At 63.6% G+C, this 56,593-nt stretch carries 50 protein-coding genes, 4 tRNA genes and 1 pseudogene (1 of these 55 cut by a window edge); 28 read left to right on the forward strand and 27 right to left on the reverse strand.

Annotation, left to right across the window (positions count from 1 at the left end):
* Nucleotides 1–206: 206 nt before the first annotated feature.
* Both ACYVG8_RS09845 and ACYVG8_RS09850 read left to right on the forward strand, forming a co-directional pair.
* Nucleotides 207–1,199 carry an RHS repeat-associated core domain-containing protein gene (locus tag ACYVG8_RS09845; RefSeq protein ID WP_107888705.1) on the forward strand — a complete coding sequence of 331 codons (993 nt, stop codon included), beginning with the start codon at nt 207–209 and terminating at the stop codon, nt 1,197–1,199.
* A 113-nt stretch (nt 1,200–1,312) separates the two neighbouring features.
* Entirely contained in the window at nt 1,313–1,597 is a 285-nt protein-coding gene (locus tag ACYVG8_RS09850) for a ComEA family DNA-binding protein (RefSeq protein WP_460745667.1), read from the forward strand.
* A gap of 43 nt (nt 1,598–1,640) precedes the next feature.
* Here ACYVG8_RS09850 and argA read toward each other — a convergent pair whose 3' ends face one another.
* The 5 genes from argA to gpmI form a co-directional block, all read right to left on the reverse strand.
* Nucleotides 1,641–2,954: an amino-acid N-acetyltransferase gene (gene argA / locus ACYVG8_RS09855; RefSeq protein ID WP_107888704.1), complete on the reverse strand. Its 1,314-nt coding sequence runs from the start codon at nt 2,952–2,954 to the stop codon at nt 1,641–1,643.
* A gap of 104 nt (nt 2,955–3,058) precedes the next feature.
* Nucleotides 3,059–3,442, reverse strand: a complete 384-nt coding sequence (locus tag ACYVG8_RS09860; RefSeq protein ID WP_051528993.1) for a hypothetical protein — start codon at nt 3,440–3,442, stop codon at nt 3,059–3,061.
* A 50-nt stretch (nt 3,443–3,492) separates the two neighbouring features.
* Nucleotides 3,493–4,905 carry a S41 family peptidase gene (locus ACYVG8_RS09865; RefSeq protein ID WP_107888703.1) on the reverse strand — a complete coding sequence of 471 codons (1,413 nt, stop codon included), beginning with the start codon at nt 4,903–4,905 and terminating at the stop codon, nt 3,493–3,495.
* A gap of 34 nt (nt 4,906–4,939) precedes the next feature.
* Nucleotides 4,940–6,265, reverse strand: coding sequence for a murein hydrolase activator EnvC family protein (locus tag ACYVG8_RS09870; protein ID WP_028499993.1), 1,326 nt, complete (start codon nt 6,263–6,265; stop codon nt 4,940–4,942).
* Nucleotides 6,262–7,788, reverse strand: coding sequence for a 2,3-bisphosphoglycerate-independent phosphoglycerate mutase (gpmI, locus tag ACYVG8_RS09875; RefSeq protein ID WP_028499994.1), 1,527 nt, complete (start codon nt 7,786–7,788; stop codon nt 6,262–6,264). Before gpmI ends, ACYVG8_RS09870 begins: the two co-directional genes overlap by 4 nt.
* A 172-nt stretch (nt 7,789–7,960) precedes the next feature.
* On the opposite strand from gpmI, the gene ACYVG8_RS09880 reads away from it, so the two are divergent.
* Nucleotides 7,961–8,215 (forward strand): ArsR/SmtB family transcription factor, encoded by a 255-nt coding sequence (locus ACYVG8_RS09880; RefSeq protein ID WP_199489878.1) that lies wholly within the window; start codon nt 7,961–7,963, stop codon nt 8,213–8,215.
* 110 nt (nt 8,216–8,325) lie between these two features.
* On the opposite strand, the gene secD is transcribed toward ACYVG8_RS09880, so the two are convergent.
* The 3 genes from secD to tgt all read right to left on the reverse strand — a co-directional run bounded on the left by secD (nt 8,326) and on the right by tgt (nt 11,701).
* Complete coding sequence (secD, locus tag ACYVG8_RS09885) at nt 8,326–10,146, reverse strand: protein translocase subunit SecD (RefSeq protein ID WP_281661531.1); 1,821 nt, start codon at nt 10,144–10,146, stop codon at nt 8,326–8,328.
* Nucleotides 10,147–10,217: 71 nt separating this feature from the next.
* Nucleotides 10,218–10,496: a preprotein translocase subunit YajC gene (gene yajC / locus ACYVG8_RS09890; protein ID WP_107888702.1), complete on the reverse strand. Its 279-nt coding sequence runs from the start codon at nt 10,494–10,496 to the stop codon at nt 10,218–10,220.
* Between the two features lie 92 nt (nt 10,497–10,588).
* Nucleotides 10,589–11,701 carry a tRNA guanosine(34) transglycosylase Tgt gene (gene tgt, locus ACYVG8_RS09895; RefSeq protein ID WP_028499998.1) on the reverse strand — a complete coding sequence of 371 codons (1,113 nt, stop codon included), beginning with the start codon at nt 11,699–11,701 and terminating at the stop codon, nt 10,589–10,591.
* Nucleotides 11,702–11,823: 122 nt separating this feature from the next.
* On the opposite strand from tgt, the gene ACYVG8_RS09900 reads away from it, so the two are divergent.
* The 11 genes from ACYVG8_RS09900 (at nt 11,824) to ACYVG8_RS09950 (ending at nt 20,079) form a co-directional block, all read left to right on the forward strand.
* A tRNA-Val gene (locus tag ACYVG8_RS09900) sits at nt 11,824–11,900 on the forward strand.
* Nucleotides 11,901–12,094: 194 nt separating this feature from the next.
* A complete protein-coding gene (thrS, locus tag ACYVG8_RS09905; protein ID WP_460745671.1) occupies nt 12,095–13,996 on the forward strand; it encodes a threonine--tRNA ligase in 1,902 nt (633 codons plus the stop codon).
* A gap of 33 nt (nt 13,997–14,029) precedes the next feature.
* Nucleotides 14,030–14,557 (forward strand): translation initiation factor IF-3, encoded by a 528-nt coding sequence (gene infC / locus ACYVG8_RS09910; RefSeq protein WP_028500000.1) that lies wholly within the window; start codon nt 14,030–14,032, stop codon nt 14,555–14,557.
* 152 nt (nt 14,558–14,709) lie between these two features.
* Nucleotides 14,710–14,907, forward strand: a complete 198-nt coding sequence (gene rpmI, locus ACYVG8_RS09915; protein WP_028500001.1) for a 50S ribosomal protein L35 — start codon at nt 14,710–14,712, stop codon at nt 14,905–14,907.
* 11 nt (nt 14,908–14,918) lie between these two features.
* Nucleotides 14,919–15,278, forward strand: a complete 360-nt coding sequence (gene rplT, locus ACYVG8_RS09920; RefSeq protein WP_028500002.1) for a 50S ribosomal protein L20 — start codon at nt 14,919–14,921, stop codon at nt 15,276–15,278.
* A gap of 140 nt (nt 15,279–15,418) precedes the next feature.
* Entirely contained in the window at nt 15,419–16,402 is a 984-nt protein-coding gene (pheS, locus tag ACYVG8_RS09925) for a phenylalanine--tRNA ligase subunit alpha (protein ID WP_028500003.1), read from the forward strand.
* A gap of 18 nt (nt 16,403–16,420) precedes the next feature.
* The gene (pheT, locus tag ACYVG8_RS09930; RefSeq protein ID WP_028500004.1) at nt 16,421–18,784 is read left to right on the forward strand and encodes a phenylalanine--tRNA ligase subunit beta; all 2,364 of its coding nucleotides are present in this window, start codon (nt 16,421–16,423) and stop codon (nt 18,782–18,784) included.
* 106 nt (nt 18,785–18,890) lie between these two features.
* Nucleotides 18,891–19,193, forward strand: a complete 303-nt coding sequence (locus ACYVG8_RS09935; protein ID WP_028500005.1) for an integration host factor subunit alpha — start codon at nt 18,891–18,893, stop codon at nt 19,191–19,193.
* A gap of 1 nt (nt 19,194) precedes the next feature.
* Nucleotides 19,195–19,518 carry a MerR family transcriptional regulator gene (locus tag ACYVG8_RS09940; protein WP_051528995.1) on the forward strand — a complete coding sequence of 108 codons (324 nt, stop codon included), beginning with the start codon at nt 19,195–19,197 and terminating at the stop codon, nt 19,516–19,518.
* A 31-nt stretch (nt 19,519–19,549) separates the two neighbouring features.
* A tRNA-Pro gene (locus tag ACYVG8_RS09945) sits at nt 19,550–19,626 on the forward strand.
* Nucleotides 19,627–19,953: 327 nt separating this feature from the next.
* A complete protein-coding gene (locus ACYVG8_RS09950) occupies nt 19,954–20,079 on the forward strand; it encodes a hypothetical protein (protein ID WP_255420246.1) in 126 nt (41 codons plus the stop codon).
* Between the two features lie 247 nt (nt 20,080–20,326).
* Here ACYVG8_RS09950 and ACYVG8_RS09955 read toward each other — a convergent pair whose 3' ends face one another.
* A complete protein-coding gene (locus tag ACYVG8_RS09955) occupies nt 20,327–20,560 on the reverse strand; it encodes a hypothetical protein (RefSeq protein WP_460745673.1) in 234 nt (77 codons plus the stop codon).
* Nucleotides 20,561–20,580: 20 nt separating this feature from the next.
* Here ACYVG8_RS09955 and ACYVG8_RS09960 point away from each other — a divergent pair, with 20 nt between their 5' ends.
* The 5 genes from ACYVG8_RS09960 (at nt 20,581) to ACYVG8_RS09980 (ending at nt 26,970) form a co-directional block, all read left to right on the forward strand.
* Nucleotides 20,581–22,668 carry a sensor domain-containing diguanylate cyclase gene (locus ACYVG8_RS09960; protein ID WP_460745674.1) on the forward strand — a complete coding sequence of 696 codons (2,088 nt, stop codon included), beginning with the start codon at nt 20,581–20,583 and terminating at the stop codon, nt 22,666–22,668.
* 214 nt (nt 22,669–22,882) lie between these two features.
* On the forward strand, nt 22,883–23,155 hold the full coding sequence (locus tag ACYVG8_RS09965; protein ID WP_028500008.1) for an oxidative damage protection protein: 273 nt from the start codon (nt 22,883–22,885) through the stop codon (nt 23,153–23,155).
* Between the two features lie 120 nt (nt 23,156–23,275).
* Entirely contained in the window at nt 23,276–25,348 is a 2,073-nt protein-coding gene (gene ppk1, locus ACYVG8_RS09970) for a polyphosphate kinase 1 (protein ID WP_028500009.1), read from the forward strand.
* Nucleotides 25,348–25,833 (forward strand): DUF456 domain-containing protein, encoded by a 486-nt coding sequence (locus tag ACYVG8_RS09975; protein WP_373280122.1) that lies wholly within the window; start codon nt 25,348–25,350, stop codon nt 25,831–25,833. The genes ppk1 and ACYVG8_RS09975 overlap by 1 nt, the downstream gene beginning before the upstream one ends.
* A gap of 108 nt (nt 25,834–25,941) precedes the next feature.
* Nucleotides 25,942–26,970, forward strand: a complete 1,029-nt coding sequence (locus tag ACYVG8_RS09980) for an RHS repeat-associated core domain-containing protein (RefSeq protein WP_460745676.1) — start codon at nt 25,942–25,944, stop codon at nt 26,968–26,970.
* A 17-nt stretch (nt 26,971–26,987) separates the two neighbouring features.
* Here ACYVG8_RS09980 and ACYVG8_RS09985 read toward each other — a convergent pair whose 3' ends face one another.
* The 3 genes from ACYVG8_RS09985 to ACYVG8_RS09995 form a co-directional block, all read right to left on the reverse strand.
* A complete protein-coding gene (locus tag ACYVG8_RS09985) occupies nt 26,988–27,944 on the reverse strand; it encodes a histone deacetylase family protein (protein WP_460745678.1) in 957 nt (318 codons plus the stop codon).
* 202 nt (nt 27,945–28,146) lie between these two features.
* A tRNA-Leu gene (locus ACYVG8_RS09990) sits at nt 28,147–28,233 on the reverse strand.
* A 62-nt stretch (nt 28,234–28,295) separates the two neighbouring features.
* A tRNA-Leu gene (locus tag ACYVG8_RS09995) sits at nt 28,296–28,382 on the reverse strand.
* Between the two features lie 70 nt (nt 28,383–28,452).
* On the opposite strand from ACYVG8_RS09995, the pseudogene rnr reads away from it, so the two are divergent.
* Nucleotides 28,453–30,810: pseudogene (gene rnr / locus ACYVG8_RS10000) on the forward strand (ribonuclease R); the annotation flags it as partial.
* A 640-nt stretch (nt 30,811–31,450) separates the two neighbouring features.
* A complete protein-coding gene (locus ACYVG8_RS10005; protein ID WP_460745679.1) occupies nt 31,451–32,830 on the forward strand; it encodes an FAD-binding oxidoreductase in 1,380 nt (459 codons plus the stop codon).
* 123 nt (nt 32,831–32,953) lie between these two features.
* Here ACYVG8_RS10005 and ACYVG8_RS10010 read toward each other — a convergent pair whose 3' ends face one another.
* The 4 genes from ACYVG8_RS10010 to ACYVG8_RS10025 form a co-directional block, all read right to left on the reverse strand.
* Complete coding sequence (locus ACYVG8_RS10010; RefSeq protein WP_051528996.1) at nt 32,954–33,631, reverse strand: amino acid ABC transporter permease; 678 nt, start codon at nt 33,629–33,631, stop codon at nt 32,954–32,956.
* A complete protein-coding gene (locus ACYVG8_RS10015; protein ID WP_028500014.1) occupies nt 33,628–34,377 on the reverse strand; it encodes an amino acid ABC transporter permease in 750 nt (249 codons plus the stop codon). The genes ACYVG8_RS10010 and ACYVG8_RS10015 overlap by 4 nt, the downstream gene beginning before the upstream one ends.
* Nucleotides 34,378–34,494: 117 nt before the next feature.
* Nucleotides 34,495–35,310: an ABC transporter substrate-binding protein gene (locus tag ACYVG8_RS10020; protein ID WP_028500015.1), complete on the reverse strand. Its 816-nt coding sequence runs from the start codon at nt 35,308–35,310 to the stop codon at nt 34,495–34,497.
* Nucleotides 35,311–35,586: 276 nt separating this feature from the next.
* Entirely contained in the window at nt 35,587–36,189 is a 603-nt protein-coding gene (locus ACYVG8_RS10025; RefSeq protein WP_315385898.1) for an FMN-dependent NADH-azoreductase, read from the reverse strand.
* Between the two features lie 163 nt (nt 36,190–36,352).
* On the opposite strand from ACYVG8_RS10025, the gene mscL reads away from it, so the two are divergent.
* The 4 genes from mscL (at nt 36,353) to serS (ending at nt 39,875) form a co-directional block, all read left to right on the forward strand.
* A complete protein-coding gene (gene mscL, locus ACYVG8_RS10030) occupies nt 36,353–36,805 on the forward strand; it encodes a large-conductance mechanosensitive channel protein MscL (protein ID WP_028500017.1) in 453 nt (150 codons plus the stop codon).
* Between the two features lie 176 nt (nt 36,806–36,981).
* Entirely contained in the window at nt 36,982–37,911 is a 930-nt protein-coding gene (locus ACYVG8_RS10035; RefSeq protein WP_028500018.1) for a DMT family transporter, read from the forward strand.
* 65 nt (nt 37,912–37,976) lie between these two features.
* Nucleotides 37,977–38,435, forward strand: a complete 459-nt coding sequence (locus ACYVG8_RS10040) for an acyl-CoA thioesterase (RefSeq protein WP_460745681.1) — start codon at nt 37,977–37,979, stop codon at nt 38,433–38,435.
* Between the two features lie 159 nt (nt 38,436–38,594).
* Nucleotides 38,595–39,875, forward strand: a complete 1,281-nt coding sequence (gene serS, locus ACYVG8_RS10045; RefSeq protein WP_460745682.1) for a serine--tRNA ligase — start codon at nt 38,595–38,597, stop codon at nt 39,873–39,875.
* A gap of 60 nt (nt 39,876–39,935) precedes the next feature.
* Here the strand turns inward: serS and ACYVG8_RS10050 are convergent, their stop codons facing one another.
* Entirely contained in the window at nt 39,936–42,491 is a 2,556-nt protein-coding gene (locus ACYVG8_RS10050) for an EAL domain-containing protein (RefSeq protein WP_028500021.1), read from the reverse strand.
* A gap of 208 nt (nt 42,492–42,699) precedes the next feature.
* Nucleotides 42,700–43,314, reverse strand: coding sequence for a polyhydroxyalkanoate synthesis repressor PhaR (gene phaR, locus ACYVG8_RS10055; RefSeq protein ID WP_028500022.1), 615 nt, complete (start codon nt 43,312–43,314; stop codon nt 42,700–42,702).
* Nucleotides 43,315–43,664: 350 nt separating this feature from the next.
* On the opposite strand from phaR, the gene ACYVG8_RS10060 reads away from it, so the two are divergent.
* Nucleotides 43,665–44,222, forward strand: a complete 558-nt coding sequence (locus ACYVG8_RS10060) for a phasin family protein (RefSeq protein ID WP_028500023.1) — start codon at nt 43,665–43,667, stop codon at nt 44,220–44,222.
* A 152-nt stretch (nt 44,223–44,374) separates the two neighbouring features.
* Nucleotides 44,375–45,514, forward strand: a complete 1,140-nt coding sequence (locus tag ACYVG8_RS10065; protein WP_028500024.1) for a M14 family metallopeptidase — start codon at nt 44,375–44,377, stop codon at nt 45,512–45,514.
* A gap of 52 nt (nt 45,515–45,566) precedes the next feature.
* Here the strand turns inward: ACYVG8_RS10065 and miaA are convergent, their stop codons facing one another.
* The 3 genes from miaA to tpx are packed head-to-tail and all read right to left on the reverse strand — an operon-like array spanning nt 45,567 to nt 47,553.
* Nucleotides 45,567–46,502, reverse strand: a complete 936-nt coding sequence (gene miaA, locus ACYVG8_RS10070; RefSeq protein ID WP_460745684.1) for a tRNA (adenosine(37)-N6)-dimethylallyltransferase MiaA — start codon at nt 46,500–46,502, stop codon at nt 45,567–45,569.
* Between the two features lie 55 nt (nt 46,503–46,557).
* Nucleotides 46,558–46,995 carry a MarR family winged helix-turn-helix transcriptional regulator gene (locus ACYVG8_RS10075; RefSeq protein WP_028500026.1) on the reverse strand — a complete coding sequence of 146 codons (438 nt, stop codon included), beginning with the start codon at nt 46,993–46,995 and terminating at the stop codon, nt 46,558–46,560.
* Between the two features lie 60 nt (nt 46,996–47,055).
* Nucleotides 47,056–47,553, reverse strand: a complete 498-nt coding sequence (gene tpx, locus ACYVG8_RS10080) for a thiol peroxidase (protein WP_028500027.1) — start codon at nt 47,551–47,553, stop codon at nt 47,056–47,058.
* A 282-nt stretch (nt 47,554–47,835) separates the two neighbouring features.
* On the opposite strand from tpx, the gene ribA reads away from it, so the two are divergent.
* On the forward strand, nt 47,836–48,477 hold the full coding sequence (gene ribA, locus ACYVG8_RS10085) for a GTP cyclohydrolase II (RefSeq protein ID WP_084300239.1): 642 nt from the start codon (nt 47,836–47,838) through the stop codon (nt 48,475–48,477).
* 399 nt (nt 48,478–48,876) lie between these two features.
* Here the strand turns inward: ribA and ACYVG8_RS10090 are convergent, their stop codons facing one another.
* From ACYVG8_RS10090 to smc, 6 genes are all read right to left on the reverse strand, one after another.
* Entirely contained in the window at nt 48,877–49,419 is a 543-nt protein-coding gene (locus tag ACYVG8_RS10090; RefSeq protein ID WP_028500029.1) for a hypoxanthine-guanine phosphoribosyltransferase, read from the reverse strand.
* Between the two features lie 116 nt (nt 49,420–49,535).
* Nucleotides 49,536–50,399: a UTP--glucose-1-phosphate uridylyltransferase GalU gene (gene galU / locus ACYVG8_RS10095; protein WP_028500030.1), complete on the reverse strand. Its 864-nt coding sequence runs from the start codon at nt 50,397–50,399 to the stop codon at nt 49,536–49,538.
* 139 nt (nt 50,400–50,538) lie between these two features.
* Nucleotides 50,539–51,702: a pyridoxal phosphate-dependent aminotransferase gene (locus ACYVG8_RS10100; RefSeq protein ID WP_107888694.1), complete on the reverse strand. Its 1,164-nt coding sequence runs from the start codon at nt 51,700–51,702 to the stop codon at nt 50,539–50,541.
* A 246-nt stretch (nt 51,703–51,948) separates the two neighbouring features.
* Nucleotides 51,949–54,021 (reverse strand): NAD-dependent DNA ligase LigA, encoded by a 2,073-nt coding sequence (gene ligA / locus ACYVG8_RS10105; RefSeq protein ID WP_460745686.1) that lies wholly within the window; start codon nt 54,019–54,021, stop codon nt 51,949–51,951.
* On the reverse strand, nt 54,018–55,319 hold the full coding sequence (locus tag ACYVG8_RS10110) for a cell division protein ZipA C-terminal FtsZ-binding domain-containing protein (protein ID WP_107888692.1): 1,302 nt from the start codon (nt 55,317–55,319) through the stop codon (nt 54,018–54,020). Before ACYVG8_RS10110 ends, ligA begins: the two co-directional genes overlap by 4 nt.
* A 99-nt stretch (nt 55,320–55,418) precedes the next feature.
* Nucleotides 55,419–56,593 carry the end of a chromosome segregation protein SMC gene (gene smc, locus ACYVG8_RS10115; protein WP_460745688.1) on the reverse strand. Its footprint extends 2,314 nt past the window's final position, so only the last 1,175 of its 3,489 coding nucleotides appear in the window; its start codon lies off the right edge, out of view; the stop codon is at nt 55,419–55,421.

Raw genomic sequence — 56,593 nt, forward strand, 5'->3', positions numbered from 1 at the left:
GAAAGTAGGTCACCGCCAGGTCCTATACTGAAGCCCTCGTACCCTGTACGAGGGCTTCTTTCATTGGTGCGACTGAATGCGCAAAGCCGCCCCCCGTGCCATGCCCGGGGGGCTTTTTTACGGCCATTCTCCGCCCGTCGGCAGGCTGCTGTGCCGGCCTCCGGCATCGCCTATAGCACCAGAAACGGAGTGAAATGGGGACGCAGATGCTGACAGGAAGGGCGGGGCTGGCTTCAGCGGCCATGACGGCCGGTGCGCGACTGCGCATTGGCATGCATGGCGAACTGGTCGACTGGGTTGGGCAGAGAGCGCCGCTGTATCACCTCGGCAATGGTGCACGCAGCTATGATCCCACTGCGCAGCGTTTCCTGCGCATGGACCCGTTCAGCCCGTTCTCGGCAGGTGGCAGGAATCCGTACGCTTTCTGCGAGGCCGATCCGGTCAATCGCACCGATCCGTCCGGCTATGCTGCCATGAGCATTCAGGCAGGCATCGGGCTGGCATTCGGCATACTGGGTATCTTCCTGACTGCACTGACTTTCGGGGCGGTGGCCTTGCCGCTGACCAGCCTGGTGTCCTGGCTGCTCATGACGCCGGCAGTGCTCGGGGTTGGCGCCAACGTGACCGGGATCCTGTCCTCCGTGCTGGAGGAGACGCACCCCGAGGCCTCGCGCGCGCTGGGCTGGGCTTCACTGGGCCTGGGCATTGCGGCAACGGTATTCGGGGCGCTGCTGCCTTCGGCCGGCCTCTATGCCAAAGCCTCGGGCCGCTTGCTGGTTGGTTCGGCCCGGAAGCCCGATTTTCTTTCTCTCGAGAATGGCAATCTGTTCCTGTTCCAGTCGCGCTTCCGGGATGGTTCGCTGATTGCCACGCATGGCAGCCGGGATGCCGCGCTGTACGGTCCTGCCGGTTCCAGACTGTCGGCGCTGGACTGGAGCATTATCGTGGGTCGCTACCTCAAGGCTTATCGTGACAGCGACCGCAGCGGCCCGCTGTATCTGCTGTCCTGCTATGCAACCCGGAACGGAAGGAATTCCAATGCGGCCATTATTTCCAGCATGCTGCGCCGGGATGTGATTGCTTTCGATGCTCCTGTTTCCAGGATGATGTACACCCGCAGCCATCGCCACTATCTGCTTTTCGATTCCCGCCTCGGCCAGCCGGTCCGGTTCGTCAACCGTGTCCGGCATGTCGTATAGCGGCGAGTGCCGCCTGTCCTGTGACATTCTTGCCACGCTGCTTGTCACCCGATTTGGGGCAGGCAGCACTGCCGGCGTACGGTGTGGGCTCCGACAGTCAACGGGAGTGCATCGTGATCAGGCAATGGGTGTGGGTATGGCTGGCCCTGGCGTGGAGTGTGCCGGTCTTTGCCGCGGTGGATGTCAACAGCGCCAGCGCACAGCAACTGGAGGCGGTCAAAGGCATCGGCCCGGCCAAGGCACGGGCCATCGTCGATTACCGGAGCCGCAACGGCCCGTTCAAATCGCTGGACGACCTAAGCAAGGTTGACGGGATCGGGCCGAAATCGCTGGAGAAGATGAAGCCCGAGCTGCAGCTCGGGACGAAACCGCCACCGAAACCGGCGGTGAAGAAATAAGACAGAAGGCGGCCACATGGCCGCCTTCTGGTGCGATGGTGCATCAGAGCATCTTGACGAAAGCCTTGGAACGACGCTGGTAGTTGTACAGTTCCTGCTTGCGCAGCGGCAGTTCGGACAGTTCCGCCTCGACAAAGCCGCGTTCGACAAACCAGTGTGCAGTCTGGGTCGTCAGCACGAACAGGCGTTCCAGGCCAAGCTGGCGCGCACGCTGCTCGGTATGCCGCAGCAGTGCATCGCCATGACCGCGGCTCTGCCACTGCTGGGACACGGCCAGACAGGCCAGTTCACCCATCTGGCTTTCCGGGAACGGGTACAGCGCCACGCAGCCGGTGATCTTGTTGTCGTGTTCGATGACCGAGTAATAGCCAATCTCCATCTCGATCAGCTCTCGTCCCCGCTTGACCAGCAGACCGTCGCGCTCCAGCGGTTCGATCAGGCCGAGGATGCTGCCGACGTCGTCGATATCGGCCCGGCGCATGACCAGCAGGGCTTCGGGCGCGATCATGGTGCCGCTGCCATCATGGGTGAACAGCTCCTGCAGCAGCGCGCCGTCGCTCTGGGCGACCAGATGCGCCCGCTTGATACCGTGCCGGCTGGCGAGCACGGCGGCGTTCATCGAGCGGCGGACCTCGTCGCTGAGGTGGCTGGCTTCAGTCTGCAGCCAGGTTTCCGCCTCGCGAACGATAAACTCCTTCATGCGCTGGCCATCCGCGTCGACGACGCCGGACGGGCTGTCGACCAGGAACATCAGCTTGTCCGCCTTCAGCGAGATGGCGGCCTGGGTCGCGACGTCTTCCATGCGCAGATTGAAGATCTCGCCAGTCGGCGAGTAGCCGAGCGGTGACAGCAGCACCAGGTCACCGGCATCGAGCCGGGCCTTGATGGCAGCGGTTTCCAGCTTGCGGATCTGGCCGCTGTACTGCATGTCGATCCCGTCGATGACACCGAGCGGACGGGCAATGATGAAGTTGCCACAGGCGACGCGCAGATTGGCACCGGCCATTGGCGAATCGGGCATGGCGACCGACAGCTGGGCTTCGATTTCGGCACGGGTATAGCCGATGGCCTGCTTGACCACTTCCAGACTGGCCAGGTCGGTCAGCCGGTAGTCCTGATGGAAACGGCGGGCAATGCCACGGAACTTGAGCTGGGCCTCGACCTGCGGGCGGGCGCCATGGACCAGGATAATGCGGACGCCAAGGCTGACCAGCAGGTTGATATCGTGCGACAGCGAGGCGAATCGTCGCTGGTCGACCACCTCTCCACCGAAACCGATAACAAAGGTCTTGCCGCGAAAAGTATGGATATACGGAGCGGCTTCACGCAGGCACTGGACAAATTCGTGGCTAGTCATGACGGGAGTATGTTGGAGGTGGGACGGAAAGAATGACGATGTCAGTGGATTGTGCGCTGCATCGTGACAGGCGTACAGACGTATTGCCGGCGAGCATGAACAGCTTACAGCTCGCGGCGCAGTTCTTCCGGTGTGGCGTCGTGATCGCCATGCATGTGCTGTTCATACACGTGCATATAGGCTTCACGCGATTTCAGGGCTGTGGCCGGGACGCCGAGATTGTGCAGCTGGACTGATTCGCTGTAGTCGATCAGCGCATCGCGCATCCTTGCGTAGTGGCTGTCCTCGAGCGGGAAGCCGCACTGCAGCAGCAATGCCCTGAGCTGCTGGTACTGATGCTGGTCGACGTCATAGCGCACCGTGACCCGCTGCTGGTCCGGAAACGCCTGTGCCGACACGCCGGGCAGGCGACCGAGCAGCGCCGCGGCCGCATCCGGCTCTGCGAGCACGACAATGTCGCGGCACTTGCTCAGTTCCCGGTCCGGCATGGGCTGTTCTCCGGAAGAAGCGCCGCCGGCAACTGCCGGCGGCATGGACATCAGTTCTTCTTGTCCAGTATTTGCTGGACCTTGAGGATGTTCAAGGCCTGGGCCAGCTGGTTGTCGGTCTTCGGATCCGGGTCACGCGGGTCGACGCGCGACGGTTCGGTCGTTTCCGGCGCCGCCGGTACTTCCGGTTGCGGAGTGGCCTTGCCCTTGCTGTCCCCGTTCGGATTGGACAGGTGATGGTTCAGATCGGCTTCGCGCACGCGGATGATCGGCAGCGCCACCTGCTTCTTGTCGCTGTCCGGCTGGATGGCTTCGACCGTGACGTCCGGGGTAATGCCCTTGGCCTGGATCGAGGTGCCCTTTGGCGTGAAATACCGCGCCGTGGTCAGCTTGATGCCACCGGCACTGCCCAGCGGCAGGATCGACTGCACCGAGCCCTTGCCGAAGGTCTGCGTACCGACCACTACCGCGCGCTTGTAGTCCTGCAGCGCACCGGTGACGATTTCGGACGCGCTCGCAGTGCCGGCATTGACCAGCACGACCATCGGCACGTTCTTGGCTTCGGCCGGCAGCCCCTTCAGCGGGTCATCCTTGCTGCGCGGGTCGCGCGGATAGTTGGCCGGGTCGGTCGTCAGCTGCATCTTCGCGTCCGGGGTGCGCCCTTCGGTGTAGACCACCAGCTTGTTCTGCGGCAGGAAGGCCGCCGACACGCCGACTGCGGCGTTCAGCAAACCACCCGGATCGTCACGCAGGTCGAGCAGCAGGCCCTTCAGCGGGCGCTTGTTGTCCTTGTACAGCGTGGCGAGTGCCTGGGCCAGGTTCTCGACCGTGTGCTCCTGGAACTGGGTGATGCGGACATAGCCGATATCCGGTTCCAGCAGCTTGAACTTGACGCTCTTGGTCTTGATGATCGCGCGGGTCAGTTGCACGTTGAACGACTTGGCCTCGCTCTTGCGGGCGATGGTCAGCGTGACCCTGGTGCCCGGCTTGCCGCGCATGCGCTTGACCGCATCGGTGCTGGACAGGCCACGCACCGGCGTATCGTCGATCTTGATGATCAGGTCGCCGCTCTTCAGCCCGGCCTTGGCGGCGGGGGTATCCTCGATCGGCGACACGATCTTCACCAGACCGTCTTCCATGCCGATTTCGATGCCCAGACCGCCGAACTCGCCCTGCGTACCCTCACGCAGTTCCTTGAATGCTTCCGGATCCAGATAGCTGGAGTGCGGATCGAGGCCCGATACCATGCCGTTGATGGCCTCGGTAATCAGCTTCTTGTCGTCGACCGGCTCGACATAATCGGACTTGATGCGTCCGTAGACTTCGGCAAACGTCCTCAGCTCGTTGAGCGGCAGGGGGGCCAGCGTGTCCTTGTCGGCCGCGGCCGTGATCGACAGCGTCAGCACGGCACCGACAATGGCGCCGGCGCTGACGAGTGCGAATTTTTGCCGCCGGTTTTGCATGTAATTCTCCTGATGACTATGCGGGTGCGGGCGATCAGCGTGCCCAGCTTGTCGGGTTGAGTGGCTGGCCCTGGTGGCGGATCTCGAAATAAATGCCGCTATCGCCCAAATTGCCTGTACTGCCGGTAGTGGCAACAGTATCACCTGCGCGTATCTGTGTGCCGACTGCTTTGGTCAAACTGTCGCCGCCACCGTAGATGCTCATGTAACTGCCGCCATGGTCAATGATTAGCATGTTGCCGAAACCGCGCAAGCTGTCTGCATAGACAACGCGGCCATCGGCAACGGCATGGACGGCCTGGCCAGGGGCGGCCTTGATGAACAGGCCGCGCCAGGTGGTGCCCTCACTGCGGCGCTCGCCGAAATGACCGGCAATGCTGCCGGCGACCGGCAGCCGCATGCGGCCTTTCAGCGATACGAAGCTGCGGCCGGCGGCCGAGCTGTCGGCGGCTTCGTCGACGCGCTCCTCGGGAATCTGCCGCACGGCCACCGGTGCCGGTGCCGGCTTGCCGGCCTTGCGGGCTTCCTGCGCCCGGCGCTGGTCTTCACGCTGAGCCTCGCGTTTGGCTTCGAGCTGCGCCTTGCGGCGCGCCTCGGCGCGCTGACGCGCGGCTTCGCGCTTGCGCTCGGCGATCTGCTGCTGGATCTGGGCAATCAGGCTGGTCAGGCGTTTCTGGTCTTCCTGCAGCTTGGTCATCTGCGTCTGCTTGCTGGCAATTTCGCGCGACAGCTGCGACACCAGCGTGGCATGCGCATCCTGCTGCTTCAGCAGGTCCTGCTTCTTGCGCTGCCGCTCCGAACTCAGCGAACTGAGCTTGTTCTTTTCCTGCTGCAACTGGGCGGACAGCTGTTCCAGCTCGCCGACCTGCTGCTTCAACTGGGTGAACTGCTTTTGCTGGGCGCGCGACAGATAACCGTAGTACTGCAGGTCGCGGGCTGCCTGGTTCGGGTCCTGCTGCTTGAGCAGCACGGCGAGGGCGTCGGCGGACTGCCGGTGCTCGTACTGTGCTTTCAGGATGTGACCGACGCGCGTGCGCGTACCGTCGATCTGCTTCTGCGTCTCGGCAATCTGGTTTTCGACCCGCTGGATTTCCCGCTCGCTGCTGGACTGCTTGAGATTCAGGTCCTGCAGCAGCTGGTTGGCGGCGGCGATGGCGCTGGCGGACTGCTTCAGCGCGTCACTGGCTTCGGCGCGGTCGGATTCCTTTTCCTTGATGTCTTTCTTCAGCGTACTGATCTGACTGCGGATTTCTTTCAGATCCTGCTGGACCGGTGCCGTGGTCAACGGCGCATTGCCGGCCGGGGCCGCAATGGCGGCGCCGGACAGCAACAGGGCGAGTAGCGAGAGTCTATGTGTCACTGGTACTGGATCAGGGAATGGCCAGTCATCTCGGCCGGAACCGGAACGCCCATCATGGCCAACAGGGTGGGGGCGACATCCTTCAGCGCCCCCCCTGTGGCGATGGTCGCCGAGCGGGGGCTCACGTAGCAGAACGGTACCACGTTGGTCGTATGCTGGGTGTGGGGCTGATGGTGAATCTTGTCGTCCATCTGCTCGCAGTTGCCGTGGTCGGCGGTGATCAGCACCTCGCCGCCGGCGGCCAGCATGGCATCGACGCAGCGGCCGACGCAGTCGTCCAGGGCTTCGACCGCCCTGACTGCCGCGTCGAAGTTGCCGGTATGGCCGACCATGTCGCCGTTGGCGAAGTTGCAGATGATGGCCTGGTACTTGCCGCTGGCGATGGCGGCCAGGATGTTGGCGGTGACTTCGGGAGCGCTCATTTCCGGCTGCAGATCGTAGGTTTCGACCTTCGGTGACGGTACCAGGATGCGGTCTTCGCCCGGATAGACCTTCTCCTCGCCGCCATTGAAGAAGTACGTCACGTGCGGATATTTCTCGGTTTCGGCGATGCGGAGCTGATTCAGCCCCAGCGCGGCGACATATTCGCCGAAGCCGTTATGAATCTGTTGTGGCTGGTAGGCGATGACATGGTGCGCATAGTCGGCGCCGTAGCGGGTCAGCGTGCCGAAGAACCCCAGTCGCGGCTGGCGGACCGGGAAACCGTCGAAGGCCGGGTCGGTCAGCGCGCTGGTCAGTTCGCGCGCCCGGTCGGCGCGGAAATTCATGAACAGGACCGCGTCGCCGTCTTCGATGCGGCCGGGGGCACCGATTACGGTCGGTTTGACGAATTCGTCGTTCTCGTCGCGTGCATAGGCGGCGGCAAGCGCGGCCACACCGGTCTCGGCCTGGTACGGTGCCTCGCCGTCAACCACCAGCCGGCAGGCCTGGGCCACGCGGTCCCAGCGCTTGTCGCGGTCCATGGCGAAGAAACGGCCGCAGACCGAGGCCAGACGGGCATTCGGGCATTCGGCCAGCACGGCGTCGAGTCGGCGCAGATAGGTATCGGCGCTGCGCGGTGGCGTATCGCGGCCATCGAGAAAGGCGTGCAGGCGGATATCTGCGACCCCGGCCGCCTGTGCGGCACGGATCAGCGCGTGGATATGGTTTTCATGGCTGTGGACGCCGCCGTCGGACAGCAGGCCGAACAGGTGCAGCGCATGACCGCGGGCGGCGGCGAAAGCCTGCAGGAAGGCCGGGTTGCGGTCGAACAGGTTTTCCTCGATGTCGAGGTCGATGCGGCTGATGTCCTGGGTAACGACGCGGCCTGCGCCTATGTTTAGGTGACCGACCTCGGAATTGCCGAATTGTCCGGTTGGCAGACCCACGGCGCGCTCGGACGCGTCTATGGTGCCGCAGGCATGCGTGGCCATCAGCCGGTCGAGGTTGGGCTTGCGGGCGTGCAGGATGGCGTTGTCGTCGCCTTCTGCGCGGTGGCCGAAGCCGTCAAGGATCAGAAGAAGGACCGGAGTGACGTTTTTCATAATGGCAATTTGTGAATTTTAATCAATGTGTATATTAGAACTTCTTGATGATTGGGACGTTTCAAGTTAGTATTTTAACGATTGAAATTGCTTGGGCGCCATGTCCGCCTGATGTTCGGGAGCACTTACCTTGCTTTTCTCTGATGATCACATCGAACAGACATCCCGCGCCATGAAGGCGATGTCACATCCTCTGCGTTTGAAGATCATCTCGGTGCTGGGCGACCGGGAGGTCAGCGTACAGGATATTGTCGACAAGGTCGGTACCTCCCAGTCGAATATTTCCCAGCATCTGGCCATCATGCGGGACAAGGGAGTATTGCGTACGCGCAAGGACGCCAACCGCGTTTATTACCGGGTTGGCGATCTGCGTACACTGGAAGTGCTGAAGATGATGCGCGAAGTCTTCTGTGGCTTCAGCGAGTAGCCGGCAGGCCCGCTCGCCGTCGTTGCAATCGGTCAAGTACATGTAAAAGGGCACCCGGATGGGTGCCCTTTTTTGCGCCTGCCCGGGGTTGCCCCCGGGCGTGCCGTGCATCAGATCGGCAGGCTCGTCAGGCGACGGCGCGAACCGTAGGCCAGGTTGACGATACCGCGCGAGACCAGCACAGCGGTGAACATCGAGGTCATGATGCCGAGGCAGTGCACGACGGCAAAGCCGCGCACCGGGCCGGAGCCGAAGATCAGCAGGGCGACACCGGCGATCAGCGTGGTGATGTTCGAGTCGAGGATGGTATGCCACGCATGCTCGTAGCCGGCCTTGATCGCCGCCTGCGGCGTCACGCCATTGCGCAGCTCCTCCCGTATCCGCTCGTTGATCAGCACGTTCGCGTCAATGGCCATGCCCAGGGCCAGCGCGATGGCGGCAATGCCCGGCAGCGTCAGCGTAGCCTGCAGCATCGACAGCAGGGCGATCAGCATCAGCACGTTGGCGGCCAGCGACAGCGCCGAAATCACGCCGAACACGCGGTAGTAGAAAATCATGAAGATCGCCATGGCGGCGAAGCCGTACAGCGTGGAGTCGAAGCCCTTCCTGATGTTCTCGGCACCCAGCGACGGGCCGACCGTGCGTTCCTCGATGATGTTCATCGGTGCGGCCAGCGAGCCGGCACGCAGCAGCAGCGCGACGTCATTGGCCTCGGCCGGGTTCATCGAGCCGGAAATCTGCACGCGACCGCCGCCGATTTCACCGCGGATGACCGGTGCGGTCACCACTTCGCCCTTGCCCTTTTCGACCAGGATCATCGCCATGCGGCGGTTGATGTTCTCGGCCGTGACCTGGCGGAAGATGCTGGCGCCGGTGCTGTCGAGGTTGATCAGCACGGCGGCACCGCCGTTTTCGTCGAAGCCCGGCTGCGCGTCATTGATGTTGTCGCCGGTCAGCTCGACATCCTTGCGCACCAGGATCGGCCGCGGCTCGCCGCCGGAACCGACTTCGTTCATCAGGTCGTAGCCGGCCGGCGTCATGCCGTTGACGGCGTCAGCCAGCTTCTGGCTGTCGTCCTCGACCAGGCGCACTTCCAGCGTCGCGGTGCGACCGAGAATGTCCTTGGCCTTGGCCGTGTCCTGCACCCCCGGCAGCTGCACCACGATCCGGTTCGGGCCGGACTGCTGGATGATCGGTTCGGCCACGCCGAGCTCGTTCACCCGGTTGTGCAGGGTGGTGATGTTCTGCTTGACGGCGTCGGTCTGCACTTTCTGCAGTTCGGCCTGCGACAGCGAGGCGGTGATCGTGTTGCTGGCGTCGTCGGTCTTCAGTGTCAGGTTCGGGATCTGGCGGGCGATGACGTCGGAGATGCGGTTCAGCGTCTCGCCATCGCGCGCGCTGATCGACAGCGAGTCACCATTGCGGCGGATCTGGCCGTAACGGATCTTCTGCGCCTTCAACTCGCGGCGGATATCGCCGGAGTAGCGTTCGAGCGTCTTGTCGACGGCAGCCTTCATGTCCACTTCGAGCAGGAAGTGAACGCCGCCGCGCAGGTCGAGACCGAGGAACATCGGGTGGGCCTTGATATTGGCCAGCCAGTCCGGCGACGACGACAGCAGGTTCAGCGCGACGATGTAGTTGTCGCCGAGTTGCGACTGGATGGCATCGCGCGCCTTCAGTTGTTCGTCCGGCGTCTGGAAGCGGACCTTCAGGCTGCCGTTGTCCAGATAGGCGCCGACGGGCGAAAGGTGCTTGTCCTTCAGCAGGGTCTCGACGCGATCCATCAGCGTGGCGTCGACCGGATAAGCGCTGCGAGTGCTGGAGACCTGCACCGCCGGGCTTTCACCGTAGAAATTCGGCAGCGTGTAGATCGCACTCACGACCAGCGCCACCGCAATGATCAGGTACTTCCAGAGGGGGTAGCGGTTCATGGTGACTTGGGGGCAGATGAAAACGATTCGCGCCGCGTGGGATCACGCGGCGCGGCATGGCAGGCGGGAATTTATCCCTTGTAGCTGCCTTTTTCCAGTTTGTTGCCGATTGCGGCACGCTGGAACTGGATTTCTACACCCTTGGCAACCTCGACCGTCACATCGTTGCCGTCGAGCTTGGTGATGCGGCCGATCATGCCGGCCTGGGTCAGCACTTCGTCGCCCTTTTGCAGCGCTTCGAGCATGGCCTTCTGTTCCTTCATCTTCTTCTGCTGCGGGCGAACCAGCAGGAACCAGAACAGGATGAAGATGACAATCATCGGCAGGAACGACATCAGTTGTTCGTTCATCTTGGTGAATCTCCGGATGGGAATGAAATGAAACGGCACATTGTAACGGAAAGGCGCTTGGCTGCACCTTATGCCGGTTTGTGGCGCGGGAATCAGGCCCCGCGGGCGCGCCGTTCGTGGAAGCCGGCCTCATAATCGGCGAAGCGGTCGTCTTCGATCGCCTGGCGCATTTCAGCCATCAACTGCTGGTAGTAATGCAGGTTGTGGATGGTATTGAGCTGGGCACCGAGAATCTCGCCGGCACGATGCAGGTGATGCAGGTAGGCGCGGCTGAAATGGCGGCAGGCATAGCAGTCGCACTGCTCGTCCAGCGGACGCTTGTCGTCGCGATGACGGGCATTCTTGATCTTGATGTCGCCCCACTGGGTGAACAGCCAGCCATTGCGCGCATTGCGGGTCGGCATCACGCAGTCGAACATGTCGATGCCGTTGGCGACGCCATGGACCAGATCTTCCGGCGTACCGACACCCATAAGATAGTGCGGTTTGTCTGCCGGCAGCATCGGCTGCAGCTCGCGCATCATCCGGTACATCTCCGGTTTCGGCTCGCCGACCGACAGCCCGCCGATGGCGATGCCGTCGAAGCCGATCTTCATCAGCCCTTCCAGCGACTCCTGGCGCAGGTCGGTATACAGGTTGCCCTGGACGATGCCGAACAGCGCATTCGGATTCTTCAGGTCATTGAATGCGTTGCGGCTGCGCTCGGCCCAGCGCAGGCTCATGCGCATCGACTCGCCGGCGGTGCGGTGGTCGACCTGGCCTGGCGTGCACTCGTCCAGCTGCATGACGATGTCGGAGTTCAGTACCGTCTGGATCTGCATCGACACTTCCGGCGACAGGAACAGCTTGTCGCCATTGATCGGGCTCTGGAAGGTCACGCCTTCCTCGGTGATCTTGCGCAACTGGCCGAGGCTGAATACCTGGAAGCCGCCCGAGTCGGTCAGGATCGGTTTCTGCCAGCCGATGAAGTCGTGCAGGCCGCCGAACTTGCCGACGATATCCAGGCCGGGACGCAACCACAGGTGAAAGGTGTTGCCGAGGATGATCTGCGCGCCGATGTCGTGCAGATTGTCCGGCGTCATCGCCTTGACCGATCCATAAGTGCCTACCGGCATGAAAACCGGTGTCTGGACCACGCCGTGATTGAGCGTCAGCTCGCCGCGGCGCGCGGCGCCGCTTTGTTTTAGCAATTTGAATTCGAGCATGAAATCGCGGGAAAGAGTGTAAAATCAGGGCGCTAGTATAACGCACTTGGATGCTGGCGAAGATTTCTCCGAAAAGGGGCTTGCGTCAGGAAAAGAGTGTCGGTATAGTTCGGTTCCTCGGCAGGCACGTAGCTCAGCTGGTTAGAGCACCACCTTGACATGGTGGGGGTCGTTGGTTCGAGTCCAATCGTGCCTACCAACACATTCCTAATCGGAGTAATCCAGATGAACGCCCGAACTGAAAACACCGGACAGCCATTACTGTTTGGTCGGGCCATCTAGAGAACTTCTGATACTAAAAAGTGCGGCTCAGACCGCACTTTTTTTTTGCTTTTTTTCCCGGCGGCGGGAATCGCGTGCCGGTTTTTGTGGCTTCAAGCCAGGGGATCACACATGCCTGCCATTCGCCTGCCGGACGGTTCCGTCCGCCAATTCGAACATCCCGTTTCCGTCCATGATGTCGCCGCGTCGATCGGCGCCGGCCTTGCGCGCGCCGCGCTGGCGGGGCGGGTCGACGGCAAGCTGGTCGATACCCGCTTTGTCATCGACCACGACGCCGACCTGGCGATCGTGACCGACAAGGACGCCGACGGTGTCGACATCCTTCGCCACTCGACGGCCCACCTACTGGCCTATGCGGTCAAGACGCTGTTCCCTGATGCGCAGGTCACCATCGGACCGGCGATCGAAAACGGCTTCTACTACGACTTCAGCTACAAGCGTCCGTTTACGCCGGAAGACCTGATCGCCATCGAAAAGAAGATGGCCGAACTGGCGAAGAAGGACATTCCGGTCGAGCGCATGGAAATGTCGCGCGATGACGCCGTGGCCTACTTCAAGTCGATCGGCGAGAACTACAAGGCGGAAATCATCGAGTCGATTCCGCAGGGCGAAGTGCTGTCGCTGTATCGCGAGGGTGATTTCACCGACCTCTGTCGTGGCCCGCACGTCCCGTCGACCGGCAAGCTCAAGGTGTTCAAGCTGATGAAGCTGGCCGGCGCCTACTGGCGTGGCGACAGCCGCAACGAGATGCTGCAGCGCATCTACGGCACCGCCTGGGCGAAGAAGGAAGATCTCGAGCAGTACCTGCACATGCTGGAAGAGGCGGAGAAGCGCGACCACCGCAAGCTGGGTCGCCAGCTCGACCTGTTCCATATCCAGGAAGAAGCGCCGGGCATGGTGTTCTGGCACCCGAAGGGCTGGACGCTGTGGCAGCAGGTCGAACAGTACATGCGCCGCACCATCCTCGAGAACGGCTACCAGGAAGTGCGCACGCCGCAGATCGTCGACCGCTCGCTATGGGAAAAATCCGGCCACTGGGACATGTACTCGGAGCTGATGTTTACCACCGAGTCGGAAAAGCGCGACTACGCGGTCAAGCCGATGAACTGCCCGTGCCACATCCAGATCTTCAACATGGGGATCAAGAGCTACCGCGAGCTGCCGTACCGCATGGCCGAATTCGGCTCCTGCCACCGCAACGAGCCGTCCGGCTCGCTGCACGGCATCATGCGCGTGCGCAACTTCGTCCAGGACGATGCGCACATTTTCTGCACCGACGCCCAGATGCAGGATGAGGCGATCCGCTTTATCGACCTGCTGCAGAGCGTGTACAAGGACTTCGGTTTCGAGGAGATCCTGATCAAGCTGTCCACGCGCCCGGAAAAGCGCGTCGGCGCCGATGCGCTGTGGGACCAGGCCGAAGCCGCGCTGGCTGCCGCGCTGGACGTCAAGGGGCTGGCCTACGAGCTGCAGCCGGGCGAAGGGGCCTTCTACGGTCCGAAGATCGAATTCTCGCTGAAGGACAGCCTGGGCCGCGTCTGGCAGTGCGGGACGCTGCAGCTGGACTTCAACCTGCCGGAACGGCTGGGCGCCGAGTACGTGGACGAGGACAACACCCGCAAACACCCGGTCATGCTGCACCGGGCGATCCTCGGTTCGCTCGAACGCTTCATCGGCATCCTGATCGAGCATCACGCCGGCGCGATGCCGCTGTGGCTGGCTCCGACCCAGCTGGTGGTGATGAATATCACCGAAGCACAGGCCGAATATGCAACGGAAATTGCCGAATCGCTGAGGAAACAGGGCTTCCGCGTCGATCTTGACTTGAGAAACGAGAAGATCAGCTATAAAATCCGCGAACACAGCCTGCAAAAGTTGCCGTATCAGATCATCGTCGGTGACAAGGAAAAGGCAGGCGCTCTGGTAGCCGTGCGTGCGCGGACTGGCGAAGACCTCGGCCAGCTCCCGCTCTCCCAGTTCATCGAACGACTCAAGTCGGAACTGCTGCACTGATTTTGACGCGCGGCGGGTCATGTATTTTTTGGAGTGACGGCAATAGCTCAGGAACGCGAACCGCGGATCAACGGCGAAATTACGGCCCGTGAGATCCGCCTGCAAGGGCCCGAAGGGGAACAGCTTGGCATTCTCAGCCTCCGCGAAGCATTCGCGAAGGCAGAAGAACTTGAACTCGACCTGGTCGAGATCGCGCCCACCGCGCAACCGCCGGTGTGCAAGATCATGGACTACGGCAAGTTCAAGTATCAGGAAGCCAAGCGCAAACACGAGCAGAAGCAGAAGCAGAAACAGATCCAGGTCAAGGAAATCAAGTTCAGGCCGGGCACGGATGACGGTGACTACAACGTCAAACTGCGCAACCTGATCCGCTTCCTGACCGAAGGTGACAAGGCCAAGATCACGCTGCGCTTCCGCGGCCGTGAAATGGCTCACCAGGATATTGGCCTGGCGCTGCTCAAACGCGTCGAGGCGGATCTGGCCGAAGTGGGGATTGTCGAACAGTTCCCGCGGCTGGAAGGCCGTCAGATGGTCATGATGATCGGTCCGAAGAAGAAGTAGGACCGGCGTCAGCAGGTTTCCGAGTGCGGCGGGCATGCCCGCCGCATCTCGTTGAAAGGCGGCGCAAGCCGTACAAAAGCGTGACACAACGGTGTACAAGTGCCGCAAGGCCACCCTGTGTCGAATCTAAAAAACTCGCAGGAGTCACTTCCATGCCGAAGATGAAAACCAAGTCGAGCGCGAAAAAGCGTCTCAAGGTCCTGGGCAACGGTGGTGTGAAACGCTCGATGGCTTTCAAGCGTCACATCCTTACCAAGAAGACCACCAAGAACAAGCGCCAGTTGCGCGGTACCGTCATGGTCCACGAAACGAATATGGCCTCTGTTCGCGCCATGCTGCCCTACGCCTAAGGAGTTAAGAGATGCCTCGTGTCAAACGCGGTGTAACCGCTCGCGCCCGTCATAAAAAAGTTCTCGCGCTAGCCAAGGGCTATCGCGGCCGCCGCAAGAACGTATACCGCGTTGCCAAGCAGGCGGTGATGAAGGCCGGTCAATACGCTTACCGTGACCGTCGTCAACGCAAACGCCAGTTCCGCGCCCTGTGGATCGCCCGTATCAACGCCGCTGCGCGTGAATGCGGTCTGAGCTACAGCAAGTTCATGAACGGCCTGAAGCGGGCCGCCATCGAGATCGACCGCAAGGTGCTGGCCGACCTCGCCGTGTTCGACAAGGCTGTGTTTGCACAGCTGGTCGAAAAGGCGAAGGCAAGCCTCGTAGCCTAAGCGTCGGGACATTAAGAAGGAGGCATCTTGCCTCCTTTTTTTTATCCTGACCCGGTACGGGAACGACATTGAACAGGCGGGCGGCTGGCGAAAGCGTCGCAATCGGGGCTTTCGCCAACCGTTCGTATACGGAAATAGCCATGAATACCATTCAGACTCTGCTGGCCGAGGGCCTGGTCGCGCTGGCCGCGGTGCAGGACCTCAACGAGCTCGAGCTGGTCAAGGCCCGCTATCTCGGCAAGAGCGGCGAAATCACCGCGTTGCTGAAGCAGCTGGGCCAGATGTCGCCGGAAGAAAAGAAAACCGCGGGTGCGGCCATCAATGCCGGCAAGCAGCAGTTCGAGGCCGCGCACAACCAGCGCCGCGACGAACTGAACGCGGCCCGGCTCGCACAGCAGCTGGCCGCCGAAGCACTCGACGTGACGCTGCCGGGGCGCGGCGCCGGCCTGGGCGGCCTGCACCCGGTCACGCTGACGCTGGAACGCATCGCGACCCTGTTCCGCTCGATGGGCTTCGAGATTGCCGACGGCCCGGAGATTGAAACCGACTTCTACAACTTCCAGGCGCTGAACATTCCGGAAAACCATCCGGCGCGGGCCATGGCGGACACCTTCTACGTCGAGGGCGGTGACGTGCTGCGCACGCATACCTCGCCGATCCAGGCCCGTTTCATGCTGAACAACGCGCCGCCGATCAAGATTATCGCGCCGGGCCGGGTCTATCGCGTCGACTCCGATGCCACCCACTCGCCGATGTTCCACCAGATGGAAGGTCTGTGGGTTGACGAGGGCGTCAGTTTTGCCGACCTGAAGGCGACCATGACCGACTTCCTGCGCCGCTTCTTCGAGAGCGACGACCTGCAGGTGCGCTTCCGTCCAAGCTTTTTCCCGTTTACCGAACCGTCGGCCGAGATCGACGTGCTGGGCAAGAACGGCTGGCTGGAGGTGGGCGGCTGCGGGATGGTGCATCCGAACGTGCTGAAAAACGTCAATATCGACGCGGAAAAGTACACCGGCTTTGCCTTCGGCATCGGGCTGGACCGTTTTGCCATGTTGCGCTACGGCGTGACCGACCTGCGGCTCTTCTTCGAGAACGATCTCAATTTCCTCAAGCAGTTCAACTGATCGCAGCGGAGCCTGAACATGAAATTCTCTGAAATCTGGCTGCGCGACTGGGTCAACCCGGCGCTGGATACGGAACAACTGAGCCATCTGCTGACCATGGCCGGTCTCGAGGTCGAAAGCGTCGAGCCGGCCGCGCCGCGTTTCTCCGGCGTCGTGGTCGCCGAGGTCAAGAGCGTGCGCAAGCACGAGAATGCCGATCGCCTGCGGGTGACCGAAGTCGACGTCGGCAACGGCGAACGGGTGCAGATCGTCTGCGGCGCGCCGAATGTGGCCGAAGGCCTGAAGGTGCCGTGCGCGCTGTCCGGTGCCGTGCTGCCGGGTGATTTCCGCATCAAGCCGACCAAAATGCGTGGCGTCGAGTCGAACGGCATGCTGTGCTCGGGCAAGGAACTTGGCGTGCCCGACGACGTCGACGGCCTGCTGGTCCTGCCGGCCGACGCGCCGGTGGGGGCGGATATCCGCGATTACCTGCAACTTGACGATGCCACCTTCGAACTGAAGATCACCCCGAACCGGGCCGACTGCCTGAGCCTGCGCGGCATTGCACGTGAAGTCGCCGCGCTGACCCGCGCTGCACTGAACGAGCCGACGATCACTGCCGTTGCGCCGGCGATCGACGACACGCTGCCGGTGACGGTGGATGCCACCGCGGCCTGCCCGCGTTACATCGGTCGCGTGATCCGCGGTGTCGACGCCCGCGCCGCCACGCCGGCCTGGATGCGCCAGCGTCTGGAACGAGCCGGGCTGCGCAGCATCTCCGCCGTGGTCGACGTGACCAACTATGTGTTGCTCGAACTCGGCCAGCCGCTGCATGCCTTCGACCTTGGCAAGCTTGCCGGCAACATCCATGTGCGCATGGCGCAGCCTGGTGAAACGCTGGCACTGCTGAACGGCAAGACCATCGATCTCGACCCGGACATGCTGGTGATCACCAGCGGTGACAAGGCCGTTGCGCTGGCCGGGATCATGGGCGGCGCCAACAGCGAAGTGGATGACACCACTGTCGACGTGTTCCTCGAGTCGGCATTCTTCTCGCCCGAAGCCATTGCCGGCCGCGCGCGCAAGCTGACGCTGAACTCCGATGCGTCGTTCCGCTACGAGCGCGGTGTCGACTATGCCCTGCAGCGCGATGCGATCGAACGCGCCTCGGCGCTGATCCTGTCGATCTGCGGTGGTCAGGCCGGCCCGCTGGGCGAGGCCGTGTCCACCCTGCCGGTCAAGCCGGCGGTGCAGGTGCGGACGGCCCGGGTCAACAAGGTGCTCGGCATCACGCTGTCGCAGCAGGAGATTGGTGCGATCCTGACCGGACTCGGCTTTGAGACGGTCGAAGTCGACGCGGGGTTCAGTGTGACCCCGCCGAGCTTCCGCTTCGATATCGAGATCGAGGAAGACCTGATCGAGGAAATCGCCCGCGTCCATGGCTACGAGAACGTGCCGGCCGATGCGCCGCGTGCCCGGCTGGCCATGCTGCCGCTGCCGGAAACCGCCACGCCGCGCCATGAGCTGCGCCGGCGTGTCGCCTGCCGCGACTACCAGGAAATCGTCAGCTACGCGTTTGTCGATGCGCAGTGGGAAGCCGACCTGGGCGGCAATGCCAATCCGGTGACGCTGATCAATCCGATCGCCAGCCAGATGAGCGTCATGCGTTCGACACTGTTCGGCGGGCTGATCGATACCCTGGTGTCGAACCTGAACCGCAAGCAGTCGCGGGTGCGGGTGTTCGAGATCGCCCGGGTATTCCTGAAGCAGGCGGACGGCAGCGTGCAGCAGCCGGAACGGCTGGCCGGTCTGGCCTTCGGTTCGCGCTACCCGGAACAGTGGGGCGTCAGTGGCGAGCGGGTCGATTTCCATGACGTGAAGGCTGACGTGGAGGCGCTGCTGGCGCCGCGCGCGGCGGTATACCGTGCCGGCCAGCATCCGGCACTGCATCCGGGCCGCACGGCGGACATCCTGATCGACGGCAAGCGGGTCGGCGTGATCGGCGAGCTGCACCCGGCCTGGGTTCACAAGTACGACCTGCCGGCCGCGCCGGTGCTGTTCGAGCTCGATTTCGACACCCTGGCCACACGCAGCGGCATCGAAGCCCGGCCGGTCAGCAAGTTCCAGCCGGTGCGCCGCGACCTGGCGCTGGTGGTCGACGAAGCCGTGTCGCACGATGCGCTCCGCGACGCGCTGCTGGCTGCTGCGCCTGAGGCCGTTTACGCGGTGTCGCTGTTCGACATCTACCGTGGCAAGGGCATCGAGGACGGGAAAAAGAGCCTTGCATTCAAGGTGTTAATGCAGGATACTAGCCGCACATTAACCGATGAAGACGTTGAATCGGCGATCAGGCGGATGGTGGAAGCCGTTAGCGCCGGGCTGAATGCAAAGCTTCGTCTCTGAGGCCGGAGCCGGTCGTTGATGTCAGGTCATGACGCCGCGTAACCCGCGGCGTCTTCAGTTATCGTGAATAAATAAAAATCAAGTCAAGAGTCGTTAAGGGGATGTCATGACGCTGACCAAGGCAGAGCTTGCCGATTTGCTGTTCGACAGGGTGGGCCTCAGCAAGCGGGAGTCCAAGGACATGGTTGAATCCTTCTTTGAGGAAATCCGTGGCGCGCTGGAAGAGGGCGACTCGGTCAAGCTGTCCGGCTTCGGCAATTTCCAGTTGCGTGACAAGCCGCAACGCCCGGGGCGCAACCCCAAGACCGGCGAGGAAATCCCGATTACTGCCCGCCGCGTCGTCACCTTCCACGCCAGCCAGAAGCTCAAGGGGATGGTCGAGGCGCACTATGCCGTACGCAGCCTCTGACATGCCGGCGCTGCCGACCGCGCGTTATTTCAGTGTCGACGAGGCCGCGCGCCTGGTCGGCGTCGCACCGCACGTGCTGCGCAGCTGGGAAGCCGAGTTTGCGTCGGCGCTGCCGAGCGCCGTCCAGCGCCGGCACTACCGGCGCGAGGAAGTACTGGCGGCCAGGCAGATCCATGCCCGGCTGCGGGCGCAGGCCCTGCGCGGCGGTGACGCCGGACTGGCGGCCGCGCGGGCGCTGGATGCACCGCAGCCGCTGTCGGTCGACGAGCTGCGCACCGAGCTGACCCGGATCCGCGAGACGCTGTCATTGGACTTTGACGAGTGACCCCGGCATTGGTATAGTTCGCACCCTGAGTCGGGGCGTGGCGCAGCCTGGTAGCGCACTTGCATGGGGTGCAAGGGGTCGCGAGTTCGAATCCCGCCGCCCCGACCAACGAATTTGCAGTTGCTTCAAACAGCAGGGCCAGCCTTCGGGCTGGCCTTTTTGTTTTGGGTTCCCGATCAGTCCCGGCGGTCAGTCCGGGTCCTGCTCCCGGTTTACCCGCGCGGCAGGCTTTTCCATGGCGGCCAGTGGCCGGGGCGAGGGCGGGCGATTCCCGCCGATCGCGAAAAAATGACGCTCCGCCGCAAAAGCGCCTATGCTGTCCACACATCGTTGCCCGCCATGCACATCGGGCCATGGCAATGATCGCAGGGACGCACCTGCAACAGTGTCATAGTGGGACCGGCCCTGCCTGGCGGCGCCCACGAGGAAAATATCATGGCAAAAGGTCAGAAGCACGGTAACAAGGAAGCCAAGAAACCCAAGAAGGTCAAGGTCGCCGTCGTGGCGCCGCAATCGACTTTCCTGCCACCGAAGCCAAGCGGAACATCGACCGGTCATTGATCCGGTTTCGTTCCATTGAAAAAGCCGCCGTTCAGGCGGCTTTCGCGTTTCTGGCGTTTGCGGGCATCCGGACGGAAAACGCCCTGCCGGTATTGAGCCGCCTGGGACTCAAGTGTGTCTGTCCAACGCCTTGATGGAATGCGACCCCAAGCGGCTCAATACTGGCAGGGCGAATACCCTCGATAGTGTAAGTCTGCGCGGGGAGGCCCCGGGGGACAAGCCGGTATGGCATTTTTTTTGCGGCGCATCAAGACACGAGCGTTGTGCCGCCTGCGGGGCGGGGTGAAATTTTGTCTGTTGGTGTCGCTTGCCGGAGGCATGCCATCCATTTGATGCGGCACGGAATTCCATGCCGTTCGGCATTCCGGATCAGTAGAAATACGGATTGCGCCGCTGGCGATAAAGCACTAAAACCCTTGAGCCGGCCATTGCCGGCCTTGTTTCTGCCGGCTTGTGCCTGATTCCCCGCTTTGTTGATCATACAAGCCTCCTGAGGATCCTATGCGTGTTTCCTGGCTTCGGGCCTCGCTGCGCACACGCCTGGTCGTACTCGGTCTGATGGTCAACCTGACACTGGCCGGTATGCTGACCGCCGTGGCGCTGCTGTCCTGGCAATCCCTGCTGCAGCAAGACTTGCACGCGCGCGGCGATGCAATCAGCGGCCTGCTGGACAGCGGGCTTGCCGCCCTGCTGGCGAAAGGCGATCACTTCGGCATTTATCGCTTTGCCGAATCCGGGGTGGGAAGCCGGTCCATCTCTTTCCTGGTCGTGCGCGATGCCGCCGGCCATGTCCTCGTTCATACCGCTCCCGACGATCGCAGTGCGCAGCTGGCGCCGATGCCGGTGCCGGATACCCTGTACAAGCTGTGGCAGGCCGGGCCGGTGCTGGCGCTGAACCGCGACATCCACTACGACGGTCGCAAGGTGGGCAGCGTGCAGTTCGGCCTGCCGCTGGAGGATATCCGCACCACATTTTACGGGCTGCTGCTGCGCTGCCTGGCCATCTCCAGCCTGGGCGTGGTCGGCCTGCTGCTGCTGCAGCATCTGCTGCGCTGCTGGATCAGCGAGCCGATCGAAGGCCTTGTGCTGGCGGCAAAGCGGATGGCACGCGGAGAGAGTGGCGGCCTGCTGCCGCGCAGCGGGCCACCGGAAGTGATGGCGCTGAGCGAGAGCTTTGCCCGGATGCGCGAGTCACTGGACGAGCGCATGGCCAGCATGCGCATCCAGCAGGACACGCTGAATGCCATCGCCGACCATACCTATGCATGGGAGCTGTGGTTCGACCCGCAGGGCAGGGTGGTGTGGGTCAATCCGTCGGTCGAGCGCATTACCGGGCATACCGTCGAGCAGTGCCTGCAATCGGAACGCTATCTGCTGGACATGGTCAGTGACATCGACCGCGACCGGGTGTCCTGTGCGCTGCGCACCTCGCTGGCCGATCGCAAGCCGGGCCAGGGCTTCCAGTTCCGGGTCCGGCACAAGAGCGGCGCCAATCTGTGGGTGCTGGCCAGCTGGACGCCGATCTTTGCCGCCGAGGGCCAGTATCTCGGCATCCGCGTCAGCCTGCTGGACTGTACCGAAAGCCTGGAAAACCGCCGCGCCCTCGAACAGGCGGTCAGCCGGCTGCGTGTCGAGCAGTTGCGGGCAAGCCAGCATCTGCGCGATGCCCAGCGCGAGCGGGCCATGCTGGATACGCTGCTGGCCTCGCTGTACATCGGTCTGGTGTTCGTCGATGGTGAACGGCGGGTGCTGTACGCGAATCCGCTGTTCTCCCAGTTCTGGGGCCTGCCGCAGCTGGATGAACTGGCCGGGCATGTGCTGGAGGAGTTCCTGCCATCGCTGGCCGAGCTGCTGCACGGTCACAGTGGCGAGGTCGAACTGAAGCTTGACGATGGTCGCATCGTGCTGGTCCGCCTGTCACCGATCGAAGGTGATGGAGACAGTGGCAGCCTGCTGCTGTGCGAAGACGTGACGGCGGCCCGGGCCAGTGCCGAGCAACTCGTGTTCCTTGCCGAACGCGATACCCTGACCGGCATTTTCAACCGCCGCCGCTTCCAGCTGGAAATCGAGCGCATGGTCAAGCAGTCGGAACGCAGCCAGCGCTCCATGGCGCTGCTGACCTTCGACCTCAACGACTTCAAGCTGGTCAACGACAACCACGGCCATGCTGCCGGCGACATGGTGCTGATCGACATCGCCCGGGTGATCAATCGCACCATCCGCCAGAGCGAGCTGTTCTGCCGGCTGGGGGGCGACGAGTTCGCCGTCCTGCTGCCGGAAGCCGATGTGTTCGATGCCAGCATGCTGGCCGGTCGCATTGACCAGCATATCCGCGAGATCGCCTTCGATTTTTCCGGTATCGAGCGGCGGGTCTCGGCGTCGATCGGCATCGCGATCTTCCCCGATCATGCCGCCACGGCCGACGAACTGGTCGCCGCCGCCGATGCCGCGATGTATGACGCCAAGAAGGATGACGAGAATGGATGCTGGCGAATCTTCGACGGTGCCACCATGCAGGCCTCGCTGACGTTCCGCCCCCCGCACAAGCATGATTACGACGGCCGCAACGAGCCGACCGTCATCGTCTGAACACGGATACACCGCCCCTTTCACGCCGTTTCTTCTGCCGCCGGCTCTCTGCCGGCCCGGCCCTGCTGCGCAAGGACGGGCCAATTGAAGGCATAATGGTGGCGGGATCCCGTCCGGGTGTGCGTAGCGCACGGGAGGGTGTCCCGCGGCGAGGTAATTCCTCCCTGACCGCATTTTTGTCACACAACGGTATTACCGTGCGTAAAGGAAAGTCATGGCACGCATGATTCATTGCATCAAACTCGGTCGCGAAGCTGAAGGACTCGAGTTTCCGCCGCTGCCCGGCGAACTGGGCAAGAAAATCTACGAGCAGGTCTCCAAAGAAGCCTGGCAGGCCTGGCTCAAGCACCAGACCATGCTGATCAACGAGAATCGCCTGAGTCTCGCCGATCCGCGTGCGCGTCAGTATCTGACCCAGCAACTGCAGAATTACTTCTTCGGCGCCGGTGCGGACATGCCGAACGGCTTCGTGCCGCCGAGCGCCTGACCGGCGTCTTCCGCCCGGACCGGGCGGAGGCGACTGCGTGAACACGTGTGCCGGAGAGTGACGGCGGCCGGCCGGAGGGTCCCGCCGTCACGACGAATACGATTGTGAACAGGAACAAGAATGGGCGCCACAGCCGATACGCTACTCAACCGGGAACTCGGACTCATCGAATTCAACCGCCGTGTGCTGGCGCAAGCGGAGGATGAAACGCTCCCGCTGCTGGAGCGGCTGAAGTTCCTCTGTATCGTATCGTCCAATCTGGACGAGTTCTTCGAGGTCCGGGTGGCCTGGCTGAAGGACAACGTCCAGCACAACCCGAACCGGATCCTGGCGGACGGTTCGACGCCGGGACAGGCGCTGGCCAAGGTGGCGACTGCCGCCCGCGAGCTGATCCGTCGCCAGTACGATGTGCTGCGCGCCAATGTGCTGCCGGCCCTGCGCAGTGCCGGCGTGGTGTTTCTGCGTCGCGCCGAATGGAGCGTCGAGCAGCGCGCGTGGATTCGCGACTATTTCCTGCGCGAAGTGCTGCCGGTGCTGACACCGATCGGGCTCGATCCGTCACACCCGTTTCCGAAACTGCTGAACAAGAGTCTGAACTTTGCCATCGAGCTGGAAGGGCGCGACGCGTTCGGCCGCAATTCCGGCATTGCCATTGTTCAGGCACCGCGCATCCTGCCGCGGGTCATCAAGCTGCCGGAAGTGATTTCCGGCCCGCACCAGTTCGTTTTCCTGTCGTCGATCGTGCACGAGCATATCGACGAGCTGTTTGCCGGCATGACGGTCAAGGGCTTCTACCAGTTCCGCGTGACCCGCAACAGCGAACTGACGGTTGAGGAAGAAGAACTCAAGAACCTGCGCACTGCACTGCAGGGCGAATTGCGTCAGCGCCAGTATGGCGATGCCGTCCGGCTGGAGATCGCCGACAACTGCCCTGCGCACATGGAAGATTACCTGCTGGCGCAGTTCACGCTGCAGCGCGACGACGTGTTCCGCGTCGACGGCCCGGTCAATCTGGTACGGCTGATGCAGGTACCGGACATGGTTGACGTGCCGGCGCTGAAATTCCGTCCGTTCGTGCCGGCCTTGCCGTCACTGCTGGCGAAGAAGGCGACGCTGTTCGAAGCCATGCGCAAGCAGGACATCCTGCTGCACCATCCGTTCCAGTCGTTCCAGCCGGTGATCGACCTGCTGAATCTCGGGGCCACCGATCCGCAGGTGGTCGCCATCAAGATGACCGTCTACCGTACCGGTACCGATTCGGTGCTGATGGAGTCGCTGATTGCCGCCGCCCGCGCCGGCAAGCAGGTGACGGTCATTGTCGAACTGATGGCCCGCTTCGACGAAGAAGCCAACATCAGCTGGGCGCAGCGGCTGGAAGATGCCGGGGCGCACGTGGTCTACGGCGTCTACGGCTACAAGGTGCACGCCAAGATGCTGATGGTCGTGCGCCGCGAGGAGGGGCAGCTGCGGCGCTATGTGCATCTCGGTACCGGCAACTACCATCCGCGCACCGCGCGCATGTATACCGACTTCGGCCTGCTGACCTGCAACGACGATATCGCCAGCGACGTCAACGACCTGTTCGTGCAGATTACCGGCCTGGGGCGCGCCAGCAAGCTCAAGCATCTGCTGAGTTCGCCCTTCACGCTGCTGCCCGGCATGGTCGAGCGCATCCGCGCCGAGGCCGAACACGCGAAGGCCGGCAAGCCGGCGCGCATCATTGCCAAGATGAATGCGCTGCTGGAAGGCGAGATCATCGGCGAGCTGTACGCGGCCAGTCAGGCCGGGGTGAAGATCCAGCTGATCGTGCGCGGCGTCTGCGCGCTGAAGCCCGGCGTGCCCGGGCTGTCGGAAAACATCACCGTGCGTTCCATCATCGGCCGCTTCCTCGAGCACAGCCGGGTGTTCTATTACCTGAACGGTGGCAACGAAGACCTGTTCATTTCCAGCGCCGACTGGATGGGACGCAACTTCTTCCGTCGCATCGAGACCTGCGTGCCGATCCTCGACAAGAAGATCAAGCAGCGCATCATCCGCGAAGGCCTGAAGCCCTATCTGGCCGACAACGGCAATGCCTGGGAAATGAGTGCGGACGGCAGCTATCGCCATCGCACCACGCGCGGCCAGCCGCGCATCGCCCAGGAATCACTGCTGGCGGAGCTGACGGTCGCCAGCCGGGCCATCAAGCGCTGATGGAGATGCTCTGGCTCGGCTGGCTGGCCGGTCTGGTCCTGATCGGGCTGGGACTGGCCGGCTGTCTGCTGCCGGCGCTGCCCGGTCTGCCGCTGGTGTTCCTTGGCGGGCTGGCCATCGCCTGGGCCGGCGATTTCCGGCAGATCGGCTCAACCACGCTGATCGTGACCGCCGTGCTGGCCGCACTGGGCATGATGGCCGACTTCCTGGCCGGCACCCTCGGCGCCAGGGCATTCGGTGCCAGCGGCAAGGCGGTCTGGGGTGCGCTGCTCGGCAGCATGATCGGGCTGTTCTTCGGCCTGCCCGGGCTGCTGCTCGGGCCACTGCTGGGGGCTGCCATCGGCGAATGGCTGGCGCGCCGCGACGCCTATCAGGCCGGCAAGGTCGGGCTGGCGACGCTGGTCGGGCTGGTGATCGGTACGGCGGCCAAGATCGGTGCTGCGCTGGCGATGATCGGCGCGCTGGGCATTGCGTTGCTGTTCTGAGCCGCTCGTGGCGGATCGCTGCGCTGGTCGATGACGCCCGTCCCCGGCGCCGGGTTCCTATAATCCGCTCATGGTGGTCAGGGATTGTCGTGCCGGAAGGAGCGTGCCATGGTCAGACCCTCTCGCGCTGCCCGTCTGCCGTCCCGGATTGTCGGCAAGCCCTGCGTGGGGCTGCAAGGGCAGTTGCTCGACTGGCTCGATGACTCGACGCCGTACTACCACCTGGGCCACGGCGCACGCAGTTTCAACCCGGTCAGCCAGCGTTTTGTCAGCATGGACCCGTACAGCCCGTTTGCCGGTGGCGGCGACAATCCCTATGCCTTTTGCCTCGGCGACCCGGTCAATCGCAGTGATCCGTCCGGTTATGTCAGTCAGCTGGGGGGCTGGACCATCCTGCTGGGCGCGCTTGGCATCATGCTGTCGCTGGTGTCACTGGGCGTGGCGCTACCCGCTTTCGGGCTGGTGACCGGTGCCATCAGCGGATTGTCCTGTGTGGTGTCGATGACGGGGAGCGCGCTCGGCATTGCTGCCGCGCTGATGGAAAACCACGAACCGGTGCTGGCATGCAAGATGGGGGACGTGGCCAACTGGCTGAGCATGGCCGGCGCAGTCATCGCCGTTTTCGGCGTGGGGGTCGTGCTGTGGCAGCGGCTGGCCTCGCGTGGATTTATCAGTGGATCCATCAGCGGCAAGAGCGCCGTCGTTTTCGACCGGCGGGGCCGTCCGGAATTCCTGTTCGCCGAGCGCTATCGCAATGGCTCATTGCTCGCCATGCACGGAAACCGGGAAGGGATGCTGTACGGGCCGGGTCAGGGGTGGCTGCCCGCCCGCAAATGGGGGCTGCAGCTGCGCTCGAGTCTGTTGTACCAGTCGAGCAATCGCAGCGGGCCGCTGTATCTGATGGCCTGCCATGCCGGCCGGCAGCCAGCCTCCGGGCTGGCCAATGCCCAGATACTGTCCAGTGTGCTGGACAGGAATGTCATTGCAGCCAGAAACGTGGTTTCGGTCGGCTGGGATTCAGGAACTACCCTGGGGCGCGCCCTGTTCGGGATGAAGGGAATGGGTACCCATCACCGGACGCTGCATTTCTTCGACCTGTATCACCAGCCGTTCCGTACCTTCACGCCATTCACCTAGCGGACCCCGCGCCGGTGTCAGCCATCACTCAGCACGCGGATATGCGCGGCGACGCTGCGACCGAGCGGCGACAGCTCGTAGCCGCCTTCCAGCACCGACACGATGCGCCCTTCGCAATGTTCGGCGGCAAAGCGCATCAGCTCGCGCGTGACCCACTCGTAGTCGGCCTCCACCAGCCCCATCGAACCCATGTCGTCCTCGCGGTGGGCATCGAAGCCGGCCGAGATGAAGATCATCTGCGGATCGAACGCAGTCAGCCGTGGCCACCACTGCTCCTGGACCACCTTGCGGAAGTCGGCGCCGCTGCTGCCGGCCTTCATCGGCACATTGACCATGTTCTCGCCCAGCGGCGCATCGCCACAGTACGGGAAGAACGGGTGCTGGAAGATCGAGCACATCAGCACGTGCGGATCGTCGCGGAAGATTTCCTCGGTGCCGTTGCCGTGATGCACGTCGAAATCGATGATGGCAATGCGCTCCAGTCCGTGACGGAACTGGGCGTGGCGGACGCCGACGGCGAGGTTGTTGTAGTAACAGAAGCCCATGGCCTTTGCCGACTCGGCATGGTGGCCGGGCGGGCGGATGGCGCAGAACGCATTGGGCGCCTGGTGGCTGCAGACCAGGTCCACGGCACGCACCACGGCGCCGGCCGCACGCTTGGCGGCGATCAGCGTGCCGGGCGACATGGCGGTGTCGGAGTCCAGCCGGAACGTGCCGGCCAGCGGCAGGCTCATCTCCAGGTATTCAAGGTAGCGCGGCGCATGCACGCGCGCGAGCTGTTCATCGCTTACGACCGGCGCTTCGACTTCAGTCAGGAAATCGAACAGTTGCGACGCGATCAGTTGATCGCGAATCGCCACCAGACGGGCAGGGCATTCGGGGTGTCCTTCGCCAACGTTGTGCTGCATGCAGTCGTTGTGCGAGACATAGGCGGTGAGCCCTGGCGCAAACTTTTGCTTAAGCCAGTCGAACAAGGCCGTCTCCTCTATGGTTTTGTCATCGGCTGTCCGTCAAAAGTGTGCGCTGTGGCCGGGCTATTTGCAATGCGCGCCAGCGATTCAAATGACATTTTTTTGATATTGCCCAAAGAAGGCGGGCAGGGCGGGGAGAGGGGAGCGACCGGCGGCAGAAACGAAAAAAGCCAACCGAATCATCGGTTGGCTTCTTTCGCGGATTTGGTGCCCAGGAGAAGACTCGAACTTCCACAGTGTTGCCACCGCTAGGACCTGAACCTAGTGCGTCTACCAATTCCGCCACCTGGGCAATTTCATTCGGGATTTTTTTGCTGTGACTCGTTAGAATCACGGCAAGCGCGGGTATTTAGCTGGTGCCCAGGAGAAGACTCGAACTTCCACAGTGTTGCCACCGCTAGGACCTGAACCTAGTGCGTCTACCAATTCCGCCACCTGGGCCCGCGCTTCTTTGCGACTTGGTGTCGCTCCGAATGAGACGCGAATTATAAGCACCTCTCAGAGGCTGTCAATGGTACGAAAGAAAAAAATTATCAAATCATCACTGCGCGAGCAGGATCCGCACCTGGATCGGGAAAAGCAGAAGTACGATAACCCGTTGCCCAGTAGGGAGTTTTTGCTCGAAATCCTCCAGAAAGAGGGGGCGCCCATGACTGCAGAAGAATTGGGGCGTCTGCTCGATATTCGTGACGATGAATGGACATTCTTCACCCGTCGCCTGCGTGCGATGGAGCGCGAAGGCGAAGTTGTCGTCAATCGCAAGGGCGCGGTCTGCATTGCGGACAAGCTGGATCTGATCCGGGCGACGCTGATCGGCCATCGTGACGGCTTCGGTTTTGCCCGGCCCGAAGATGGCGGTTCCGACCTGTTCCTGTCGGAACGCGAGATGCGCAAGGCGCTGCATGGCGACCGGGTCATGGTGCGCGAGAGCGGGACCGACCGTCGTGGCCGCCGCGAGGGCACCATCGTCGAAGTGATCGACCGGGTGAACACCACCCTGGTCGGCCGCCTGCACCGCGAACGCGGCGTGCTGCTGGTCGTGCCCGAGGACCGGCGCATCAACCAGGACCTGCTGATCGAGCAGGATGGCGATGCCGGCGCCGAGCCGGGCCAGGTGGTGGTGGCCGAGATCGTGGTGCCGCCGACCCGCTACGCGCAGCCGATCGGCCGCGTGCGCGAGATCCTCGGCAACTATGCCGACCCGGGCATGGAGATCGAGATTGCGCTGCGCAAGCATGCGCTGCCGTATCGCTTCCCCGATGAGGCCGTGGCCCAGGCCAAGGACACGCCGAAGAAAGTCCGCAAAAAAGACCACAAGGACCGGGTCGACCTGCGTGACCTGCCGCTGGTAACCATCGACGGGGAAACCGCACGCGACTTCGACGATGCGGTCTATGCAGAGAAGGCCGGCAAGGGCTGGCGGCTGATCGTGGCGATTGCCGACGTCAGCCACTATGTCGAGCCCGGCGATGCGCTGGACGTGTCCGCCTATGAGCGCGGCAACTCGGTCTATTTCCCGCGCCGGGTGATTCCGATGCTGCCGGAAGCGCTCAGCAACGGCATCTGCTCGCTGAACCCGGATGTCGAGCGCCTGTGCATGGTGTGCGACATGCAGGTAACGCCGAAGGGCGAGGTCAAGCGCTACCAGTTCTATCCGGCTGTCATGCAGTCCAAGGCCCGCCTGACCTACAACCAGGTCTGGGACTGGATCGAAAGCGGTGTCGAGCATCCGCTGAAAAAGCAGATCGATACGCTGTATGCCCTGTTCCAGGCATTCCGTGATACGCGTGCGCAGCGCGGCGCGATCGACTTTGACACGGTCGAGACGCAGATGGTGTTCAACGATGACGGCAAGATCGACCGCATCGTGCCGGTGGTCCGCAACGAGGCGCACAAGCTGATCGAGGAATGCATGCTGGCGGCCAACGTCTGCTCGGCCGACTTCCTGCTCAAGCACAAGCAGCCGTGCCTGTACCGCGTGCATGAAGGGCCGACGCCGGAGAAGCTGGAGAACCTGCGCAACTTCCTGCGCCTGTCCGGGCTGAGCCTGGGCGGCGGCGACAAGCCGGGCGCCAAGGACTATGCGCTGCTGGCCGAACAGATCAAGGGACGCCCGGACAGCCCGGTGCTGCAGACCATGCTGCTGCGCAGCCTGCAGCAGGCGGTCTATACGCCGGACAACCTGGGTCACTTCGGTCTGGCATTCGAGGCCTATACCCACTTCACCAGCCCGATCCGTCGTTACCCCGACCTGCTGGTTCATCGTTCGATCAAGGCCGTGCTGCAGGACAAGAAGTACAAGCCGGTGCAGAAGTGGGCGATTCTCGGCCAGCATTGCTCGACCACCGAGCGGCGTGCCGATGAGGCGACCCGCGACGTCGAGAGCTGGCTGAAGTGCTACTACATGCGCGACAAGGTCGGCAGCGTGTTTACCGGCACCATCAGCGCGGTGACCGCGTTCGGCATCTTCGTGCTGCTGAAGGACGTTTACGTCGAAGGTCTGCTGCACATCTCCGAACTGGGGCGTGATTACTTCCACTACCGGCAGGACATCCAGTCCATCGTCGGCGAGAAGAGCGGCGTGCGCTATGCGCTCGGCGATCCGATCACGGTGAAGGTGGCGCGCGCCGATCTGGAAAGCGCGCAGATCGACTTCGTGCTGGCGCCCCAGGAACGCAATGGCAATGGAAACGGCAACGGCAAGCCGTCCAGGGGTGACACGCCGTCGTCGGCCAGGGCTGCGCCGGTCGTCGCGCGTGAGCCTGCTACCGGCAAGCCTGGGCGCGAGCGCCAGGGCAAGCAGAAACAGATGGCGGCGAAACCGGCCCCCGTGTCCAGGCCCGCTCCGGTGCCACCGGCCCCCGCCAAGGCTGCGCCGGTGACTCAGGCCAAGGCTGCGCCAGTGACACCGGCCAAGGCTGCGCCAGCTCCCGCGACCAGACCGGCCCGGCAGGCCACGCCAGCGGCGAAGCCCGCGCCGGCACCGGTCACGCCGAAGCCGGCTGTTGCCAAGCCAGCAGTCAAGGCCACACCGGCCGCAGCGCCGGTCAGGACCAAGGCAGCTGACGCTGCACCGACCGCTACCCGTGCCAAGCGTGGTGGCACCGGCCAGCGCGCGGCCTTGCTGTCGGCCCCGGTGGTGCCGTCGACGGGCGAGCCTGCCCGTCCGGAAACGCCGGCCGCTGCCGACGCCGCAAAGCCGGCGCCACGCAGTCGCAAGCCGGCCACGCCGCCTGCCGCCGCTCCGGCGACGGAGACGCCGCCAGCCAGGCCTGCACGGGCGCCGCGCACGCGTACGGCCCAACCGGCCACGCCGCCGGCCGATGCTGCACCGGCCGAGCCGGCAGCCAAGCCGCCGCGCTCACGGACCCGCCGCAAGGCAGGTTGACCGTGTAAGCCGATCGAACAGACCCTGCCACAAGGCAGGGTCTGTTTGTTTGGGCGTTTTCTCCACGCGCGTCCCGTGCCATGATCTCCAGCCAAACCCTTCACCCTCAGCGAGCTTCGCCATGACTGCCCCTGCCGCCCTGACCGCCCTGTTTGGCGACCGATGCCGGACCGATGCCGATACCCTGACCGAATACGGCCGGGACTGGACCCGCTATACCGAGCCGGCCGCGTCGGCGGTGGTGTTCCCGACCTCGCGCGATGAACTGGTCGAGCTGGTGAAACTGGCCAATCGCGACCGGCTGGCCCTGGTGCCGTCCGGCGGCCGGACCGGCCTGTCCGGCGGCGCATGCGCCACGGCGGGCGAGGTGGTGGTCTCGATGGAAAAGATGGACCGGCTGCTCGATTTCAACCAGACCGACCGGCTGATCACGGTCGAGGCCGGCATGGTGACCGAGGTGCTGCAGCAGCACGCGCTGGAACGGGAGCTGTACTTCCCGGTCGATTTCGCCTCGCGCGGTTCGAGCCGGATCGGCGGCAATATCGCCACCAATGCCGGCGGCATCAAGGTGGTGCGCTACGGCATGTTCCGCGACTGGGTTGCCGGACTGACCGTGGTCACCGGTGCCGGCGAAGTGCTGGAACTGAACCACGGGCTGGAAAAGAACAATACCGGCTATGACTTCCGCCATCTGTTCGTTGGCAGTGAAGGCACACTGGGCTTTGTCGTTGATGCCACGCTGAAGCTGGCGCGGCGGCCAAAGGAACTGGCGGTGATGCTGCTGGCCGTACCGCAGCTCAGCGATGTGATGGAGGTCTTCAACCGGTTCCGCCGCGATATTGACCTGTCCGCATTCGAGTTTTTCTCCGACCAGGCGCTGCGTCATGTCGAGGCACGCGGGCTGGTGGCCAGCCCGTTTGCCGAGCGTGAGAACTACTACGTGGTGCTGGAGTTCGAGCGGATTGCCGACAGTGCGGAAACCATGGCGCTGGACGCATTCGAGTCACTGCTGGAAAACGGTTTCGTCACCGATGGCGTGCTGGCGCAGTCGGAAACCCAGGCCGCACAGCTGTGGCGCCTGCGCGAGGACATCAGCGAGTCGATCACGCCGCGCACGCCGTACAAGAACGACATTGCCGTGCGCCCGTCGCAGGTGCCGGCGTTCGTGGCTGAACTCGATGCGCTGCTGGCCCGGGAGTACCCGGATTTCGAGGTAGTCTGGTTCGGGCATATCGGTGACGGCAATCTGCACATCAATGTGCTGCGCCCGCTGGACATGGACATTGCCGCGTTCAAGTCCGCCTGCGAGCAGGTCAATACCCGGGTGTTCGGGCTGCTGCGGCGCTACCGGGGCAGCATGTCGGCCGAGCATGGTGTCGGGCTGCTGAAACGGCAGTACCTGGGCATCAGCCGCAGCGAGGCCGAAATTGCGCTGATGCGGCGGGTCAAGGCCGCATTCGATCCCAACGGTGTGATGAATCCCGGCAAGCTTGTTGCCTAAATTTTGCACCGCCGGATCGATGGCGTTATGGAACAGTGACTTGCCTGAGTTGTCCACAGCTTGCCGACAGGGGAATCCACCTGGATTGGGGATGTCCACAGCCTGCCGGCCGCTGTGGACAACTCAGATGGCGCTGCGACGGCCCAGTCGTGCGGCGGCCAGATCCAGCGCCGTGCACAGCACGAAATACATCAGCCCGACGCACAGGAAAATCTCCAGCGGATAGACCATCAGCTGGTTGTTGACCTGGGTGGCGACATAGGTCAGCTCGCTGACGCCGACGATATAGGCCAGCGACGTATCCTTGATCAGCGAGATCCACTGGTTGACGAACGACGGCAGCATCATGCGCAGTGCCTGCGGCAGCACGATCAGCCGCAGCACCTGCCAGCGGGTCAGCCCGGACGACTGGCCGGCTTCCCACTGGCCGCGCGGGATGGCATGGATGCCTGCCTGCACGCCATGGGCGAGATAGGCGCCGCCGATCAGTGCCAGCGCGCACACCACGGTGCCGATTTCCGGCACGTCGAGGCCGAACACGATCGGCAGCAGGAAATACACCCAGAAAATCAGCATCAGCACCGGAATGGCGCGGAAGAAGCCGATGATGGTGCTGATCAGCACATTGAGGCCGCCCCGGCTCATGGCCAGCACAATGCCGCCGGCGATGCCGAGCAGCGATGCCGCCACCCCGGCATACGCGCTGAGCAGCAGGGTCAGCGCCATGCCGCCCAGCGGGCCATCCGGGAAATTGCCCCACAGCAGATAGTCGAAGTGATCGCCAATCACGGCCCAGTTCATCGCAGTTCTCCGGTCAGGCGACGGTTGCGGTTGCGCAGCTCGCGCGACAGCACCTCAAGCACGGCGATGATGCCGATGTAGAACAGCGTCGCCACACCGAAGGCCTGGAAGGTCTTCAGCGTTTCGGTTTCGACCTGGCGCGACGCGTACGACAGCTCGGCCAGACCGATGGCCATGGTCAGCGAGCTGTTTTTCACCACATTCATGTACTGGCCGAACAGCGGCGGCTGGGCGATGCGCAGCGCCTGCGGCAGGATGACGAAGCGCCATACCTGCCACGGTTTCAGGCCCTGCGCGGTGGCGGCCTCGAACTGGCCGCGCGCCACGCCGCGGATGCCGGCGCGGAGTTCCTCGGCGATGAACGCTGACGAATACAGCGTCAGGCCGAGCAGACCGGCGAGAAATTCGAACGATGGCCAGCCCAGCGACAGCGTGCCCAGTTGCGCCAGCACATGCGGGCTGTTGAGCCAGTTCATTGCCGCTTCCGGCAGCAGGCTGGCGGCACCGAAATACCAGAACAGCAGTTGCACCAGCAGCGGGGTATTGCGGAACAGGGTCAGCCAGGCGATGGCAGGCAGCCGCAGCAGCCACAGCGGGCTGGCGCGCAGCGCGGCGAGCACCAGGCCGAGTGCGGTGGCGGCGATGACCACCAGCAGCGACAGCCACAGGGTGACGGCGACGCCCTGGGCCAGCCAGCCGAAGTAATGGGGTTCCAGCCAGTCGATATGAAGCAGGGACGATTGCATGATGGAAAAACCGCAGAGTACCAAGCAAAAAAGCCCGACCGGCCATGTCGGCCAGTCGGGACGGAACGGGTGAGGGCAGTCGACCGGGCTGCGTTTCAGCAGGCCCGGGACTGGCGATCAGACCTTGCTGCCGATCTTGAAGTCGCCGCGCGGCAGGTAGGCCGGGCTTTTCGGGCCGAACCACTTGTCGTAGATCTTCGTCGCCTTGCCGGATTTTTCCAGATCGAGCAGCGTATCGTTGACGACCTTGACCAGACGGTCTTCGCCCTTCGGGATGCCGATGCCCTGGTATTCGCGGGTCAGCGCGAACGGCGACACCTCGAACTGCGACTTGATCTGTGCCGGCGTATTGGCCAGCAGGCCGATCAGCTTGGCGTCATCCTGGGTGATGGCCTGGACATTGCCCTGGCGAAGGGCGGCGAAGGCCAGCGGGGTGTCGTCATACGAAACCACCTTCACCGTCGGGTACTTTTCCCGCAGGGTGATTTCCTGCACCGTGCCCTTGTCGGCGCCGACGCGGACCTTCTTGATATCGTCGGGCTGCTTCAGCACGCCCTTTCTGGCGATGAACTTCTGGCCGGTGGCAAAGTACGGGATGCTGAAGTCGACCTGCTTGCTGCGCTCGTCGGTAATGGTGAAGTTGGCGGCGATCAGGTCGACCTTGTTCGACGTCAGCAGCGGAATGCGGTTGGCCGGGTTGGTCGGGCGCAGCTCCAGCTTGACGCCGAGCTTTTGCGCCAGGGCCTGGGCGACGTCGACATCGAGGCCGACGATCTGGCGGGTCTTGGCATCAATGGAACCGAACGGCGGGTTGCTGTCGAACACGCCAACCTTCAGCACACCGGCCTTCTTGATGTCGTCGAGTTTGTCGGCCTGGGCATGCCCGGCCAGCGCGGCCAGTGCAGCGGCCAGCAGCAGAATGCGGCTTTTCATCTTCAAATCCCCTTGAGCGGCTGGGCTCACGGCGGTAGCCGTAGCCCGGAAACAGGTGTTGTGCGGGTTGACATGCCTGCGTGCCGGCCATCGTCGTGATCTGCGGCGGGACGGCATCGGGATGTCATGGCGCTCATCCTACTGCCACCAGACTCAGATGAAGAAATTATATTAAATCATCTTCATATATTAAATTTATATATGCGATCCGGGCGGGAGCGAAAAATGAAAAACCCTGCCGATCGGCAGGGTTCTGACTGGCCGGGCGCGGCGGTATCAGTCGGCAACCAGCTCGGCAATGCGGCTGGCGGCTTCGGCTTCGGCCTTGGCGCGCAGCTCGTCACCCATATTCAGGCCTTCGGCGTAAACGAATTCCACCGACTTCAGACCGATAAAGCCGAGGAAATCCTTCAGGTAGCCGGTCTGGGTGTCGTGCGACGTGCCCTGATACAGGCCGCCACGGGCCGCGAATACGGTCACCGGCTTGTCGGCGAGCAGGCCGACCGGGCCGGTCGGGGTGTACTTGAAGGTCACGCCGGCACGGGCGATCCAGTCGAAATACGCCTTCAGCGTCGACGGAATGCCGAAGTTATACATCGGCACCGCCAGTACGATGGCGTCAGCGGCCTGGAGTTCGGCGACCAGTGCATCCGAACGGGCGATCAGCGCCTGCTGTTCTGCCGTGCGTTGTTCAGCCGGTGTGAAGAAGGCACCCAGCACGTTGCCGTCGATGTGCGGCAGGGCGTCGGCGGCGAGATCGCGGGTGACGACCTTCAGCTCCGGCTGCACGGCGCGCAGGGCAGTGATGTAATTGTCGGCAAGACGGGTGGATTCGCTGACCTGGCCGCGGGCACTGCTGGTGATCTTCAGGACGTTCATGATCGTTTCTCCTCGGGGAATTCGGTTGACAGTCAGGATTCTACGAGCTGCAGCGCAAGTTCATAGTGGTATGTTCTGAGTGTTTCATTCAGTTTTTCTGAATTGACGTACCATGTCACTGGTCTGCTAAAAACACGACATCAAACAGATACGGGAATCAGGGATGCTGAAGGAATTCAAGGAATTTGCCATGCGTGGCAATGTCATCGACCTGGCGGTCGGTGTGGTGATCGGTGGCGCGTTCGGTTCCATCGTCAAGTCGCTGGTCGACGATGTGATCATGCCGCCGATCGGCCTGCTGGTCGGCAAGGTCGACTTTGCCAACCTGTTCATCACGCTGAAGGAAGGTGCCACGCCGGGGCCGTATGCCAGCGTTGCTGCCGCCAAGGCCGCCGGTGCCGTCACGCTGAATGCCGGGCTGTTCATCAACGCGGTGGTCAGTTTCACCATCGTGGCCTTTGCCGTATTCATGCTGGTCAAGGCACTGAACAAGCTCAAGCGCGAACAGGCCGGGCCGGCAGCGGAAGCGCCGACGACCAAGGAATGCAGATACTGCCTGTCCGCCGTGCCGCTGAAGGCGACCCGCTGCCCTTGCTGCACGTCACAACTCGACTGAACCGGCGTTGACGCTGGCCCGGGCGACGGCGTAGCCTGTGCCGGTCCCCCTCCATTCACGAACGAACGGCCTGCTGCGTTGCAGGCCGTTCGCTATCCTGTTGCCCTGCAAATGTCACCGACTCCGCCGTGCCCGTTCTGCCCCGCTCCCCGTCATTGTCATGCCGGAGGACGGTCATGAACGGCATCCTGTCGGGCCGTGCCGCCCAACTGGCCCTGCTGCTCGGGCTGTGGCTGGTGTGGGGCTACTCGTGGATCATGACCAAGACCGGGCTGATGCATATCAGCCCGATGGGGCTGGCCGTCGGGCGTTCGCTGTTTGCGCTGGCCTCGCTGCTGGTGGTCCTGCTGCTGACGCGACGTTCGCTGACGCCTCCACCATTTCGCGACATGCTGGCCATCGGCCTGACCCAGAACACCGGTTTCTATGCACTGTCCAACCTGGCGCTGCTGGCCGGCGGCGCCGGCAAGGTGTCGGTGCTGTGCTACACCATGCCGTTCTGGACCCTGCTGTTCGCCCGGGTGTTCCTTGGCGAGCAGGTGCGGGGGCTGCAGTGGATCGGGGTCATGCTGGCGCTGTCCGGGCTGATCTGCATTCTCGAGCCATGGGCACTGGAGGCGGACAGCGTGTCCAACTGGCTGGCGATAGCCGCCGGCATGAGCTGGGCGGTCAGCGTGATCCTGCTCAAGCGCTTCCGCGCCCGCCATCCGGGCGCCGATCCGATCAATCTGACCTTCTGGCAGATGGTATGGGGCACGCTGCCGCTGGTCGTGCTGTGGCTGCTGGTGCCGAACCGGCCGGTCGACTGGGGCATGCCGCTGCTGATGGCGCTGCTGTTCCTCGGCGTGCTGGGCGGCGGCCTGGGCTGGCTGGTGTGGGCGCTGCTGCTGGGCCGGCTGTCAGCCGGGACGGCCAGCCTGAACATCCTGGCCATTCCCGGTGTGGCGGTGTTCCTGGCCTGGCTGCAGCTCGGTGAGGTGCCCGATTTTGCCGAGTCCATCGGCATGGGGCTGATCGCCTGCGCACTGGCGGTGCTGGCAGCGGTGACCATGTTCAACGAGCGCCGGCTGAAGCGTCAGCTGCGGGCGAGAACCCCTGTCGCCTGACGGCGGTATTGGGCAAACGGCAGAAAACGGGCAGACTGCCCTGATTCTCCCTCCTGGCGCCGAACATGAACGAAGACAACCGCAAACTCTCGATGACCGTGCTGATGACGCCGGACATGGCCAATTTTTCCGGCAATGTGCATGGCGGCACGATCCTGAAGCTGCTCGACCAGGTCGCTTACGCCTGCTCGGCGCGTTATGCCGGGCAGTATGTGGTGACGCTGTCGGTTGACCAGGTGACGTTCAAGCAGCCGATCCATGTCGGTGAGCTGGTGTCGTTTCTGGCCTCGGTGAATTTCGTCGGCCGCACGTCGATGGAAATCGGCATCAAGGTCGTGGCCGAGAATATCCACAGCCGGGTGGTGCGCCATACCAACAGCTGTTATTTCAGCATGGTTGCAGTCGATGCCGATGGCCATCCGGTCACCATCGAACCGTTCACGCCGGACAACGGCGAGGAGCGCGCACGCTGGGCCGCCGCCGAGCGCCGCCGTGCCGCGCGCAAGGCGCTGGCCGCGCACTGAGCGGCTGCAACGCCCGCGTCCTGTTAGAATTCCCCCTGAACGACCGAAAACCGGTCGGATGTTTTTCCCCGATGGCGCCCGCGTGGCGGGCCGCCGTGGGTCCGCACCAGACATTTGAAACCCATTGGGGCGTGTGCCCCCTATCCGGATCCGATTCTCATGCTCGATATCCAGTTACTCCGAAACAACACCGACGACGTGGCCGCGCGGCTGGCGACGCGCGGTTTCGAATTCGACGCCGCCGCCTTCACCGCGCTGGAAAACGAGCGCAAGTCGCTGCAGACCCGCACCCAGGATCTGCAGGCGCGCCGCAACGCGCTGTCCAAGCAGGTCGGCGAAGCCAAGCGCAATGGCGCCGACGCCAGCGCCGTGCTGGCCGAAGTGGCCGGGCTGGGCGACGAGCTCAAGGCGAATGAAACAGCGCTGGAAGCGCTGCAGGGCAAGCTGCAGACCCTGCTGCTCGGCATCCCCAACCTGCCGGATGCCTCGGTGCCGGTCGGCCGCGACGAAAGCGAGAACGTCGAGATGCGCCGGGTCGGCGTGCCGCGCACCTTCGACTTCGAGGTCAAGGACCATGTCGACGTCGGCGCGGTGCTCGGCCTCGACTTCGAGACCGCCGCCAAGCTGTCCGGCGCGCGCTTTGCCGTGCTGAAGGGACAGATGGCCCGGCTGCACCGGGCGCTGGCCCAGTTCATGCTGGACACGCATACCGAACGCCATGGCTATACCGAGGTCTACACGCCGTACATGGTCAATGCCGACAGTCTGCAGGGCACCGGCCAGTTGCCGAAGTTCGAGGAAGACCTGTTCCGCATTCCGCGCGGCGATGAAAACTTCTACCTGATCCCGACCGCCGAAGTGCCGGTGACCAATATGGTCCGTGGCGACCTGCTGAAGGCCTCGGACCTGCCGCTGCGCTTTGCCGCCCATACGCCGTGTTTCCGCAGCGAGGCCGGCAGCTATGGCCGCGATACGCGCGGCATGATCCGTCAGCACCAGTTCGACAAGGTCGAGATGGTGCAGATCGTCCGCCCGGAAACCTCGATGCAGGCGCTGGAGCAGCTGACCGGTCACGCCGAGGAGATTCTCAAGGCGCTGGAACTGCCGTACCGCGTCATCACGCTGTGCACCGGCGACACCGGTTTCAGCAGCTGCAAGACCTATGACATCGAAGTGTGGCTGCCGGCGCAGAACACCTACCGCGAAATCTCCAGCTGCTCGAACATGTGGGATTTCCAGGCGCGTCGCATGCAGACCCGGTTCAAGGACGAGAACGGCAAGAACCAGTTCGTGCACACGCTGAACGGTTCCGGCCTGGCCGTTGGCCGGACGCTGGTCGCGGTGCTGGAAAACTACCAGAACGCCGACGGATCGGTCACGGTGCCGGTCGCGCTGCGGCCGTACCTGCGCGGGCTGGAAAAGCTCGAACCGCAAGCGTAATTGCCAGGCGAAAAAACAGCCGGTGTTGTCGACAACACCGGCTGTTTTCATTGGCAGCGCTTAACCGTGGTGGTGGTGCGGTGCATCCGGGTTGCCCCAGGCGCGCAGCGCCTGGCTCTCGACCAGCAGATCGTCCATCTCCTGCACCGGGACCGGCCGGCTGAACAGGAAACCCTGACCGTAGGTGCAGCCGTTCTCGCGCAGGAAACGGAACTGCTCCTCGTGCTCGATGCCTTCGGCGATCGGCTCCAGACCGAGCGTGTGCGCCATTGACGTGATGGCGACGACGATGGCCGCGTCGTCCGGGTCCTCGTGCAGGTTCTGGATAAAGGCGCGGTCGATCTTCAGTACGTCGATCGGCAGCCGTTTCAGGTAGGCAAGCGACGAGTAGCCGGTACCGAAATCGTCGATGGCGAGCCGTACCCCCAGCGCCTTCAGGCTGGCCAGCGTGCGTCCCACTTCATGGGTATTGTCCATGGCCACCGATTCGGTGATCTCGAGTTCGAGCCACGAGGCGGGCAGGTTGCTGGTTTCGAGGATATTGCGCACTGTCTCGACGATATTCGGCTGGCGGATCTGCTTGCCGGACAGGTTGACCGCGATCGGGCCGGGCAGCAGGCCCTGCGCCAGCCAGGTCTGCGCCTGCTGGCAGGCATTGGCCAGTACCCATTCGCCGATGGCCAGAATCTGGTTGCTGTCTTCGGCCACCGGAATGAAACGGGTCGGCGGCACGGCACCCAGTTCGGCATTGTTCCAGCGCAGCAGGACTTCCATGCCGCACAGCGTCTCGGTATCGAGCCGGTATTTGGGCTGGTAGAACAGGCTGAGTTCCTGCCGCTCGATCGCGCGGTGCAGACCGGACTCTATCTGCATGCGCGATACCGTCTCCGCGTTCATGTCGGTGGTAAAGAACTCGAAAGTGTTCTTGCCGCTTTCCTTGGCCCGGTACATCGCGGTATCGGCGTTCATCAGCAGCACGTCGGCGTCTTCGCCGTCGCTGGGATAGATGGCGATGCCGATCGACGTGGTGGCGAAAATTTCCTGGTTTTCCAGCTCCAGCGGACTGATCAGTGCGTCGACCAGTTTCTGGGCGACCCGGGCAACATGGCGCACGTCCTGCACATCCTCGACAATGACGGTGAATTCGTCACCGCCGAGCCGGGCGACGGTGTCGCTCTCGCGCAGCGTGGCGGTCAGCCGCTCGGCCACGGCGCACAGCAGGCGGTCACCCGCCTGGTGGCCGAGGGTGTCGTTGATGATCTTGAACCGGTCCAGGTCGAGAAACATCAGCGCCATCTGCTTCTGGTTGCGCCGGGTGCTGGTGATCGAGGCACTGAGCCGTTCCATGAACAGCGTGCGGTTCGGCAGCCCGGTCAGCGAGTCGTGGTTGGCCAGGTAGTGCAGCCGTTCTTCATTCAGCTTGCGCTGGGTAATGTCGGTGAAAATGCCGGCAAAATGGGTGTAGACACCCTGTTCGTTGCTGATGCCGGTGATGGTCAGGTGCTCGTGGTAATTCCTGCCATCCTTGCGGCGGTTGACGATCTCGCCCTGCCAGAAGCCGTTTTCCTGCAGGCTGGTCCACATGTGACGATAGAACGAGTCCGATTGCCGGCCGGAACTGAGCACCTTCGGCGTCTTGCCGACCACATCGTCCTGGGTCCAGCCGGTAATGCGGGAAAAGGCCGGGTTGACCGACTCGATGATGCCGGCGGCGTTGGTGATCAGGATGCCTTCCAGCGTCGACTCGAACACCTTGTGCGCAAGGCGCTGGTTCTGGCGCGAGGCATTCAGCGCTTCGTCGCGTTCCTTCAGCGCCGAGTGCAGCTCCTGCATGTATTCGTGTTCGATCTGCGCCAGGATGTCGGCAAAACCGACCAGTCCGCGCAGTTGCTCGTTGTCGTCGAGGACGCCGAGGTGGCGAACCCGGTGCTCGGACATCATCTTGCGTGCCGAGTACAGGCTGGTGTGCTGGCGGAGGGTCTGCAGCGGGCGGCTGGCCAGCTCGCCGGCGGCGGTCTGTGCCTGTTCCTTGATCACCAGCCGGAGCACGTCACGCTGGGTCAGGATGCCCGGCTCGCCGCCATCGTCGTAGTCGACGATCACCGCGTCCTGGCGCTCCTGGCGCATCTGCCTGGCCACTTCGGCCAGTGGCAGGGAATGGGCGACCCGCAGCGGCGGGCGCAGCGGGATGGTGCCGATTTCCTTCAGCTGCAGAAAGAATTCGGCTCCCTGGTTCAGTACCACATCGGTTTGCGACAGCACGCCGCGGTAGCGGTTGTCATCGTCGATCACCAGATAGTGGCGGATATTGTGATGACGGAAGTAGACGGCGGCTTCGCTGAAGGTGATGTTGTGCGGCAGGGTCTTGACCGGGCTCGACATGACCGACGAGATCGGGTGGGACAGGGCATGGGGATCCAGCAGGTCGAGGCGCAGTACATCGGCTTCCGTCCAGATGCCGACCGCTTCACCATTTTCGTTCGTCACCAGGATGGATCCGCAGACCGCTTCGCGCATGCGTCTGGCCGCTTCGGCGATGGTGGTTTCCGGTCGACAGGTGAGCAGTTCCGGCGTGACTATCTTGCCGATGGTGCGCTGGGCGTCGATGGTGGTCACCTCGAGTGATAACGATGGATCAAGCAACAAATTATACAAGTCTTGCTGGGTCATTTGATAACAGTGTCATTGTTTTTGACTGCGCGCAATCCATTATCCGGTCGTGGTGACGCAGGCGAAGAAAAACCCCTGCATCGAGGGGTGATGTCCTGCCGGTCTGTGCGGCATCGGGCCTTTCCGGCCCGGTCCGTTTCGCGTCGAGGACGGGCTACTTGCTGCTTTCCTTGCTGCCGCTGTCGGGCCGGGTATCGGCCGGTGCTCCCTCGGCCGGCTTGTCGCCATCGGCCGGGTAGGCCGGGAAGCTGAAACCGGTGAACAGCTGCTTGGTGCGTTCCTGCATCTGGTTCTGCATTTCGACGAACAGATTGGTGCTCTGTTCCAGATAATTGGTCATCATGTTCTGCGCCGCCGGGCCCTGGAACTTCATGAAATCGGCCCACAGGTTCTTGCTCTGCGTCATCGGGCTGTCGCTCATCATCTGCCGGGTCTGGTCCTGCAGCTTGCCCTGCATCTGCGAGAACAGCTCCAGGTTCTTTTCCAGGTAACCGCCCATCAGCCCCTGCATCGCGTTGCCGTAGAAACGGATCAGCCGGGTCAGCACATCGTAGGTGAACAGCGGCGCGCCGGACGATTCCTCTTCGAGGATGATCTGCAGCAGCACACTGCGGGTGATGTCGTCCTGGGACTTGGCGTCGATCACCTGCACGTCAACGTTCTCGACAACCAGTTGCTTGACGTCCTCGAGCGTGATGTAGGAACTGGTCGCGGTGTCGTACAGACGGCGGTTCGGGTACTTCTTGATAACCCGTTTCTCGCTGCTCATGGTTTATCTCCGGCTGTTATTGGGTTTTTGTCGCCTTGCCCGGCGGCTGGGACAGGCGCTCGTTGTCTCGTCCGACGCCATCATAGCGGCGCGACCACGTTGGCGGTAGGTTTTTGCCGCGATGCGCCATCCGACGAGATATTTTTTTCGCATTGCGGATGAATGAAACAGAAATCTCCGCCGGAGGGGGCGGAGCGCAAGTTCTTCATCATAAAAAGATAATTATTGATGTCCAACAATCTGATTTGTTGACTATGCCAAATTCGACTTCTAGAATTCCCCTGCATGTTGCAGAGCACAATTGAGTGCCGCCCCCCCTTTACGCGCACTCTACATTAGGAGAAATGTAAATGTTCAATCAGGAAGAACTCAGCAAAGCCCATTTCAACCAGTTTGAATCGCTGCTGCGCCTCGCTCATATCTCGCTGGCCGGCGTCGAACGCATCGTTCGTCTGCAACTGGATGCTTCGCGCCAGTCGCTGGAAGAAAACGGCAAGCTGGTTCGCGAACTGAGCCAGACCACCGACCCGCAGCAGGCTGCCCAGCAACTGAACAAGGTGACGGCATCGGCCGTCGAGCAGGTGGTCAACCACTCGCGCAACCTGTACGAAGTGGTGTCGGAAGTCCAGACCGAAGTCGCCCGCCTGACCGAAGAACAGATCGGTCAGTACAACAAGTCGCTGATCAGCACCATCGACACGCTGGCCAAGAACGCCCCGGCCGGCAGTGACAGCGCCATCAATGCCGTCAAGTCCGGCATTGCCGCCTCGGCCGCCGCCGTCAACAGCCTGACCAAGGCCGCGCAGCAGGTTTCCGATTTTGCCGGTTCCAGCGTCAAGGCAGCGACCACCGCGACCGCCGACGCCGTCAAGAGCAATGCCAAGAAGGCGACCAGCAGCCAGGTCTGACCGCCTGACGGCAGTTAACGCCTCACCGCATTGAAGAATTGCCCCTGCCGGCCGGCCGGGGCAATTCCTTGTCGGCTCTCAGGGTTTTGGTTGCGTGCCGGCAGGGCTACAATGACGGCTTCAGTCTTCCAGCCGACCTATCGCACGACGCCATGAAAATCAGCACACAGTTCGACTCCGGCAGTATCGAAGTCGTCAGCGCGGAGCGCTTTGACGATATTCAGCTCAAGATTCGCGCCGACAATGCATCGGAATTCACTCAGTGGTTCCACTTTCGTCTGCAGGGGGCGGCCTACCAGCCCTGTGTGATGCGCTTCCTCAATACCGGGGAAACCGCCTATCCGGCCGGCTGGGAAGACTACAACCTGTGCGCGTCGTACGACCGCGTCAACTGGTTCCGCGTGCCGGCCAGCTACGACGGCAACATCATGACCGTCGAGCACACACCGCTGGCCAACAGCGTGTACTACGCCTACTTCGAGCCGTATGGCTGGGAACGCCACCTCGACCTGATCGGCGAGGCGCAGGGTTCCGGCCTCTGCCAGGTTACCGACCTCGGCACCACCATCGATGGCCGCGACATCAACCTGCTGACGGTCGGGCATGAGGTGTCGTCCGACCTGAAGATCTGGGTCATCGCCCGCCAGCACCCGGGCGAAACCATGGCCGAATGGTTTGCCGAAGGCCTGCTGCGCCGTCTGCTCGACTGGCAGGATCCGATTTCGCGCATCCTGCTCGAACATGCCACCTTCTACATCGTTCCGAACATGAACCCGGACGGCTCGGTGCGCGGCAATCTGCGCACCAATGCCGCCGGTGCCAACCTGAATCGCGAGTGGCTGTCGCCCAGCCTGGAACGCAGCCCCGAGGTGTACTGCGTACAGGCCAAGATGCGCGAAACCGGCGTCGACCTGTTCCTCGACATCCATGGTGACGAGGCGATACCGTACGTGTTCGTCGCCGGCACCGAGGGCGTGCCGGGCTACAGCGAGCGCATCGCCGAGCTGGAATCCGCCTTCAAGCACCATCTGGAACTGGCCAGCCCGGACTTCCAGGACGAGCAGGGCTACGACAAGGACAAGCCGGGCGAAGCCAATCTGTCGATGGCGACAGCCTGGGTCGGCCATACTTTCGACTGCCTGGCCTATACGCTGGAAATGCCGTTCAAGGACAACGCCAACCTGCCGGATGACGATTATGGCTGGAACGGTCAGCGCAGCCTGCGCCTCGGCGAGGCGATGCTGAACCCGATCTACGCCGTACTCGAACGCCTGCGCGCCCAGCAGCGCTGATCTGCGGGATGGCGCAAACGCCCCGGCCGCGACTTCGCGGCCGGGGCGTTGTTCATTCTGCGAGGAAGCGGGCGACCGCCGCGCTGGCCGGTTCGAGCAGCGGCTGCTGGCAATCCAGCCGGAGCAGGTCGGGCATCGAGCGCATCCAGGTCAGCTGGCGCTTGGCCAGCTGGCGGGTGGCGGCCACGCCCTGCTCGACAAAGGTGCGCTGGTCGCACTGGCCGTCGAGCAGCGACCAGGCCTGGCGGTAGCCAACGCAGCGGATCGACGGCAGATCGGCATGCAGGCCCGGATACTTGCTCCGCAGCGCGCGCACCTCGTCGAGAAAACCCGCTTCCAGCATCATCTGAAAACGCCGCTCGATGCGCTCGTGCAGCCAGGCGCGCTCCTGCGGCCACAGTGCCAGTTTCAGCACATCGTACGGCAGCGCTTCGCCCTGGCTTTGCTGATGGAAGGCCGACATCGGCGTACCGCTGATGCGCCAGACCTCCAGCGCACGCTGCAGGCGCTGGCTGTCGTTCGGCGCCAGTCGTGCGGCCGTGACCGGGTCGACGGCCGCCAGTTCGGCGTGGATGGCCGGCCAGCCGTGCAATGCCGCCTGATGGTCGATTTCGGCGCGGATCGCGGCATCAGCCTGCGGCAGGTCGGACAGGCCGGCACTCAGCGCGCGGTAATACAGCATGGTGCCGCCGACCAGCAGCGGAATGCGGCCGCGCGCGACGATATCGTCCATCAGCGCGCGCGCATCGCTGACAAACCGGGCTGCCGAATAGCTGTCCAGCGGTGACAGGATGTCGATCAGATGATGCGGGGCCTGGCGCAGTTCGTCGGCGGTCGGCTTGGCAGTGCCGATATCCATGTCCCGGTAGATCAGCGCCGAGTCGACGCTGATCAGTTCCAGCGGAAACCGTGCCTGCAGCGAGATGGCGAGACCGGTCTTGCCGCTGGCGGTCGGGCCGACAAGAAACAGGGCTTTGGGGCGGGGCATGGGCAGTATCAAATGACGGAGAAGGCGCGAAGGGTAGCAGAAGCGCCGGCCACGCTCACCCCGGCGGGGCGGCCAGCGTAGCCAATAGCGCCTGCAATTGCGCACGAAGCGTCGTGAACTCCGCCGGCGTCATCGACAGCTGGCACAGCATGGCCTCCGGAACCGACACGGCGCGCTGCTTCAGCGCCCAGCCGGCCTTTGTCAGGGAGATCATCACCCGCCGCTCGTCTTCCTCGGCGCGCTGGCGGGCAATCAGCCCCTGCGCCGCCAGCCGTTTCAGCAGCGGCGTCAGCGTGCCACTGTCCAGATACAGCAGACGGCCCAGTTCACCGACGGTTCTGGGCGCGTCTTCCCACAGCACCAGCATGACCAGATACTGTGGATAAGTCAGCCCGAGCGCTTCCAGCAACGGACGGTAGCGCCGCGTCAGCAGATTGCTGGCGGCGTACAGCGGGAAGCACAGTTGCTGGTCCAGTCTGAGCGGGTCGGTCATCGGTCTCTATCATTGGGGCGTTCCGGCCACAGCGGGGGCTGCGGCCGGAATGGCACGGGATTACAACACGGCGAGGGCGGCGCTGTAATCCGGTTCCTGGCCGATTTCGGCCACCAGTTCGGCATGCAGTACCTTGTCATGCTCGTCGAGGACCACGACCGCACGCGCTGCCAGGCTGGCCAGCGGCCCGGACGACTGCAGCACGCCGTAGTGAGCGAGGAACTCGCCGCCACGCAGTGTCGACAGTGTGACCACATTGTCGATGCCTTCGGCGCCGCAGAAGCGTTTCTGCGCGAACGGCAGGTCGGCCGAGATGCACAGCACCACCGTGTTGTTCAGTGCGGCCGCTTTTTCATTGAACTTGCGGACCGACATGGCGCAGGTCGGGGTGTCGACACTCGGAAAAATGTTCAGGATCTTGCGCTTGCCGGCGAACTGGCTCAACGGCACATCGGCCAGATCGGCGCCGACCAGCGTGAAAGCCGGGGCCGTGCTGCCCGGGGCCGGCAGCGTGCCGGTGACGTCGATCGGGGTGCCGCGAAGCGTAACGGTGGCCATGGTGAGACTCCTGTTCAGGTCGGGAAGGGAAACACGGGATGTGATGGCCTTTATCATAGGTCGTTAAATTGTATTGTGCAAAATATAATTTTGAGCAATACAATTCGTGAAAGCACAGCCAGTCTGATGATATCGATCGATATTTTCGTTCTAATCACGACTAAAACGACGTGTACACTGGGAACCCGGTCCACCCCGCGGGCGGTGGAGGATTGCCGTCACGCCCGTTGCTGATGGATGATGCGCGGCTCGCATGCCGCGTTACAGTAAGGAAGAAACAACATGTCATTGATGCCACCCGACTCCGCCGTTGCGCCCGGGACCCGCGCGTTGCGGGTCGAGGCGGTTGGCAGCGCCAGGCTGCCGACTGCACACGGGGAGTTCGTTGCGCACGCGTTCCGGGACCGCAGCAGCGGCATCGAACACCTTGCGCTGACCATGGGGTCGCCCTCCGGCGACGGCGTGCTGGCGCGGATGCACTCGGAGTGCCTGACCGGGGACGTGCTCGGTTCGCGCCGCTGCGATTGCGGCGAGCAACTGGATCTGGCGCTGCAGCGCATTGCCGAACAGGGGTGCGGTGTATTGCTGTACCTGCGCGGCCAGGAAGGGCGCGGGATCGGCATCGGGCACAAGATCCAGGCCTATGCGCTGCAGGACAGCGGGCTGGATACCGTGGCGGCCAATGTGGCGCTCGGCCTGCCGGTCGACGCGCGACGCTACGATTTTGCCGCCGACATACTGCGCCTGCTGGGCGTGCGATCGGTACGGCTGATGAGCAACAACCCGGACAAGAAGGTCGCCCTCGAAGCGGCCGGCATCCCGGTGACCGAACTGCTGCTGCACGCCGTGCCGCAGCACGCCGACAACCGGGCCTATCTGCAGACCAAGCGCACCCGGATGGGACACCTGCTCGACCCGGCATGACAGCCGCCGCGGAGGGCTGTCGCCCTCCGGGAGCTGCAATCAGTCGGGCCTGTACCGACGCCACTCAGGCCGTCGGTACTCACCATCACTTGCGCTGCCACGCAGAACGGACGAGCGAAGCGAGGTTTCCCCGCGGCGGCGGGGGCGGAAGGGGCCGGGCTCGACCAGGGCGCTGACGTGACCGCCAACGCTGCAATCAGTCGGGCCTGTACCGACGCCACTCAGGCCGTCGGTGCCCACCATCACTTGCGCTGCCACGCAGAACGGACGAGCGAAGCGAGGTTTCCCCGCGGCGGCGGGGACGGAAGGGGCCGGGCTCGACCAGGGCGCTGACGTGACCGCCAACGCTGCAATCAGTCGGGCCTGTACCGACGCCACTCAGGCCGTCGGTGCCCCCGGTTATTTCAGCGCATAAATGGCCGGCAGGTTGCGCCAGGCGCCGCGGACGTCCATGCCGTAACCGAACACATAGCGGTTCGGCACGTCGATACCGACAAAATCGGCCTTGATCGGCTTCGGCTTGTCGATCAGCTTGTTGGCGAACACGCCGCTGTAGAACGCCTTGGCACCCATTTCCATCACTTTTTCGCGGATGGCGGCCATGGTTTCGCCTTCGTCGAGGATGTCGTCCAGCACCAGCACCACCCGGTCGCGCACGTCTTCCTTCGGCGCGGTGCGCCAGGTGATGGCGCCGCCCTGGGTCTTGTCGCCGTAACGGCTGACGTGCACATAGTCGAAGTCGAGCGGGAATTGCAGACGCGGCAGCAGCTGGCCGGTAAACACCACGGCGCCACCCATCACGGACAGCACCAGCGGGTATTCGTCGCCCAGCAGCGCGGTGATTTCGGTCGCCATGCGGTCGACGGCGACGCTGACTTCTTCCGCCGTGAACAGCACGTCGGCGCTATTGAGCAAGCCACGGGCAGCGGCAACATTGGGCATGATCGGTTCCTTGAACAATATGGGGTAGGGCAAGGGAACGGAAACGGCGAAGCCGCTTCGCGAAGGAAGCGGCCTGGTCGATGACGGTTCCCCGCCGGTCGGACGCGATTCTAGCGTTATTTGCGCCCGGCCAGCCAGTTGTCGAACGCGGCGCCGACTTCCGGGTGCTTGAGTGCGAAATCCACCGTCGCTTTCAGATAGCCGAGCTTGGAGCCGCAGTCATAGCGGACGCCGCTCAGCGCCAGTGCGTGTACCGGCTCGTCGCGCATCAGCAGGTCGATGCCGTCGGTCAGCTGGATCTCGCCGCCGGCGCCGGGCTTGATCGCCCGCAGCTTGTCGAAAATGGCCGGGGTCAGGATATAGCGGCCGACCACGGCCAGATCGGACGGCGCATCCTGCGGTTTCGGCTTCTCGACGATGCTGGTCACGCGCTGCAGGCCGTTCTCGTCGCGTACTTCGACGATGCCGTAGGAGCCGGTTTCGCTGCGCGGTACGCGCTCGACGCCCAGCACCGAGCTGCCGGTGGTCTGGTAGCAGGAAATCATTTCTGCCATGGCGCCATTCGGCATGTCGATCAGGTCGTCGGCCAGGATGACCGCGAACGGCTCGTCGCCGACCGCCGGTCGTGCGCACAGCACGGCGTGACCGAGTCCCAGCGCTTCGGCCTGGCGGATATACACGCAGGATACATTCTTCGGCAGGATGTCCTGCACCGTGTCGAGCAGCACATGCTTGTTGCGCAGCTCCAGTTCGTTTTCCAGCTCGTAGGCCTTGTCGAAATGGTCCTCGATGGCGCGCTTGTTGCGCCCGGTAATGAACACCAGCTCGGTAATGCCTGCGGCGACCGCTTCCTCGACGGCATACTGGATCAGGGGCTTGTCCACCACTGGCAGCATTTCTTTCGGGCTGGCCTTGGTGGCGGGCAGAAAACGGGTGCCCATGCCGGCGACGGGGAATACGGCTTTACGGATCGGTTTCATGAAAAGTCTTCGTGTAATGGGATGCAGAGCAGCGTTTCCCGGCGCAAGACGGGATCGGTCGTCATAGTACCAGTGCCATAAAGCAAATCGGAGCCGGTGCTTGCACCAGGCTCCGATTTTTTCTGCTGCAGTCAGACGCTCAGACCAGCCCGTCGCGCCGCATGCCGTCCAGTACCTTGACGAAGGCGCGCATTTCCTCCGGGGTGCCGATGGTCAGGCGGTTCCAGCCATCGGTATGGTCGAACAGCCGTCCGACCAGGACGTGGCGCTTTTTCATCTCGGCCTGATAGGCGGTGGTGCTGCCCTTGATCCGGTGCATGATGAAGTTGGCCTGCGACGGCATGTAGTCGAGGTGCAGGCGCTTGAAGGCGTCGACGGCGATGGCCCGACCCTGCGCGGTCGAGGCCAGGCTGTGCCGGATCCATGCCGCATCTTCCAGCGAGGCGCGGGCGGTGGCGGCGCCGGCCAGGTTGATATTGTCGATCGAGATGTGCGCATCGTACTGGGCGATGGTGTCCGGATGGGCGAAGGCATAGCCGACGCGGACCCCGGCCAGACCGAAGACCTTGGAGCAGGTGCGCAGCACGATCACGTTTTTCCTGCCCTGTTTGACCCACTTGATCGCGCTCTGGTAACGCGGGTCGGTCACGTACTCGTGGTAGGCCTCGTCGACGATGAAGGTCACGCGATCCGGCGCGCTGGCGATCCACTTGTCGATCACGGCCGCCGGGGTGATGGTGGCGGTCGGGTTGTTCGGATTGCACAGATAGATGGTGCTCGGGCCCGGGTGGGCATCGGCGGCGGCACGCATGCCGGCAATGTCGAGCACATGATCGCGGGTCAGGCCGATCTTGACCGTTTTCAGACCCATGGCTTTGGCGTGGACCTCGGCGTTGTTGAAGGTCGGATCGGCGACCACCAACTGGGCATTCGGCGTCAGCGCTGCGTTCAGGACGGCGGTGTGGATCAGTTCGGACGAGCCGTTGCCGAGGATCACCTGCTTGTCGCTCAGCCCGTTGAGGCGGGCAATGGTGGCGACCAGCGCTTCGCGCGCGTCGTCCGGATAGCGGCATGACTGGCCGGGCAGCACGGCCGCCAGCGCCTGTTTGGCGCGCGGCGACATGCCCAGCGAGTTCTCGTTGAAATTCAGTCGCAGCGGCGTGTCGGCCGACGGAATGAATACCGCCGGGCTGTCATTGGCGGCCGGGGCCGCCGTTGCCGGGGTCTGCGCCACGGCTCGCGACCCCAGGGCGGCGAGGCCGACCAGCAAACCGGACGACTTGAGCAAAGTGCGACGATCCATGATGACTCCCATGAAGGTTTGATAAAAGCGGGTACGCAGGCAGTGACACTGCATTGCCGTTGATATTACGGAGCGGGTCGTCGCATTTGCTGGGTCACATCAAGGAAACCCCGGTCTGGCCACGAATGGTAATCAGGGGTCGCATTGCCGCAACCGTCATGCTGGCCAGATAGGCGAGGCAAATAAAAACGCCTGCAAGATATGTCTTGCAGGTGTTTTTGAGGGGGCCGGAGACGGAAAAGCGTCCTATGACCCAAGCAGTGCCAGCAGCCCGTCCTGGTCGAGAATGGCTACGCCGAGCGCCTGTGCCTTGTCCAGCTTGCTGCCCGCCGCGTCGCCGGCGACCACATAGTCGGTCTTTTTTGACACGCTGCCGGCCACCTTGCCGCCGGCGGCCTCGATGCGTGCCTTGGCGTCATCGCGGGTCAGGGTGGGCAGGGTGCCGGTCAGCACGAAGGTCTTGCCGGCCACGCCGTCGACGTAGCTGTCCGTAGTGGCTGCGACCTGCGGCCAGTCGACGCCAAGCGCGCACAGGTCAGCGACGACGTCGCGGTTATGCGACTCGGCGAAGAAGTCGACGATCGAGCGCGCGACGATCGGGCCGACATCCGGCACCGCGACCAGCGCGGTCTCGTCGGCGGCCATCAGCGCATCCAGGGTGCCGAAGTGGCGCGCCAGGTCGCGCGCGGTCGACTCGCCGACATTGCGGATGCCGAGCGCGTAGATAAAGCGCTCGAAACGGGTATGGCGGGCGACGTCGATCGCCTGTACCAGGTTCTGCGCGCTCTTGTCGCCCATGCGATCGAGCCCGGCCAGCTGATCGGCCTGCAGCCGGAACAGATCGGCCGGCGTGGTCACCCACTGCTTTTCCACCAGCTGGTCGACCAGTTTTTCGCCCAGACCCTCGATATCCAGTGCCCGCCGGCTGGCGAAGTGCTGCAGCGCCTGCTTGCGCTGGGCCGAGCAGTACAGCCCGCCGGAGCAGCGCGCGATGGCTTCGTCCTCGGCGCGGACGATATGCGAGCCGCAGACCGGGCATTGCGTCGGCATGACGAATTCAGCGGCATCGGCCGGCCGGCGGTCGGCGACGGCGGCCACGACTTCCGGGATCACGTCGCCGGCGCGGCGGACGATCACGGTGTCGCCGATGCGGATGTCCTTGCGCCGGACCTCGTCTTCATTGTGCAGCGTGGCATTGGTCACGGTCACGCCGCCGACGAACACCGGCTGCAGGCGGGCGACCGGGGTCACGGCGCCGGTGCGGCCGACCTGGACCGTGATCGCCTCGACCACGGTCAGTGCTTCCTCGGCCGGAAACTTGTGCGCGATCGCGAAGCGCGGTGCGCGCGACACAAAGCCGAGCTGATGCTGGTCGGCGACGGCATTGACCTTGTACACCACGCCATCGATATCGAACGGCAGCGTGGCGCGCCGTTCGAGAATGGACTCGTACTCGTGGATCAGCGCCTCGACCCCGCACACCACCGTACGCTCGCGGCAGACCGGGAAGCCCAGCTGCTGCAGCCAGTCCATGGTGGCGGAATGGGATGGCGGCGCGTCGGCGCCGTCCGGTTCGACCAGCGAGTAGGCGAAGAAAGCCAGCCGGCGGCTGGCCGTGATGCGGGAATCGAGCTGGCGCAGGCTGCCGGCGGCGGCATTGCGCGGATTGACGAAGACCTTGAGGCCGGCGGCGGCCTGGTCGGCGTTCAGCCGCTCGAAGTCGCGCTTCAGCATCAGCACTTCGCCGCGCACTTCCAGTCGTGCCGGCAACGGTGTGGCAAACAGGTCGGTCGCCGGCGGGGGTGTCAGCCGCAGCGGGATCGACTGCACGGTGCGCAGGTTCTCGGTCACGTTCTCGCCGGTGCTGCCGTCACCACGGGTCGCGCCCTGCACGAACACACCGTCCTCGTACACCAGGCTGACGGCCAGACCGTCGAATTTCGGTTCGACTGCGTATTCGACCCGCTCGCGGCCGAGGCCTTCGCGCACGCGGGCATCGAAGGCCAGCAGCTCGGCATGGCGCTGAGCCGGGTCGTCGGCCTGCATATCGGAAAAGACGTTGTTCAGCGACAGCATCGGTACTGCATGGCGGACTTCGCCGAACGCGGCCAGCGGCAGGCCGCCGACACGCTGACTGGGCGAGTCGGCACTGCGCAGTTCGGGGTGCGCGCGTTCCAGCTCGCACAGTTCGCGGAAGCGCAGATCGTATTCGGCGTCGGGCACGCTGGGTGCGTCGAGCACGTAATACTCGTGATTGTAACGATGCAAAAGCGCGCGCAGCTGGGCTGCGCGCGCGGCAGGTGATGCGGAGAGGGTCATGCGAACAGGCGTAGGGCGGCAATGGAGCCGGGGGCGATGCCGCGGTCATCCATGCGGGAGTGGATCTGGGCCAGCTGCTGGCGGATGACCGCCAGGCTGGCATCGGAAAGCGGGCGACGGGTGTCGTCGACCAGCTCGGCATCGAGCAGCTGCGCCAGTTGGCGCGAGAAGGCGACTGCACGCTCGAACACGTCGGCACTGCCGGCCACGCGCGGCACGTCGAAAACCAGCGAAATGCGGCTGTAGCGCTTTTCCAGCAGGTCCTGCAGCGAGAACGGTCGGTCGTCGCCGCTGGACAGGCAGTACAGGCTGTTGCCGGACTCGGACAGGTAGTGGAAGCGGCCGTCGGCCTCCAGATGCATGCCGTGGGCTTCGGCCAGGCTGCGCAGTTTGGTGCCGTAGAACGGCTTGTGCGCGATCAGGTTCAGGTTGATCAGCACGTCGACATCGGCGCAGAAGCGGTCGAGTTCGCGCGCGGCCGCCAGCGTCGGCTGGCTCTGCGGCAGGGTGACCAGACCGCCATGGTGGGCGGCAAAGTCTTCGACCTGATCAACGAACTGGCCGATCTCGGCTTCGCTGACCGCGCCGCCGCGATCGACCAGTTGCAGGCCGATATGGACGTGGCTGACCGGCGTGGCCGGCGGGGCACCATTGGCGACCAGCCATTCACCCTGGGCACTGCGGGCAATGACCTGAATGCGGCGCTGGGCGTCGATGCGCGGCCAGGCCTGCAGCGTCGCCGCCGGGGAGAAGGCCACCTCGGCGATAAAGTCGAGCGTCGGTTCCAGCATCGACACGATCAGGGCCTGGCGGTCGGCACCGTTGATGGCGCTGACGACCGGCTCGGCATCGAACGACGGTTCCTGCGGGTCTTCCGCGACCAGGGGGGCCGGCTCGTCGGCCAGGTCCGGCAACGGCGATTCCACCTCTTCAGTCTGCGGGACGGCCGGCTGCTGTGCCAGACGCGGCTCGGACGCCTCGTCCAGCTCCGGCAGCGGTGCATCGTCATCGGGCAGGCTGTCGCGCGGGGCTGCGACCGGCTCGGCATCGGTGGCACTGAAGGCGGTCAGCGACTCGCGCGGCGCGTCGTCATCGGCCAGCAGGCTCGGTTCCAGCCGCTCGGCGCTGCCGTCGCGAACCTGGTGGTTCGGCGTGTCCAGTAGCGGGTCGGACTGATTCTGGCGGAACGACTCAGCGGTTTTTCTGCGGAAGCGCTGTTCCTGCCAGACGTTGTAGCCGTACACCACTGCGATCACGGCGACAGCGAGTGCAATGAGGGCATAGTGCAGATCGGTCATGAGTGCGGTTTCCGTTGCAAAAGCGATATTCCGACGATTATAGCGGCGGCACGCCACTTGACGACCCGCTACGGACAATTTAGCTGCAGACCGTCCTTGCTACATCGCTTCCCGCATGCGCAGCGCCTCGACGATATCGACCGCGACGATGCGCGAGACCCCCTGTTCCTGCATGGTCACGCCGACCAGCTGTTCGGCCATTTCCATGGTCAGCCGGTTATGGCTGATATAGAGAAACTGGGTTTTGTCGGCCATTTTCTTCACCAGCTCGCAGAAACGGCCGGTATTGGCGTCGTCCAGGGGCGCATCGACCTCGTCCAGCAGGCAGAACGGCGCCGGATTGAGCTGGAACAGCGAAAACACCAGACTCATCGCCGTCAGCGCCTTTTCGCCGCCGGACAGCAGGTGGATGGTGCTGTTCTTCTTGCCCGGCGGCTGGGCGATGATCTGGATGCCGGCATCGAGCAGATCCTCGCCGGTCAGGACCAGTCGCGCCTGGCCGCCGCCGAACAGCAGCGGGAACAGTTCCATCATCGAGGCATTGACCGCCTCGAAGGTGCTGCGCAACTGTTCTCGGGTTTCGCCGTCGATGCGGGTGATCGCCTGCTCCAGCGTCGCCATGGCCGCAACCAGATCCTCGTGCTGCGCCAGCAGATAGGTTTCGCGCTCGCGTGCCCCGCTCAGTTCGTCCAGCGCGGCCAGGTTGACCGCGCCAAGCGCATTCAGCGCCTGGGCCAGCTTGCCGATGTCCGCGGTCAGCGTCGCGGCCTTCCGGCCCTCGCTCAGCCGCGCCACCAGCGCATCTTCGTCAGCCCTGGCCTCGCGCAGTTCCTCGTCATAGCGCTCGAACGCCAGCTTGGCTTCCTGCGCTTTCAGCAGCATCTGGCTGATCGCGTCGCGTACCGGCGCCAGCCCGCTGTCGGCATCGTGCCGGGCGCGGGTCAGCTCGCGCAGTCGCTGCTCGGCCGCCTGCGATGTCTCGCGCGCGGCGGTGACGGCGTCCTGGGCCTGTTCGCGGGCATACAGCGCTTCATGCAGCCGGTCGGCCAGATCGTCGTCGTCGAAGGTTTCGCGTTCGATCGCCAGCGCTTCGAGTTTCTCGGCCAGGATATCCAGCCGTTCGTTCAGTTCGCCCCGGCGGCGTTCCAGCTCGCTGACCCGCTGCTGGCTGCTGGCCAGCGCAAAGCGGGTTTCCTGTCCCTGCCGCTCCAGTTCGCGCGCCTTGTCGCGCGCCAGCGCCAGACCGGTCTCGGCGTCCAGTCGCGCCACGCGTG

It is taken from the genome of Microvirgula curvata (assembly GCF_054781615.1).

Bases quoted from the DNA above. Each gene is read 5' to 3' on its own strand.
- ACYVG8_RS09845 (WP_107888705.1), top strand. From the start codon at position 207: ATGCTGACAGGAAGGGCGGGGCTGGCTTCAGCGGCCATGACGGCCGGT.
- argA (WP_107888704.1), bottom strand. From the start codon at position 2,954: ATGACTAGCCACGAATTTGTCCAGTGCCTGCGTGAAGCCGCTCCGTAT.
- ACYVG8_RS09860 (WP_051528993.1), bottom strand. From the start codon at position 3,442: ATGCCGGACCGGGAACTGAGCAAGTGCCGCGACATTGTCGTGCTCGCA.
- ACYVG8_RS09865 (WP_107888703.1), bottom strand. From the start codon at position 4,905: ATGCAAAACCGGCGGCAAAAATTCGCACTCGTCAGCGCCGGCGCCATT.
- gpmI (WP_028499994.1), bottom strand. From the start codon at position 7,788: ATGAAAAACGTCACTCCGGTCCTTCTTCTGATCCTTGACGGCTTCGGC.
- ACYVG8_RS09880 (WP_199489878.1), top strand. From the start codon at position 7,961: ATGAAGGCGATGTCACATCCTCTGCGTTTGAAGATCATCTCGGTGCTG.
- secD (WP_281661531.1), bottom strand. From the start codon at position 10,146: ATGAACCGCTACCCCCTCTGGAAGTACCTGATCATTGCGGTGGCGCTG.
- yajC (WP_107888702.1), bottom strand. From the start codon at position 10,496: ATGAACGAACAACTGATGTCGTTCCTGCCGATGATTGTCATCTTCATC.
- tgt (WP_028499998.1), bottom strand. From the start codon at position 11,701: ATGCTCGAATTCAAATTGCTAAAACAAAGCGGCGCCGCGCGCCGCGGC.
- thrS (WP_460745671.1), top strand. From the start codon at position 12,095: ATGCCTGCCATTCGCCTGCCGGACGGTTCCGTCCGCCAATTCGAACAT.
- rpmI (WP_028500001.1), top strand. From the start codon at position 14,710: ATGCCGAAGATGAAAACCAAGTCGAGCGCGAAAAAGCGTCTCAAGGTC.
- rplT (WP_028500002.1), top strand. From the start codon at position 14,919: ATGCCTCGTGTCAAACGCGGTGTAACCGCTCGCGCCCGTCATAAAAAA.
- pheS (WP_028500003.1), top strand. From the start codon at position 15,419: ATGAATACCATTCAGACTCTGCTGGCCGAGGGCCTGGTCGCGCTGGCC.
- pheT (WP_028500004.1), top strand. From the start codon at position 16,421: ATGAAATTCTCTGAAATCTGGCTGCGCGACTGGGTCAACCCGGCGCTG.
- ACYVG8_RS09935 (WP_028500005.1), top strand. From the start codon at position 18,891: ATGACGCTGACCAAGGCAGAGCTTGCCGATTTGCTGTTCGACAGGGTG.
- ACYVG8_RS09940 (WP_051528995.1), top strand. From the start codon at position 19,195: ATGCCGGCGCTGCCGACCGCGCGTTATTTCAGTGTCGACGAGGCCGCG.
- ACYVG8_RS09950 (WP_255420246.1), top strand. From the start codon at position 19,954: ATGGCAAAAGGTCAGAAGCACGGTAACAAGGAAGCCAAGAAACCCAAG.
- ACYVG8_RS09955 (WP_460745673.1), bottom strand. From the start codon at position 20,560: ATGATCAACAAAGCGGGGAATCAGGCACAAGCCGGCAGAAACAAGGCC.
- ACYVG8_RS09960 (WP_460745674.1), top strand. From the start codon at position 20,581: ATGCGTGTTTCCTGGCTTCGGGCCTCGCTGCGCACACGCCTGGTCGTA.
- ACYVG8_RS09965 (WP_028500008.1), top strand. From the start codon at position 22,883: ATGGCACGCATGATTCATTGCATCAAACTCGGTCGCGAAGCTGAAGGA.
- ppk1 (WP_028500009.1), top strand. From the start codon at position 23,276: ATGGGCGCCACAGCCGATACGCTACTCAACCGGGAACTCGGACTCATC.
- ACYVG8_RS09975 (WP_373280122.1), top strand. From the start codon at position 25,348: ATGGAGATGCTCTGGCTCGGCTGGCTGGCCGGTCTGGTCCTGATCGGG.
- ACYVG8_RS09980 (WP_460745676.1), top strand. From the start codon at position 25,942: ATGGTCAGACCCTCTCGCGCTGCCCGTCTGCCGTCCCGGATTGTCGGC.
- ACYVG8_RS10005 (WP_460745679.1), top strand. From the start codon at position 31,451: ATGACTGCCCCTGCCGCCCTGACCGCCCTGTTTGGCGACCGATGCCGG.
- ACYVG8_RS10010 (WP_051528996.1), bottom strand. From the start codon at position 33,631: ATGAACTGGGCCGTGATTGGCGATCACTTCGACTATCTGCTGTGGGGC.
- ACYVG8_RS10015 (WP_028500014.1), bottom strand. From the start codon at position 34,377: ATGCAATCGTCCCTGCTTCATATCGACTGGCTGGAACCCCATTACTTC.
- ACYVG8_RS10020 (WP_028500015.1), bottom strand. From the start codon at position 35,310: ATGAAAAGCCGCATTCTGCTGCTGGCCGCTGCACTGGCCGCGCTGGCC.
- ACYVG8_RS10025 (WP_315385898.1), bottom strand. From the start codon at position 36,189: ATGAACGTCCTGAAGATCACCAGCAGTGCCCGCGGCCAGGTCAGCGAA.
- mscL (WP_028500017.1), top strand. From the start codon at position 36,353: ATGCTGAAGGAATTCAAGGAATTTGCCATGCGTGGCAATGTCATCGAC.
- ACYVG8_RS10035 (WP_028500018.1), top strand. From the start codon at position 36,982: ATGAACGGCATCCTGTCGGGCCGTGCCGCCCAACTGGCCCTGCTGCTC.
- ACYVG8_RS10040 (WP_460745681.1), top strand. From the start codon at position 37,977: ATGAACGAAGACAACCGCAAACTCTCGATGACCGTGCTGATGACGCCG.
- serS (WP_460745682.1), top strand. From the start codon at position 38,595: ATGCTCGATATCCAGTTACTCCGAAACAACACCGACGACGTGGCCGCG.
- phaR (WP_028500022.1), bottom strand. From the start codon at position 43,314: ATGAGCAGCGAGAAACGGGTTATCAAGAAGTACCCGAACCGCCGTCTG.
- ACYVG8_RS10060 (WP_028500023.1), top strand. From the start codon at position 43,665: ATGTTCAATCAGGAAGAACTCAGCAAAGCCCATTTCAACCAGTTTGAA.
- ACYVG8_RS10065 (WP_028500024.1), top strand. From the start codon at position 44,375: ATGAAAATCAGCACACAGTTCGACTCCGGCAGTATCGAAGTCGTCAGC.
- miaA (WP_460745684.1), bottom strand. From the start codon at position 46,502: ATGCCCCGCCCCAAAGCCCTGTTTCTTGTCGGCCCGACCGCCAGCGGC.
- ACYVG8_RS10075 (WP_028500026.1), bottom strand. From the start codon at position 46,995: ATGACCGACCCGCTCAGACTGGACCAGCAACTGTGCTTCCCGCTGTAC.
- tpx (WP_028500027.1), bottom strand. From the start codon at position 47,553: ATGGCCACCGTTACGCTTCGCGGCACCCCGATCGACGTCACCGGCACG.
- ribA (WP_084300239.1), top strand. From the start codon at position 47,836: ATGTCATTGATGCCACCCGACTCCGCCGTTGCGCCCGGGACCCGCGCG.
- ACYVG8_RS10090 (WP_028500029.1), bottom strand. From the start codon at position 49,419: ATGCCCAATGTTGCCGCTGCCCGTGGCTTGCTCAATAGCGCCGACGTG.
- galU (WP_028500030.1), bottom strand. From the start codon at position 50,399: ATGAAACCGATCCGTAAAGCCGTATTCCCCGTCGCCGGCATGGGCACC.
- ACYVG8_RS10100 (WP_107888694.1), bottom strand. From the start codon at position 51,702: ATGGATCGTCGCACTTTGCTCAAGTCGTCCGGTTTGCTGGTCGGCCTC.
- ligA (WP_460745686.1), bottom strand. From the start codon at position 54,021: ATGACCCTCTCCGCATCACCTGCCGCGCGCGCAGCCCAGCTGCGCGCG.
- ACYVG8_RS10110 (WP_107888692.1), bottom strand. From the start codon at position 55,319: ATGACCGATCTGCACTATGCCCTCATTGCACTCGCTGTCGCCGTGATC.